This is a genomic window from Mesorhizobium sp. L103C131B0, assembly GCF_000502275.1.
Classification (GTDB): Bacteria; Pseudomonadota; Alphaproteobacteria; order Rhizobiales; family Rhizobiaceae; genus Mesorhizobium.
Window position 1 is genome coordinate 1 of sequence record NZ_AYXC01000029.1, and the last position, 43,748, is coordinate 43,748.

The window sequence follows — 43,748 nt, forward strand, 5'->3', positions numbered from 1 at the left end:
AGCAGATTGCCGGCGAGGAAATCGAGCGGGATTTCGTTGCGCCGGGTCTTGTCGAACAGATAGCGGCTGCCGCGTATCCAGGTGGTCATGATCAGCCCCATGAGGCAGGCAACGGATATTGACACCCATCCGCCTTCCACGATCTTGACGACATTCGCCAGGAAGAAACCCATGTCGATGGTGCCGAACAACAGGGCCAATGCCAGGGCAAGCCCAAGCTGCCATTTCCACAAATTGCGCATGACAACGAACAGCAGAATGGTTGTCATCAGCATCTCGCCGGTTACCGAAATTCCGTAAGCGGAAGCCAGCGAACTCGAGCTGCCGAAGCCGACAACCAGCAGCATCACTCCCACGGCTATGAGCAGGTTGACGCGCGGCATATAAATCTGGCCGCTCTGCATTTCGGACGTGTGCTGCACCTCGATGCGGGGCAGCAGGTTGAGTTGCACTGCCTGACGTGCCAGCGAAAAAGCACCCGAGATCACCGCCTGACTGGCGATCACGGTGGCGGCCGTTGCCAAGCCGACCATTGGCATCAGCGCCCAATCCGGCAACATCTCGAAGAATGGATTGGTCGGCCTGCCGCCATTCGCCAATACAAAGGCGCCCTGGCCGAAGTAGTTGAGCAGCAGGCAAGGAAACACCACGGAAAACCACGCGAGCACGATCGGCTTGCGCCCGAAATGTCCAAGGTCGACATAAAGCGCCTCGGCCCCCGTTACCGCCAGGAACACTGCACCAACGGTCACGAAAGCGGCGGTCGGCGTGCCGGCTAAGTAGGCGATCGCATAATACGGGTTGATCGCCAACAGCACCGAAGGATCATCCGTCAGGTGGTAGAGCCCGGAAACGCCGATGGCCAGGAACCATAGCGCCGTCACCGGCCCGAATACTGCCGCCACCTTCCCCGTGCCGAAGCGCTGCACGGAGAACAGAAATGCCAGGATGACCAAGGTGATCGGAACGACATAGGCCTCCAGCGTCGGTGTCACCACTTCCAGGCCCTCAACTGCCGACAGCACGGAAATGGCCGGAGTTATGATAGCGTCTCCGAAAAAAAGCGACGCCCCGCAAAGACCGATGCCGAGGATAAGCTTGGCGCCTTTTGGATAGGCGCTGCGCGCCAGCGCCATCAGGGACAGCGTGCCGCCCTCGCCCTTGTTGTCGGCGCGAAGCACGAAAGCGACGTATTTTATGGTGACGATAATCGTCAGCGCCCAGACGATCAGCGACAGCACGCCCAGGACATCTATACGCGTGTCGGTACCAGGCGAAGCGTGAAGCGCCTCGCGGAAGGCATAGATCGGGCTGGTGCCGATATCGCCATAGACGACGCCAAGCGCGCCCAGCATCAGAACTTTGGTGCTGTGCTGTTCAGTTTGGGAGTGGTTCGGTTGTTCGACGGGTTCAGCCTCGCTACCGATGCTGGAAAGAGCCATCGACTACTCCCCGATCACCGCGCGGTGCGCCTTGCTTGCTGTCATGCGATATCACCTTCGACACAAGCCTTCCACCGCTACCAACCGCAAGCCTTCAGAAACCGCCCCACCGTGCCGGCCATGCCATACTCCAACGCATCGGCTGTCAACCCGTGTCCGATAGACACTTCGGCCAATGCCGGAATGCGCTTTGCCAATGCCGGAAGGTTGTTCACCACCAGATCGTGCCCGGCATTGACCTGGAGCCCGGCGGCGAGTGCGGCATCCGCGGTTTTTCCCAATCTTTCCAGCTCCTTCCGCGCCTTGGCGGAATCGGAATGATAGCTGCCGTAGGGCCCGGTATAGAGCTCGATGCGGTCGGCGCCGGTGTCGCGCGCGGCATTGACGCCGGTGGGATCCGGATCGGAAAACAGCGACACGCGGAAGCCCCCTTTTTTCAGACGCTTGACGATCGGGATAAGGAACGCCGCCTCGGCGGCAAAGTTCCAGCCATGGTCCGATGTCGCCTGCGCCGGATCGTCGGGCACCAGCGTCACCTGCTCCGGCTGGTGTCTTTCCACAAGCGCCAGAAAATCCTCGGTCGGGTAGCCCTCGATGTTGAATTCCGCCTTGGGAAACTCGTCGTCGATCAGCGCCCGGATCTCCGGCAGGTCGGAATGCCTGGTGTGGCGCTCGTCGGGCCGCGGATGAACCGTCAGCCCGTGCGCGCCGGCCGCCAGCGCCAGGCGGCCGAGCCCGGTGACGCTCGGCCACGGCAGGTCGCGGCGGTTGCGCAGCATGGCGATGGCGTTGAGATTGACCGAGAGTTTCGCGGGCATGGCGTGAGGTCCGGCTGTTTGTGCAGCGCATCTATACTGCCTTTGATGGGAACAGACAGGGGCTTTCGGGTGTTCCAGTGATGACATCTGCTCGCAAGGGGGAACCCAGCCAATGAATTTTCTCCAATCCGTGCCCGCGATCCGCCGCCTCGAAACCGACCGTGAGGACCTTTTCGCCATCGACGTCGTCGGCCATGTATCGGCAGCCGACGGCGAAAATCTGTTCGGATTGCTGGAGGCTGCCTACGCGCTGCACCCGAGGATCGACGTCTTGGTGCGGCTGGTCGACCATGAGGGCGTCGACTGGATCGATATGGACGACGAGACGCTGAAACAAGGTACGGTTCATGCGCTAGAGCATATCGCCCGGTGCGCGACGATCGGTGAGCCGGACTGGATAGCGGATGCGCGGAACTTCCTTCCGGCTTCGCCACCCATCGAGTTCAGGCACTTCGCGGCCGAGGACGAAGCGGATGCCTGGCAATGGCTGGGTGCGACGCCACTCAGCCCTGCTGCGCCGGCTGCTACCTGACGCCGGCTATCTAACGCCAGCTATCCAACGCCAGTTATCTAACAATCGTCAGCCGCTCTGCCGCCCGCGTGATGGCGGTATAAAGCCAGCGCTGGCGGGTTTCCTTGAACGCCCAGCTCTCGTCGAACAGCACGACGTCGTTCCACTGCGAACCCTGCGCCTTGTGCACGGTCAGCGCGTAGCCATAGTCGAAATCGTCAAAGCGCTTCTTCTGCTGCCAGGGGATATCGGCGTCCGGATCCTCGAAAGCCGACTTGAGCAGCTTGATCTTGGCGACGCCGCGGTCGGGATCGTCCTCCTCGGGCGAGACCAGAAGGTTGATACCCGGCTTCACCGTCTCGCGCGACGAGGTCATCACCTTCCACAGCGAACCGTTGAGCAGGCCCTTGGCGGGGTCGTTGCGCAGGCAGACCAGCTTGTCGCCGGCCTGCGGATAATCGGCATTGAAACCCTTCAGCTCGCGCAGGCGCTGATTGTAGCGGCGGCGTGTGCGGTTGGTGCCGACCAACACCTGGTCCGCCTTCAGCACCAGCTCCTGGGTGACGTCCTCCTTGCCGATGACCTGCGCGGTGCCGTAGTCGCCACGCATGAACTCGCGGCCCTCGCGCACGTCGAGCGCCAGCTGGATGATCGGATTGTCGCGCGCCTGGCGGTGGATTTCGGTCAAGAGCACATCCGGCTCATGCTCGGTGAAAAAGCCGCCGCCCGAGATCGGCGGTAGCTGCGCCGGATCGCCAAGCACCAGGATCGGCGTGCCAAAACTCAGAAGGTCGCGGCCAAGCTGCTCGTCGACCATCGAGCATTCGTCGATGACCACCAGCTTCGCCCGTGAAATAGGGCTTTGGCGATTGAGCGAGAAGGTCGGCGACATCGAGGTCTTGCCGGTCACCTCGTCCGACACCGATTCCTCGCCCTTCGGCCGGTAGATCAACGAATGGATGGTGCGGGCATTGACCGCGCCCTTGGAACGCAGCACCTGCGCCGCCTTGCCGGTGAAGGCGGCGAACTGCACCTGCCCGTCGACATGCTCGGCAAAATAGCGCGCCAGCGTGGTCTTGCCGGTGCCGGCATAGCCGAACAGCCGGAAGACCTGTGGCCGGCCCTCTTTCAGCCAGCGCGCCACCGCCTTCAACGCCTCATCCTGTTGGGGAGAGAATTCCATCGATTCGACAGACCGGATTCGCGAGAGAAAGACAAGCTTGGTGCCAACCACCGCTTAAAACGATGGGATTGCCTCACCTTCAACGGGACAAACTAGCAGGCGCAAATGCGAACGTAAAGTGAACATGCAAGCGGATAACGAACGATTTGAATTCAGGCATTTGAACCTAGATCGGGCAATGCCACTATCACGGACATGATCGAGATGCAGATCGGCGCAGACACCTATAAGCGAGGATATTGATGAGGTCGTTCGCAGACAGGCTGATCGGAAAGTCGATAAAGAAGATCGAAACGGCGAACCTGGTTATGGCATCGTTGTCTCCTTGTCGGATGACGCAGGGTTCGCGATATATACCGAGGTCACGGCCTGTCTGAGTGACGAAAATGCCAGAACCATAGAACGTGTTACCATCAGCGACGAGCAAGTGATCCTCCACTTGGGTGACAACGACTTCGTCGCCATTTCCAAAAACCGTGGCCGCTTCGCCGTCGTTGAGGCGTTTGTCTATGGGGACGACGAAGGCATGGTCGTCGAAAATTAGTTGCATCGGCCGCCAGATTTCAAACACCAACCACAGGCGGACTATATGTTCGCGCCGCCGCCGCTACCTCTGGTCGGCCCGGGATCGTTCTCCAACAAAATCGGCTTGCCGTGCGGGGTTGCATGCGCGGCGCGTTCCCAGGCGGCGGCGAGCGTGTCGACGTCACTTTTTCCCGCGACGCCCTTGGCCGCCAGCAGCGTCTCCAGCGCAGCCAGCCAATGCTCGTAGTAGTCGTGGCCGTCGCTTGCGGCGCCCGGCTTCTTCACTTGCGCCGACAGCGCATCGGCCCATTCGCTCCACGAAAACAGGCCCTTGTCATGCAGCGCCACCGTCATGGCGAAGGCTTCGGCCTGCCAGGGTTCGGCGAATACCGGTTCGTCCAGACCCGCCGGCAGTGCACCTTCAGGCCGGCTCAAGATAGCTCTCCCAGGCGTCGATGGAGACGGTCAGCGTCCGGTCGGCGCCCTCGCCCCAGATTTCCGAGCCATCGAAGACCACGGTATAGACCCATTGCGGGTTTTCACCGTTGCCATGCGCGTTGCTGTCGGGGAACACAAAACCGTCACGCACGGCCTCGATAACTCCGTGCTTGCCGCGCGCATAACGCGGCAGCCTCGTGTGGGCGGTGGGATTGAAATTCCTTGTCCGCACCGGGTCGCCGGCCTTGAAGCGCGGCGCCGTCTCGACCGGCCGGTCGCAGGGACTGCCCTTGGCCAGCACCGCCGGAACGTTTTCGGCCTTCAACACCCTTTTGGGCGTCGCCGCCGGATCGACCGCCCGACCTTCCGTCAGATCGCGCTCGCTGACGAAGCCATGGCGCTTCAGCAGCACCTCGAGCGCTTTGATCCATATCTGGTAGTAGCTTGAGGAATAATAGACGGCCGGATGCAGCGATTCCCTGGCGTGCCGGCTCTCGTCGATGTTCCACGCGCCCATGGCGCCGGCAGTCAGCGTCACGCCGAGCGCCCGCCTCTCCCAATCCGCATGAAAATACGGTTCGTCCTTTTCGGGCGCGACCGGCCCGAAACTCATCTGCCCACCGAGATCCTGCGGCCCGTTCATGCCGGTTCTCTCGCCACCGCCGTGCCGATCATCGCATCGCGGCTCACCAGTTCGGCGAGCTGGTCCTCACTCCAGCCTTCGGTACCGCCAGGCCGCATCGGCACCACGAGATAGCGCAGTTCGGCAGTCGAATCCCAGACGCGGATGTTTTTCTCCGCCGGCAAGGTCAGCCCGAACTCTTCGAGCACGCCGCGGGGATCGATCACGGCGCGCGAGCGATAGGGCGGCGCCTTGTACCAGACCGGCGGCAGGCCGAGCACCGACCACGGATAGCAGGAGCACAGCGTGCAGACGACGAGGTTGTGCGTCTCGTCCGTGTTGAACACCGCCTGCATGTGCTCGCCCTGGCGGCCGGTGTAGCCCAGCGAGGTGATCGCCGCAGTCGCGTCGCGCTTCAGCCACTCGGCAAAGGCCGGATCGCTCCAGGCTTTCGCCACCGCCCTGGCGCCGTTGCGCGGCCCGATCTTGGTCTCGTAGGTGTCGACGATGACGTCGATCGCCGCCGGATCGATCAGGCCTTTTTCGGTGAGGATGGTCTCCAGCGCGCGCACGCGCGCCGCAAACGGGTCAAGTTCGTTGTCGTGGTCATGATCATGGGACATGACCGCAGATTAGGATCGCCAGCCCATGGCCGCAAGCATGACGGCTTGGGCCACGGGCTATCGCCTATTCGGCGGCGGCCTTCTGGGGTTCGATGAGCCGGTCCTCGGGGCCGAACAGCGACGCCTGCTCGCCGGTCGCGACGGCATGCAGCGCCGGCTTGTTCTTCTTCGAGGAGAAAAAGCCCATCAGCCAGCCGGAGAAATTCTCGAAATAGACATAGATCACCGGGGTGACGAACAGCGTCAGCGCCTGGGAAGCGAGCAGCCCGCCGACGACCGCGACACCGAGCGGCTGGCGCAGCTCAGCACTGGCGCCGGTGCCGAGCGCGATCGGGAACGTGCCCATCAGCGCCGCCAACGTCGTCATCATGATCGGCCTGAAACGCATCAGGCACGCCTTGTGTATGGACTCCTTGGCCGACATGCCTTCTCGTCGCAGCTCCAGCGCGACGTCGACCATCATGATGCCGTTCTTCTTGACGATGCCGATCAACATCAGGATGCCGATCACCGCGATCACCGACAGGTCCATGCCGGCAAAGCGCAGCGCCACCACGGCGCCCAGCACAGCCGAAGGCAGGCCGGTCAGGATGGTGAGCGGATGGATGAAGCTCTCATAGAGAATGCCGAGCACGATATAGATGGTCAGGATGGCGCCGCCGATCAGCAGGCCCTGATTGGCGAGCGAATCCTGGAAGGTCTTGGCGGTGCCGGCAAAGCTGGTCGAAATCGCCGGCGGCATGCCGATCTGCTCCTTCAGCGCGGCGATGCGCGCCGTGCTGTCGCCCAGCGCCACGCCTTGCGGCAGGTTGTAGGAGATGGTCACCGCGGGCAGCTGGCCGAGCTGGTTGACGGTCAGAGCGCCGGCCGTGCGGTCGACGCGGGCAAAGGCGCCGAGCGGCACCAGGCTGCCGCTTGCCGTCCTGACCTGGATGGCCAGCATGCGCTCGGGCGACCATTCGATGTTGGGATCGAGCTCCATGATGACTTCGTAGCTGTCGGCCGAGCCAAAGATCGTCGAGACCTGCTCCGTGCCGAAGCCGCCATAGAGACTGGAACGCAGCGTGTCGGTGTCGATGCCGAGCGACGCCGCCTTGTCGCGATCGACCACCAGCGTCGCCTGCAATGAATTGTTCTGCAGATCGCTGGTGACGTCGGTGAAATTCGCATGATCGGCCGCCATCGCATCGTTGAGCTTTTGCGCCCATGTGTCGGTCAGGCCGGTATCGAGGCCCTGAACGACGAGCTGGTAGGCGCTGGCGGAAGAACGCGCGCCAAGCCGCAGGTTCTGCACCGGCTGCATATAGGCATCGATCCCCGGCACAGTGGCCAGTTGCCGCCGCAGATCCGACAGCACCTTGTCGATGTCGGGGCGCTGGCTCTTGTCCTTCAGCTGCACATAGAGCTGGCCCTGGTTCAGCGCATTGTTGCCGCCGCCGGCTGACCAGGCGACATGCGAGACATAGGGCGAATGCGAGAAGACACTTGCCGCCTGGTTCTGCAGCTTGACCATGGCGTCGTAGGAGATGTCCTGCCTGGCGATCGTCGTAACCGAGATCTGGCCGATATCCTCTTGCGGGAAAAAGCCTTTCGGCGAGACCTCGATCAGCCTGACCGACCCTGCCGCCGTGCCGGCGAAGACGAGGAACACCAGAAAAGTGTGGCGCAGGCAGAAGGTCAAAAGCCGGTCATAGCCGCGGGTGACGATATCCTGCTTGTGGCCGGGGGCATGCTTGTCGCGATCGGCCTTGGTCACCGACAGCAGGCGCGAACACAGCATTGGCGTCAGTGTCAGCGACACGAACATCGAAGCCAGGATGGCGACCGTCACCACGACGGCGAATTCGTTGAAGATGCGGCCGATGACGCCGCCCATTAGAAGCACGGGGATGAACACCGCCACCAGCGAGATCGAGATCGAGATGATGGTGAAGCCGATTTCGCGCGCGCCCTTCAGCGAGGCATCGAAGGCCGAGAGACCGTCCTCCTCCATGTGGCGAAAGATGTTTTCCAGCATGACGATGGCGTCGTCGACGACGAGGCCGACTGCGAGCGTCAGTCCCATCAGCGAGATGTTGTCGACGGAGAAGCCGAACAGGAACATGGCGCCGAGCGTCGCGATCAACGAGATCGGCACCGCCACGGCCGGAATGATGGTTGCAGTCACCCGGCGCAGGAAGACGAAGATCACCATCACCACCAAAGCGATGGTCAGAAGCAGCGTGAACTGGACGTCGTCGACGGCCTGGCGGATCGAGGTCGAACGGTCGTTGAGCAGCTTGATGTCGGCGGCGGCCGGCATTTGGTCCTTGAACGACGGCAGCATCGCCTTGACCTTGTCGACGACGTCGACCGTGTTGGCGTCGGGCTGGCGCTGCACCGCCAGGATGATGGCGCGCGTGCCGTCATACCAGCTTGCAGTCGTCGTGGTCTCGACCGAGTCGATGACGCGCGTCACCTCGCCCAGCCGCACCGGATGGCCGTTCTTGGTGGCGATGATGAGGTTGGAGAACCCGGCGGCATCGGTGAGCTGCGTATTGGCCGTGATGGTCAGCTGCTGCTTGTCGTTCTGCAAGACGCCGAGCGGCGTGTTGGAGTTGGCCGACGCGATCGCCGTCTGCAGCTGGTCGATCGAAATGCCGCGCGCCGCCAGCGCCGTCGGGTCGATCTGCACGCGCACCGCATATTTCTGCTGGCCGAAGATCGACACCTGCGCCACGCCGTCGATGGTCGACAGCGAGGGCGAGATGACGTTTTCGGCGAAGGCGTCGAGATCGGTGAGCGGAACGGTGTCGCTGACCAGCGACATCAGCAGGATCGGCGCGTCGGCCGGATTGACCTTGCGATAACTCGGCGGCGCTGTCATCTCGGGCGGCAGTTGCCGCTGCGTGCGCGCGATCGCCGCCTGCACGTCGGCGGCCGCCGCGTCGATATCCCGGTTGAGCACGAACTGGATGGCGATCGACGTGCGTCCCAGCGAATTGCTGGTTGAGATCGAATCGATGCCGGCAATGGTGGCGAACTGCTTGATCAGCGGCGTCGCCACCGAAGTGGCCATGGTTTCGGGTGACGCGCCGGCCAGGTTGGCCGAGACGTTGACGACCGGGAATTCGGCGCTCGGCAGCGCCGCAACCGGCAGGAACTTGTAGGCAAACAGCCCGCCCAGCACGAGGGCGAGTGACATCAGCAGCGTGGCGACAGGCCTTCTTATGCAGAATTCGGAAATCATTGGGCGGCCCCACCGGCCTTAGCCGCTTCGGCGACCTTGGGCGCGGCCTGGTCACCGCCGGCCGCCTTGCCTTCATGCACGCTGGCGCCGTCCTTCAGCCTGGTTTGGCCCTCGACGACAACCTTCTCGCCTGACTTGACGCCCTCGCTGATGGCGCTGTTTTCGCCTTCGGTCAGCGCCACCTGCACAGGCCGCATCTCGACCGTATTGTCGGGCTTCACGACATAGACGAACGGACCCTTCTGGCTGGGCTGCACGGCAACAGTCGGGATGGATGTCATCTGCGGCATGATGCCGGCGTCGAGCACGACATTCACATATTGGCCGGGCCACAGTGAAAGATCGGCATTGGGAATGCTCGCCCGTGTCGCGATGGTGCCGGACGCGGTGTCGACGCTGGAATCGACGAAGTCGAGCGTGCCGTTGCCGATCGGCGTCGGATCGCCATCCTTGGTCAGCGTCACCGCGCCTTGCTGCGGGTTGGCCAGCGCCTTGTGCAGCAGCGCCAGGTTGCTCTCCGGCAGGTTGAAGTTGACTTGCAGCGGATCCATCTCGGTGATCGTCACCAGCGGCGTGGCCGTGCTCGAGTTGCCGTTGCTCAAGGTGACCAGGTCACCGACCGAAACGTTGACCGCCCCCAGCCGGCCGGCAATCGGCGCCTTGATGCTGGCAAAGCCGAGCTGGACATTGTCGGCGTCGATCGTCGCCTTGTCGGCATCGACCGTCGCCGCCGCAGCCTTTTGCGCCGCCACCGCCTGATCGTAAGTCTGCTGCGTGCCGGCCTGCTTGGCGACGAGATCCTTGGCGCGCTGAAGGTCGGAGCCCGAACTGGTTAGCAGCGCCTGGTCCTTGGCGAGCGTCGCCTGATCCTTGGCAAGCTGCGCCTTGAGCGCCCTGTCGTCGAGCGAGAACAGCAGGTCGCCGGCCTTCACCATCTGGCCGTCCTTGACGTCGATAGATACGATCTGGCTGGACACGCGGGCGTTGATGTTGACCACGGCCGGCGAAGACACGAAGCCGATGGCGTAACGGCGGATCGGAAAATCGGCCATTGTCGCGGTGGCCGAGACGATCGAGGCCGAACGGGCGGCATTGCCGCCGGCGCCGGATTTGCCCCCAGCCTTGTCGGCCGAAGCCTTGTCCGATCCAGCCGGCTTGTCCGTTGCTGCCGCCTGCCTGGCGCCCGGCAGCATCTGCTGCAGACTGCTCATTGCCGCCGGCGAAAAATAGACCCATGCCGCGGCGACACAGGCCGCTGCCACCACCACCGCCAGAACGACTTTTCCGCGCATCGACTAAAAGCCCTATGATCCGACACGCCGAACCCGGTGGTCTCATTCTACCCAATCACGGCGCCTTGCCGCGATCTCGCCGAAGTAGATAGGACGCACATTTGTCGGAAAAGGGCCAAAACACGGCATTACGAAGATTTAATGTGCACTGCACAATGACTATGCAGCCGGCTCAGCAGTCGGAAAACCAGCCAGGATGCGGTTGAGATTTCAGGCCGGATGCGTCTATTTCAGCATCGGCCAGAGCGTCGCCGCCAAGAGCACGCCCATGGCGATGTTGAACCATTTCAGCCGCACCGGATCCGACAGGAATCCGCGCAGCGCCGTGCCGAAGCCGGCCCACACCGAGACGCTCGGCAGGTTGACGACGGTGAAGGCGATCGCGATCAGCGCCACCGACAGGAACGGGTGGTCCGGATTGGAGTAGACGGCCATGGCGGTGATCGCCATCACCCAGGCTTTCGCATTGACCCACTGGAATGCGGCTGCCTCGATGAAGCGCATCGGCCGTGCCTCCGTCTCACCCTTGCTGGACAGCGAGCGCGACATGGCGATCTTCCAGGCGAGATAGAGCAGATAGGCAGCGCCGGCGATCTTCAATCCGGTGTGCAAGGCCGGAAACGCCGTAAGCACCGCGCCCAGGCCAAAGCCGACAGCAAGCAACAGCACCAGGAAACCCATGCTGATGCCCAGCATATGCGGAATGGTTCTGACCAGGCCGAAATTCACGCCCGACGCCAAGAGCATGAGGTTGTTCGGCCCCGGCGTGATCGAGGTCACGAAGGCGTAGACCAAAAGGGCAAGGAAAGCGTCGAGGGTCATGACGGCTCACAAAGGTCAGCAATGCTGACTTAAATCGACAGAGCGCTGGACGCAACCTCATTCCATTGGTCCAAAGCGCTCCGCCGTGATCCGTCTATCCCGAGCCAGCCAGGCCGGCACAGTCTACCTGCCGTGGGCCCGCGCCGACAACAGGCTGGGAGCGGCGGCCGCCTCCTGACGGCCAGCCACACGCCGCAGGCCTTTGCGCCTCGGCGTGTTCCCGGGAAGCTTCACGCCATGCGCGAGGCCGAGGGCAGCCAGGATGCGGATGAAGAGCCAGCCGAGATCGATCTGCCCGAGTTCCAGGCCGAGCTTTGCGGATTCGGGAAACGCATGGTGATTGCCGTGGAAACTCTCGCCAAAGGTCACCAGGCCGAAACGCGGCAGGTTGTAGCCCTGCACGGCAACGCCATCGACGCGCCAGCCCTGCTGCCGGCTGCGATGTGCGAAATGCCCGACCAGCCAATGCCCGGTCAGCGACACGGAGATACGCACCGCAATGCCCCAGACCACCCAGCTCCACCCGCCGAGGAGCAAGAAAAGGATCGCCCACGGCAGTTGCTGCAGCATCCAGGTCCGCTCGACGAATTTGTAGAAGCGGTCGTTTCTGATCGACGGCTCGATGACGAAGTCAGGCGGATTGCGCAACGCTACGGCGCAATGCATTTGCCAGAAAGCGTCGGTGAAGAAAGGCCGGCGGTGGGCGTGCAGGTCGTGACAAGCCGTCTGGCGCTGCGCCCAGTCTCGTATGTCATGCGCATAGATCATGCCGAACGGACCGGCCATGCCGACGAGCGTCCCGAGATAGACCAGCGCGTGTTCGAGCCAGATGTGAACCTTGAACGAGCGATGGATGAGCAGGCGATGCATGCCGACCGAGTGTCCGGCGCAGATCGTCACCGCCGTCGTCGCTACGAACAGGGCGAAAGCGCTCCAGCTGAAGGTCAGCGGCCCGAACACCAACGCAATCAGCGTCATCGCACCGACCCAGATCGACTTGGCCGGCATCCAGACGACCTCGCCATCTTCGGCATCGCTCAAGGGCTGCGAGATCATTCTGCCTGTGGATATGGTCTTCATCGCTACCCCTCCTCTGCAGGAAACATTTCCGGACCAAAGAGCCTTGCCTTCCGGCGCGCCGGCGCTTATTTAGGCAATAAGCTAACTATCTACTATTCCGATTTAGGTATTTAGGCAATAGACTAAATACCGGAAGCGAAACGACAGAGGCAGGCGGTGATCGAAGACAATGCAGCGGATGGCGACACGGCTATCGGGGCAAGCAGCGCCATACAGCGCGTGTTCGAGGCGCTGTCATCGCAGCCGAGGCGCAAGATCCTCGCCTATCTCGCCCACTCCTCGCTGACCGCGGGCGAGATCGCGGCGCGCTTCGACATGTCGAAGCCGTCGATCTCGCAGCATCTGAGCATCCTGGAGACGGCCGGCCTCATCGCCAGGGAGCGGCAGGGACAATTCATCCGCTACTCGCTGGTCCAGAACAATCTGGTTAACACGCTGAACGGCTTCGTCCAGGACGTCTGTCCGGTATCGCGCCCGATCAAAAGGGAGAGTAAGAATCTGGCGAGCGGCAAGGTCGATCCCAAGCCGGTAAAATAGTTGGACTGAGACTACATCCCCTGCGGGCCCCGGTTCATCGCCGCCACGCCGGTGCGGCAGATCTCGACCAGGCCGAGCGGCTTCATGATGGCGATGAACTGGTCGAGTTTCGAGCCCTTGCCGGTAATCTCGAAGATGAAGTGCTCGGTGTTGGCGTCGATGACCGAAGCGCGAAAAGCGTCCGCCAGACGCAGCGCCTCGACGCGGGCTTCGCCGGTGCCGGCGACCTTGACCAGCGCCAACTCGCGTTCCAGCGGCCGCTCCTGGCCGAACTCGTGCGAGCGCACGGTGAGATCGACGACGCGATGCACCGGCACGATGCGTTCGAGCTGGTGCTTGATCTGCTCCAGCACATGCGGCGTGCCGCGCGTCACGATGGTGATGCGCGACAGGTGCTTCTCGTGTTCGGTCTCGGAGACGGTGAGGCTCTCGATGTTATAACCGCGGCCGGAAAACAGGCCGATGACCCGGGCAAGCACGCCGGGCTCATTGTCGACCAGAACGGAGAGCGTGTGGTTCTCCGGCTTTTCCGTTTCCTTGGCGATGAAATAGGCGGAGCCGGTCGGTTGAAGCTGTGCGTTCATGACATGTCTCGATTTCAGACTTTGAGCTAATTCTCTGTTTGCGCACGGCTTCTCGCGACAGCCCTGCCCCGGCTTGGACCTAGACCAGTTCCCTGCCCTTGGCGTCGATGGCGTTGGCCACGGCTTCGTCGGTCGCCTCGTCGGGCAGGAGCATTTCATTATGCGCCTTGCCCGACGGGATCATCGGGAAGCAGTTGGCGAGCGTCGCCACCCGGCAATCGAACAGCACCGGCTTCTTCACCGCGATCATCTCCTTGATCGCATCGTCCAGCTCGTCCGGTTTCTCGCAGCGAATGCCATGACCGCCATATGCGTCGGCCAGCTTGACGAAGTCGGGCATCGCTTCGGTGTAGGAATGCGACAGACGGTTGCCGTGCAGCAATTGCTGCCACTGGCGCACCATGCCCATATACTGGTTGTTGAGGATGAAGATCTTGATCGGCGCATTGTGCTGCACCGCCGCGCTCATCTCCTGCATCGTCATCTGCACCGAGGCATCGCCTGCGATGTCGATGACCAGCGCATCCGGGTGCGCGATCTGCACGCCGAGCGCCGCCGGCAGGCCGTATCCCATCGTGCCCAACCCGCCCGACGTCATCCAGCGGTTCGGCTTCTCGAAATGATAGTGCTGCGCCGCCCACATCTGGTGCTGGCCGACCTCGGTGGTGATGTAGGTGTCCATGTCCTTGGTCAGTTCGTAGAGCCGCTGGATGGCATATTGCGGCATGATCACATCGTGGTTCATCTTGAACGCGAGCGAGTCACGCGCGCGCCATTTGGCGATCTGCTCCCACCAGGGATGGAGCGCCTTCTTGTCGGCCTTGGCGCTCGCCCGCCACAGCCGCACCATGTCCTCCAGCACCCGGCCGACATCGCCGATGATGGGCACTTCCGTGTGCACGTTCTTGTTGATCGACGATGGATCGATGTCGATGTGGATCTTCTTCGAGTTGGGCGAGAAGGCGGTCAGCCGTCCGGTGATGCGGTCGTCGAAGCGCGCGCCGATGCAGACCATCACGTCGCAATCATGCATGGCCATGTTGGCTTCATAAGTGCCGTGCATGCCCAGCATGCCCATCCAGTTCTTGCCCGATGCCGGGTAGGCCCCGAGGCCCATCAGCGTCGAGGTGATCGGGAAGCCGGTGAGGTCGACCAGTTCGCGCAGCAGATGGCTGGCCTCCGGACCGGAGTTGATGACGCCGCCGCCCGAATAGATGATCGGCTTCTTGGCGCCGGCCATCAGTTCGACGGCGGCCTTGATCTTTTCCAGGTCGCCCTGGACCTTCGGCTGGTAGCTGGTGCGCGGCGCCGCCTGCGGCGGCACATAGATGCCTTTGGCGAACTGCACATCCTTCGGAATGTCGACCACCACCGGGCCGGGGCGGCCGGTCGTCGCGACATGGAAGGCCTCATGGATGGTGGCGGCCAATTCGTTGACGTCCTTCACCAGCCAGTTGTGCTTGGTGCAGGGGCGCGTGATGCCGACCGTGTCGCACTCCTGGAACGCGTCGGAGCCGATCAGCGAAGTCGGCACCTGCCCGGTCAGGCAGACCAGCGGGATCGAATCCATCAGCGCATCCTGCAGCGGCGTCACCGCATTGGTGGCGCCCGGGCCGGAGGTCACCAGCATGACGCCGGCCTTGCCGGTCGAGCGGGCATAGCCTTCGGCCGCATGCCCTGCGCCTTGCTCGTGGCGGACGAGGATATGCTCGACCTCGTCCTGCTGGAAGATTTCGTCATAGATCGGAAGCACCGCGCCGCCGGGATAACCGAAGACATGCTTGACGCCATTGTCCTTCAGCGCCTGCACCACCATTTCGGCGCCAGTCATTTCCCTGTTTGGCATTTCGCGCCGTTCGTTCTGTCCGTTGCTCATCGGTCTGGTCCCGTACTTCTAGCCATGAGGCGATTGCTGGTCGTTTAGTCGTGTTTCGGGCAATAAAAAAGGCCCCCGATGGGAGCCTGTGTGTTGCGCATGGGAGGTTTTCGCCCGGCGGTTACACCGCCTTGCCCACGCGCTTTCCTACGAGAATGAGTGCCTTTTTCATCGTGGCGGACACTACGAGGGTGAAAGGCAAGGTGTCAACGGGAAAAACGCGCGATGCGAAAGACAAAGCAAGTGGCCCGCCGCCTCTGGTCGGCGGGCCACCGCGGCGCATACGATACCCCTCAATCGCACCGCGCCGGGAACAAGAGTCACTGCCGTGTCACGTCAGGATCAGCACGATCTTGTACGTATCCGGGTCGACGATGACGATGCGCCCGTCGGCCAGCACGAAGTACTCATAGGATTCGTAGGCCGGGACGATCTTGACAATGCGCGCCGGCAGACGGTGCAGGCGCACTTTGTGCCGCGGCACCTCGATGCCGACCGAAATGTCGAAGTCGACGTTCTTCACCGGCTCAACCCTGGTCTCGTGGATGATCTGCGTGACCTGCGTCTTCTGCTCGACGGTCACGTTGTTGATCGAGGCCGTATTGCCCTGGTCGGTCTGAACGTTTGTGTTGCCCTGAGCGTTCTGCTCGGTGGTGGTCCCGGCCTTGCCCTGGGCCTGCTGGTCCGTGCTGGTGCCGGTCTGGCCCTGAGCGTTCTGCTCGGTGCTGGTCCCGGCTTTGCCCTGAGCCTGCTTCTCGGTGCTGGTGCCGGTCTGGCCCTGAGCGTTCTGCTCGGTGCTGGTCCCGGCCTTGCCTTGGGCCTGTTCATCCGTCTTGAGCTTGGCCTTACCCTGAGCCTGCTTCTCGGTGCTGGTGCCGGTCTGGCCCTGAGCATTCTGCTCGGTGCTGGTCCCGGCCTTGCCCTGGGCCTGTTCATCCGTCTTGAGCTTGGCCTTGCCCTGAGCCTGCTGATCGGTCGTGGCACCGGCCTGACCCTGAGCATTCTGCTCGGTACTGGTCCCGGCCTTGCCCTGTGCCTGTTCATCCGTCTTGAGCTTGGCTTTGCCCTGAGCCTGCTGATCGGTCGTGGCGCCAGCCTGGCCCTGTGCATTCTGATCGGTCTGTGACTTCATCTTGCCTTGCGCCTGTTCTCCGGCCTTGCCGCCCTTCTGGCAATCGGCCGCGCCGGCGGCGCAGTTGTCGCCACCGCTCGGCTGCACGGCCTGGGTCTGGGCGATCGCGGCGCCGCACCCGACGCCAAGCGCAATCATGCTCGTGATCAACACATGTTTCATCTGCTTTCTCCTTAAAGAGTCGGTCCCTCAGCCTAGCCAACTCTGCCAAAAATACTTTGTTCCACATTTTGTGAATAAAATCGGGCTTCTAAGAAGACCAATGAATGTTGGCAGTAATTTTGCAACAATCACCTACAAATTGCATCAAACAATTAATGCAACGCAACATTTTATTTTCTCCTGAGCTTGCGATCCCATAGCGATGACACCAGCATCACAAGCTTAGAAGTACTCCCGTCGTCATGACCAGGATGGCTACCCCGAAAACAGGCAAGAGCAACCATCGTGCCTGATGGACGCTGTTGTCCATTAACGCCTCCNACGCCTCCCACAAGTGCTGATCTCAACGATGCCGAGAACCCTGTGTTCCGCCCTGAGGAGGCTCTAGGACCTCTACAGCCTGGCACCAGACTTTGGTCCCTCCCCCTATCGTCCATTGGCCCGATGACGCCCGGACCGAAGCCCCACGCGGGAACGCAGCCGCGAAAAGCCCGTTCGGCTCCCGGTGTGCATCAACCTCATCAACACCACCCGTATCGGAATCGAGCTCGCGCAAGATGCATGAGCGTTGCTCGCATGAAGGAGAGAATCATGACGACCATGTACCAGTCGACCGCAATTGCCGGATTCTTGCTGCTCGCGAGCGCGGGCGTAGTTGCCGCTCAAGACGTCATCATCGCGCCGGAGCAGGAAACGGTTGTGCGCGAATACGTGAAAAAGCAGCCCCTTGCGTCGGTGAAGATTCCAGGTGTCGAATTGAACGTGGGGACCGCCATTCCCGACACGGTGGAACTGCATGAAGTGCCGAGCGTCAAGTATCGCTACGTTGTGGTCGACGGGCGAACCGTGCTGGTCGACCCCGGCACGCGGAAGATCGTCAAGATCATACAGTAACGCTGATCCCACCGCCGTTCCCCGCGGGTGGCGGTGGGATCATGCCCTGAAATTGCGGTTTCCCCGGCAATTCAACCTGGCGCTTGCTCGCACCATCGACCGTTCTAGATGTAGGATGGCTTAGGCATTTTGGCACGGCCAAAGTCGCGGGGTCGGTTGAGACGTGCGCTACATTGATAGTCTCTATCAAAACTGGAACAGGCTATCGTTGGCTTGGCAGTTCATCATAGTCGGAAGCATTGGGCTGCTGTCGCTGATGCTGGTCGTCGGCCTATGGGTCACCTCGCAAATACGAGATGGAGTGATCCGCAACTCTGCAAGCACGACCGCGCTTTACGTCGACAGTGTCATCGCGCCAATCCTGCCGGATATGCGCAAAAGCCAGCAGCTCAGCGACACCGTTAAACGGGCACTCGATGAAACCCTGGACCAGGGTGCTCTCGGAAAAAAACTGGCGTCGTTCGTGCTTTGGCGGCGTGATGGCAAGGTGCTGTACGCCAAAGACGCGGCTCTTATTGGCCAGACCTTCGAGCCAAATGCGAACTTGCTGCATGCGTTCGGCGGAAACGTGGTGGCGCAATTCAATGATCTGGACGAAAATGAAAGGAAGGAACGCAAGAGCCCCACCGCCTCGCTGCTCGAGATCTACAATCCGGTTCGAGAGCCGTGGTCGGGCGATGTTGTGGCCGTTTCCGAGTTCTACGAGATAGCCGACGATCTTCAGGGCACTTTAAACTCGGCACTATGGTCGAGCTGGCTGCTCGTGGCTGGCGCGACCGCGGTCGCCTTGGCGATGCTCTCGGGAATCGTGCTTCGCGGCAGCAGCACTATCGAAACGCAGCGTTCAGCGCTTGAGACGCAAGTGGCGGAGCTTCAGTTGCTTTTGGAGCAGAATTCCGCTTTGCGGGAGCGCGTCCAGCAGGCGTCGCGCCGCGCAACGGCAATCAACGAACGTTACTTGCGTCGCATCGGGTCTGATTTGCATGACGGTCCAGCTCAGCTCGTCGCACTGGCTGCGCTGCGCATGGACAGCCCTCTGCTGCTCGATCCCGCCGCATCCCCAAGCCACCGCAAGACCGAGATCGCCGATATCCATCATACGTTGGATGAGGCGATGCGGGAGATCCGCGCCATCTGCACCGGCCTCGTGCTGCCACAGATCGAAGCTTCGACAGTCGCGGAGATATTGCGGCTTGCGGTTGCCGAACATGAACGCCGTACAGCCTCTTCCGTATCGCTTTCACTGCCATCTCGCCTGCCCGACCTGGGGACGTCCGAGAAAATAAGCATCTTTCGCTTCGCGCAGGAGGGGCTGAACAATGCCTGGCGACACGGTCTGGGCAAGGGGCAGGCTGTCAAGGCGAGAGTGACGCAGGGCAAGCTCCTCATTCAAGTGCTTGATCACGGCCCTGGATTCCAGTCGGGATCGTGTGAAGGACTTGGACTCGCCGGTATGAGGGAACGTATCGAAAGTATCGGAGGTCACTTCGAGACCTTTTCGAGCCCCAGGGGGACCCGGCTGACCATAACGCTCAACATCGAGGACCAGAAATGACCGCTCCCATAAGGATTGCCATTGTTGATGATCATCCGCTGTTTCGCGAGGGTGTGGCTCGCAGCCTCGCCGAAATCGGCGGCTTCGAAGTCGTTGGTGCGGGCGAAACCGCGGCGGATGCCGAACAGCTTGCGGCCTTGGCAAATCCCGACATATTGCTGCTCGACATCAGTTTGCCGGGAGGGGGTCTGGCGGCAGCGGAAAATATTCTTGCAACTCAGCCTGACTGCAAGATCGTCATGCTCACCGTCTCGGAGGCGAACGCCGATTTGGCAACGGCGCTCAGGCTGGGCGTACGCGGATATGTGCTGAAAGGGATTGGGGCGGCATCGCTGGCCGAGGTGCTGACTTATATAGCCGCAGGAAAAAAATATGTTTCGCCGACCCTGTCAGCGCAGCTTTTGAATGAACTGATCCGGCCGGAAAAGCGCACAACCGATCTCGTTGCCAATCTCTCGGGACGCGAGCTTGGGATAATCTCCTTGGTAGGCGAAGGACTGAGCAATAAAGAAGTCGCCAAACGTCTCAACCTGCAGGAGAAAACGGTAAAACACCACATGACTCGGATATTTCAAAAGCTAAAGGTGCGAAACCGCACCGAAGCAGCCATTCTTATGCACGCGCCCAAAACGGGTCTTGTATAGGGAGATCGGGGCTTGTCTGAAGGTCGGATGCTGGTTGGCGAACCAACAGTTACAGCCCTTTCAGACGAGCAATGTCGGAGGCCCTTACGGCGCGTTCGACAATTGTCCTTCCAAGCGGATCCTTCATAGTGAAGCGGCCGGCCTCGATGCTTTCGCTGAATCCATCGCGATGCACGACCTGGATTTTGGCGCCCTGTACCGTCACCGTGTCGCCAGCGGCATTGACTTGGCTACTCGGAGCTTGGCTACCGGGGGCGTTGTCGCCGGCACCATTTTTTCCCTTTCCGTTGGCGTTGCCATTCCCGGCGTTGCCGCCTGAGCCATTACCATTACCACTACCGTTACCACCACCGTTACCATTGCCATTGTTTCCGCTCTTGGCGCTGGCAGCGGCGAATTCGATCTTGTAGCCGTCGACATGGCTCAACCGCAGACCAAGCACCGGCATCGCCACCGCAACCGCCGCGAATACGCGCAAGCTAAAGTACGCCCGGCGACGCACGGATGAAAACAGGGGCTGCCTTTCTCCATTCATGCCACCATCACATCATGATGTGTCACGGTATTCAAGAATGAACAGCCCAAAATTGCGGCTCACAAACGCTGAGGAAACTCTCCTTTCGTGCTTGCAGCTCGATTCTCAGACCTTCGTCTGAGTCAAATATACACCGAAGTCTGACCTACTGATCTTGGGCCGCGCCGACGGATGTCGCAATAAAATCCGCGGTGACAAGGCTCGTCACCGGTAGGGATCGGCAGCGAGGCGCGAGCGCCTGCGGCACGCAGACGCTTGCGGCAGATCTCCGGCATACAGTTTGCGCATGCTCGCCGTCGAAGCGGTAGCACATGCCGTTCCTTCCCCGGATTATGATCAGGCGCGATTGGCGAATTCGCGGACAACCCGTTGCAGCAGCGGCATGTAGTCGCGAAATGCCCGGGTCTTCATGTTGGCGATCTTGCCGGCCTCGTCCCAGACGCGAACCCGCACCGCTTCCTCGTGGAACGGGTTCTTGCGGAACTCTGCCACCTCTTCGGCATTCATCGGCCCGCCTTGCAGCGACAGCGTGTGGACCGAGGCCTGCGACAGCCTGCCGAAATAGCTCGGGTCGGTGGCGCAAAGGTAGCGCTTGGCCGCGACATGCAGCCTGACGCATTCGACGATCACCGGTGGAAAGAACGGCGCCAGCACCTCGCCGCCGGCTTCGTCATGATGCTTGTCCTCGACATCGTCGGGCGAATAGGTGCCGAACTCGCTGGTGTAGTGGCCGATATCGTGCAGCAGTGCTGCCGCCACCAGCACATCGGGCGCGCCGTCCTTTTCGGCGAACCAGGCGCCCTGCAACATGTGCTCCGACATGGTGACGGGTTCGCCGAGATAGGATTCCGCCCCTCGGCGTTCGAAAATATCGGCGATGAATTCGACGATGTTGCCCGCGTTCAAATCCTGGCCGCTCATTCCGCAGCCTCCTTGAAGCTGTGTTCGATCGCCGACAGCGTCGACAAAAGGCCATCCTTGTCGGCGTAGCAACCCTGCAGCCAGCGCTTGCCGGCGCCGGAGAATTGCTTGCGGGCATGCATGACGCGGGTGTTGTCGACGATGAAGGCCTCGCCCGCCTCGAGCCTGAAGGTGACTTCGAAGGAAGGATCCTCGATCAGTTCGGCAAACCGGCGATAGGCGGCGTAGTAGGCCGCCATCTCCGCGAACGGCACATCGACGGTCGGCGCCAGCGAGCGGTTGTTGAAGCGGATGGCGATGAGTTCGCCATCCGGCCCGAGCTCGATCATCGGCCGTTTGGCCTGCAATCGCACGCCCGACGACCCCGCATATTCGAAACGCGCCGGGTATGAACTCAACAGCCGGAAGCCTTCGGGGTTTTCTGCCTGCAGCGCGGCCGCCACGGCAAAACCATCGACGACGCTGGATTCGCCGCCCTCCACGGTGTTTTCGATGCAGGACAGGATCTGCAAGGTCGGCACCGGATCGCGATAGGGATTGTCGGTATGCGCCTGCAGGCCAAGATTGGTGTAGGCCAGATTGGTTGGATTGACCTCGGCGCGCACCTCGAACCATCGGCCGTAATTGGTCTCCCTGATATAGCCGAACAGATCGGACACTTTGCACAGCGCCCCGGATTCGGGCGGCAAATCGTCCATCACCGCGAAGCCGTAGGTCTTCACCGCCGACAGCCATTGCCGCAAGACGGCGCGGTCGCGGCTGGCAGCGAGATAGCCGGCGCGCGGCACCGAATTCTGCATAGAGGCCCTGGTCCATCGCACGGTGCCCTCGCCTGTCCAGCCGGGCTGTCGGGCGGCATCGCGGTCATAGGCATTGGCGCTCAGCCATGCCGCAGGAAAGCGCACCGTCTTTCCCTCCGGTTCGAAACTGACTTCAAGCGCATCGCCCTTGATCGCGGCTGCGCCGATCCATGTCTGCGCGGGAATGTCGAGAATGGTGATCAGCCGCTGGCCGTTGCCGGCGCTGCGCGTCTTGTCGTCGAGCGCATTGTCGCGCAACCACACTGCGTGAAAGCGAGTGCGCGCGCCGTCCTTCCACCCGAGGTCGATCGTTCTTCCTTCGTCGCCGATCAGCGCCTGACTAAGCATGGGGATCCGTTCCTGTCCGCTGCGCCCCGCAGCCAACTCCGCAGGGTTTCCGGTTGCATCGTGATGATGTCGAAGGCATAACTCAAATTATCATTTTGCAGCCAAAGGCCCTAAACGGTTTATGACTGAAACAACCCTGCCCTTGCCCCCGCTTGACTGGCTGCGGAGTTTCGAGGCCGCCGCGCGGCTGTCGAATTTCACCGCCGCCGCGGCCGAGCTTGGCCTGACCCAGGCTGCGGTCAGCCAGCACATCCGTTCTCTCGAAGAGCGGTTGAAGCAGCCGCTGTTCATCCGCCTGGCGCGCGGCGTCGAATTGACGCCGGAGGGTGCCGCCTACCTGCCGCATCTGCAATCGGCCTTCGCCGTGATCGCCAACAGCACGCGCGAGCTGTTTGAACCCAAGACCGTCCAGAGCGTGACGATACGCTCGCCGATCTCGTTTGCCGTGCTGATGATCGCGCCGAAGCTGCCGCAAATAGCCAAGGACCTGCCCTTCGTCCAGCTGCAGATCGAGACCATCCACACACCGGCCGATTATGGCGAGCGCTTTGTGGGTCTCGACATCCGATTCGGCATTGGCCCCGGCTCTTTTGCCGGACGGCAGGCCGACCGCCTGACCCGCGAAACCTTGACGCCGATGGCGTCGCCGCATCTCGCCAAGGCCAAGGATTGGACAGGATTGCCGAGACTTACAGTGGTCGGCGCGCGGGAAATGTGGGGCGAGTGGTTCGCCGTCGCCCGGATGAAGCCGGCGCTGGGGCCGACGCACAAATTCGACAGTTTCGTTACCGCGTTGGAGGCGGCGAAGCACGGCGCCGGCATGGTGCTGGGATCGCGACCGTTGGCCGACGCGGCACTGCGCGACGGATCGCTTGTCACCCTTTCCGGCTTCGCTCTGTCGAGCGGTGCCGGCCACTATCTAACCGCACCCTCGGGCGCGCATCTGAGCCCTGCCGAAGAAGCGGTCCGCCGCTGGTTCGTGACGGTCTTCGGCGTCCCGATTTCCCGATAAGCCCCTGAATACGCGGCAAACTATTGGACGACGTGACGCGGCGCATAATTTGTCGCGATACTGCGCCAGGCCGGACGTCAAGCTTCGGCAGGGTTCCGCTCGCTACAGGCGGCCAGGAAAAATCGCGGAGGAAATTCAATGCTCGACAAGGCCCCCAACAAGAAGCTTTCCGACCTGCTCGATCGCTTCGGCGCGGCACTCACCGCCGGCGACATCGACAAGGCGGTCGCCTGCTTCCAGGAGGATTGTTACTGGCGCGATCTCGTCACCTTCACCTGGAACATCAAGACGATGGAAGGCCGCGATCAGGTGCGCGACATGCTGGTCAGCCAGTTGGCCAGGACCAAACCGTCGAACTGGGCGATCGCCAAGGGCGAGGATGCCACGGAAAGCGACGGCGTGCTCGACGGCTGGATCAGTTTCGAAACGTCTGTCGCGCGCGGCTTCGGCCACATCCGGCTGAAGGACGGCAAGATCTGGACGCTGCTCACCACTATGGTCGAGCTCAAGGGCCATGAGGAGCCGGCCGGTTTCGACCGCCCGCTCGGCGCCAAGCACGGCCATGGCAAGAACCGCCCGACCTGGAAGGAGGAGCGCGAGAAGGAAGCCGCCGAACTCGGCTTCAAGACGCAGCCCTATACGCTCATCATTGGCGGCGGCCAGGGCGGCATCGCGCTCGGCGCCCGGCTGCGGCAACTCGGCGTGCCCACCATCATCGTCGAGAAGAACGAGCGTGCCGGCGACAGCTGGCGCAAGCGCTACAAGTCGCTGTGCCTGCACGACCCGGTCTGGTACGACCATCTGCCCTATATCGACTTCCCCAAGAACTGGCCGGTCTTCGCGCCCAAGGACAAGATCGGCGACTGGCTGGAAATGTACGCCAAGGTGATGGAGCTGAATTACTGGTCATCGACCGAGGCCAAGAGCGCCGTTTATGACGACAAGAAAAAGGAATGGACCGTTGTCGTGCGCCGCGACGGCAAGGACATCACGCTGAAGCCGAAACAATTGGTGCTGGCCACGGGGCAATCCGGCAAGGCCAACATGCCGAACTTCAAGGGCATGGACACATTCAAGGGCGACCAGCATCACTCCTCGAAGCATCCGGGACCCGATGCCTATGTCGGCAGACAAGCTGTCGTCATCGGCTCGAACAACTCCGCCCACGACATTGCAGCAGCCCTTTGGGAGGCCGGCGCCGACGTCACCATGGTGCAGCGCTCGACCACGCATATCGTCAAGTCGGACACGCTGATGGAGATCGGCCTGGGCTCGCTCTATTCGGAAAAGGCGGTCGCGAGCGGCATGACCACCGCCAAGGCCGACCTCGTCTTCGCCTCCCTGCCCTACAAGATCCTGCACGAATTCCAGATCCCGGCCTATGCCGAGATGAAGAAGCGGGACGACAAATTCTACAAGGGCCTGGAAAAGGCCGGCTTCATGCTTGACTGGGGCGATGACGGCTCCGGCCTGTTCATGAAATATCTGCGGCGCGGCTCGGGCTATTACATCGATGTCGGCGCCTCCGACCTGATCATCGACGGGTCGATCAAGTTGAAAAGCGGTGTCGACGTGAAGGAGATCAAGGAGCACTCCGTTCTGCTCTCCGACGGATCGGAACTGCCGGCCGATCTCATCGTCTACGCCACCGGCTACGGTTCGATGAATGGCTGGGCGGCCGATTTGATCTCACGGGAGGTCGCGGACAAGGTCGGCAAATGCTGGGGCCTCGGCTCCAACACCACCAAGGACCCAGGCCCCTGGGAAGGCGAGCTGCGCAACATGTGGAAGCCGACGCAGCAGGAGGCGCTGTGGTTCCATGGCGGCAATTTGCACCAGTCGCGCCATTACTCCCAGTTCCTGGCGCTGCAGCTGAAGGCGCGCATGGAAGGCATCGCCACGCCGGTCTACGCGCTGCAAGAGGTTCATCACAAGGCTTAGGCAGCGCCGCCGATGCGCTTCCAGTAGATGAGCGTGCCGGTCAGCCCGCCATGGGGCTTCAAGGCAAAGTCCGGTATTTCGCCAGTGAGCGTGAAGCCGAGTTTTTCGTAAAGGCCGGAAGCGCCCTCCTCGGTTGCGGTGTCCAGCACCAGAAGCGTGCGGCCTTTCTCGACGGCGAGCGTTTCTGCCGCCCGCATCAGCCGGCTCGCTATGCCTTTGCCGCGGTGTTCGACGCGGGTCATCAGCTTGGCGATCTCGGCCCGGTGCGGCTGATTATCAGGAAAGTCGAGCAGCACGGTCACGGTGCCGACCAGAACCTCGCCCTTCCATGCACCCAGCACCGCTCTTTCACCTCTCTCTGCTGCCACCAACGAGTTGCTCCAGAAAGTTTCCGCCGCTTGCCTGGATAAGGGATGCATGAAGCTGACGGAGCCGCCGTCCGCGACCGTCTCGATCAGGAGGTCGGCCAGCCTGTCGCGTGTTTCCGCAGTCAGCGACCTGATTTCGATGGGACTCACCTGCACTTTCCCTTGCTAATCCAGACGCGCGACGCGGCGCCGCTTTCGTCTCGCCTTGATCGCGGCGATGCGATCTGTGTCTTTCGGCTGCAGATGCAGCCCGCGTTCGAGGATTTCGAGCGTGTATTCCTCATAGGTCAGGCCAAGCCGCTCGGCCTTTTCCATGCGCATCAGCATCACGTCACGGCTTGGCGCCTTCCACGCCTTGGCATGCGCTGCCTGCCAGGCCAGGAAGATGTAGGGATCGCCCTTGCCCCATGGCGGGCCCTTGTAATCATCGAGCGGCGGTCCGCCATTGTCGGAGCGCTTGGGACGTCTTGCCACGATTTCAGCCCCTGACCAGCGCGACCAGATAGTCGGCGGGCAGCTGCCCGACGGCATGGAACGTGCAGTCCGACGGCGCGCCGAGCGCCAGGCAGTCGCCGGGCTCGAGACTATGCACCATATCACCCTCGGTGAACTCAAGTCGCCCGGAGATCAGCCACATCTGCTGCTTGATGAAGGCATAGGACGCCGCCGGGAAACTCACACTGGCGCCAGCCGGCAGTTGCACCCGGATCAATTCGAGCGGCGTGTCGGAAACCGGCGACAGATGCCGACGGACATAGCCCGTACCGGGGTCGCGCCAAACCGGCTGCTCACTCTCGCGCAGCAGGCCGCCACCTTGCTGCTCGGCGCGTGCAATCAGCGTCGACAGCGTCATGCCGAAAGCAGCGGCGATGCGCACCAGCAGCGCGGCCGTCGGGCTGGTCATGCCGCGCTCGATAGTGCTGAGCATGGCTTTGGAGACGCCGGAGCGGTTCGCCAGGTCGGCCAACGACCAGTCCCGCAAGGCTCTTTCGGCGTGGATTCGTCTGCCTATCGTGGCCGACATGTCATTCGCTATATCAGTCATTCGTCCAATATATCGAATATTTGGATTAGGAAAAGAGGCCGGCCGGTTGAATTTTCGCTGACGGGTTAACCCCTGCTACACCATCCCGCATCACGCCACCTTAACCCCGTCTGTGTAGGATCGAGGCTCCACGAGAATGGGGATCGGATCGTATGTTTGTCGAGCGCGAAGCCTCCGTCGGCGAACCGACCTCGCAGGAGCGCCGCCGCGCAGAGCAGAGCGACAAGCGCATTCTCGGCAACGTCGTGCAGTGCGACGGTGCGCGCGCCACCATCAGCGCCTATGCCGACGACATCGAAGGCGCGGTCACCGGCCTGTGGACCGTCGGCAAGATGATCTCCATCAATCTCGGGACATCGCGCACCGTTGGTCTGGTCTACGAAATCGGCAAGTCGGATCGCGCCTGGAGCAATGAGGGACAAAACCCCATCGAGGTCAGCGTCGAGCTGATCGGCGAAGTGCGCGACGGCGCCGAACCGGGGGCCAAACCGGTGTTCGACCGCGGCATCACCACCTATCCTCATATCGGCGCCATAGCGCACCGCATCCGTACCCGTGATCTGCAGGCGGTCTACGATCTCGCCGGGCGTCATTCGATCACCATCGGTACGCTGTCGCAGGATGAGTCGATCGACGCCAACATCGCCATCGACGACACGCTAGCGCGCCATTTTGCCGTTGTCGGCACAACCGGCGTCGGCAAATCCACCGCCATCTCGCTGCTGCTGCGCAAATCGATCGCCGCCCGGCCCGATCTGCGCATCCTCATTCTCGATCCGCACAATGAATTCGCGGCATCCCTGCCTGAGTTCTGCGTCCGGGTCGATTCCAAGACGCTTGATCTGCCGTTCTGGATGTTCAGGCTCGAAGAATTCGCCGAAGTGCTGTTTCGCGGCCGAGAGGTCGTGCCGGAAGAAGTCGATGTCCTGCGCGACCTGATCCCCGCCGCCAAGAACCTCTATCGCAATCCCAATTCAGGCTCTTACGTGCGCCGCGGCAGCGATGCGCTGACCGCCGACACGCCGGTGCCCTACCGCATGGTCGATCTCATCAAGCAGATCGACGAGCGCATGGGCCTCCTGGAAAGCAAGAACGACCGCCCGACGCTGAAATCGCTGAAGACGCGCATCGAGTCCGCCGCGTCCGACCCGCGCTATCGCTTCATGTTCAATTCGCGGCTGATCGAGGACACGATCCACGAGACGATCGGCAATATTTTCCGTGTGCCGCATCATGGCCGCCCGGTGACCTGTTTCGAGATGGCCGGCATGCCGTCCGAAGTGGTCAATTCCGTCTGTTCGGTGCTGGCGCGCCTGGCCTTCGACCTTGCGCTGTGGAGCGAGGGCCGGCTGAAGCTGCTGTTGCTGTGCGAGGAAGCGCACCGCTATATGCCGGCCGATCCGCGCCTAGGCTTCGCCCCGACAAGGCATGCACTGTCGCGCATCGCCAAGGAAGGCCGCAAATATGGCTGCTATCTCGGCGTCGTCACCCAGCGCCCGGGTGAACTCGATCCGACCATCCTGTCGCAATGCTCGACCTTCTTCGCCATGCGGCTGGCCAATGAGCAGGACCAGGCGATCATCCGCTCGGCGATCGCCGATTCCTCCGCCTCGACGCTGGCCTTTCTGTCCTCCATGGGCCAGCGCGAAGCCATCGCCTTCGGTGAAGGCGTGGCGACGACCATGCGGCTGAAGTTCGAAAAACTGGCGGAGAACCTGATCCCCGGCACCGCCAAGCGAGAGCAGGACGAGTTGTCGCAGGACGGCAACGACGTCGATCTCGCCGCCATCGTCGAGCGGCTGCGCAACGTCCCGAAACCGCAGCAGCAGATGGCCTTCGCCGAGGTCGTGGACTCCGGCCGCCAGGCCGGCGATCCCGATTACCGCAAGCCGGCCACCGCCCAGCGCGTCCAGCCCGACGACGATTTCGACCTGCGCTACGGCCTCAAGCCCACAACCTTCGGCATGCGCCCGCAGAACGATTGACCTTCAGCGTAGCGACTTTTTTGCCGGCCAATTGAGAAGCCGCCGGAGCGCCAGGGCTCGGCTTCGTTGGCCGCTTGGGTAAATCACGCCAGAAAATTCGTCAGGCTGAGTCGGTCGGTGTCGACTTCGAGAACCGGAGCGGAGCGGACATTGAGTCCGTGAGCACCGGCCTACGCCGGCCGTAGCCATAGCTGCCGTCACCACCTCATGAGTGCTTCGGCCGGCGAAGGCCGGAAGCGCAGAAGACGGCATCAAACGGCCAGCCTCACGAATTTAATGCCGGGATTTCAGGCGCAGACGCGGTTGCGGCCTTGCCTCTTCGCCTCGTAGAGCTGGCGGTCGGCGCGGCGGTAGAATTCCTCGGCGGTTTCCTTCCGATCCCAGACGGCTAGTCCGACGCTGGTGGTGATCTTGAGGCGGACATTGCCCGACAGCACCGACATGTTGGCAATCGCCTTGCGGATGCGTTCGGCGAACTTGCCCAACAGCTCCGCATCCATGTTGGGCGTAACGACGGCGAACTCCTCGCCCCCAAGCCGCGCCACCACATCGTGGTAGCGCGTCATGCCTTTGAGGCAATTGGCGACTGCCCTAAGCACCTCGTCGCCCACATCGTGGCCATGCGTGTCGTTGACCTGCTTGAAATGATCGAGGTCGAGGATCATGAGCCCGACGGGCTTTTCGATGCGGCGGAATTCCTCGAGATATTCCTTCAGCGCATCATCGAAATAGCGCCGGTTCTGCATGCCGGTAAGGCCGTCGGTCAATGCCGCATGTTGCAGCGTTTCCGAGCGGGCGCTGAGCGAAACCGTCATGGCGCGCAGCTTGCCCTCTTCCGTGGCCTGCCTACGAATCAGCGGGTAGATGAAGAACACGCCGAAGAACAGCGCTGTCGCCAGCAGCACCCCGGTGACAAACAGCAGCGTGCTGAGATAGGCGATCCTCTCGACCCGGGAAGTCGTATCGTGACCGACCGCGATGGACTGCAATTGACCATAGGCATAAAGCGTCACCAGGCCTGCGGCCAGGATCACGAAAATAAAGACGAAAAATGCGGATTCCGCCTTGTGGAAACGCATCTGCTCCCCGTTGGAAAAGTACCCCCCGGATCTATGGCATGCCGGCGCCTTACGGACGGTTAATCCAGACAACCGGAGCGGGAATGTTCATTCCTACTTCTGTTTCTTTAATTGTATTAGCAGCACGAAAATCAAATCACGGCTTGCAGGCCGTCGCCAGGCTGCAATCTCAGCCATTCCGGTCCCAGCTGATGGCGAAACCACGTCGTTTGCCGTTTGGCATATTGCCGCGTCGCTGCCTTGCAGCGCGCGATGGCCTGGGAAAAGCTGGTGTCACCAGCCATGGCGGCCGAAAGTTCGCGAACGCCGATCGCCTTCATCGCCGGCAGGTCGGGATCGAGGCCAAGCGCCGCAAGCCGTTTGACCTCATCGAGCGCGCCGAGATCGAGCATGCGGTCGAACCTTGTTTCGATCCGCTCGACAAGGGCGGCGCGGTCCGGCTCGATAACGAAGAACCGAGCGCTGTCGCGGTCGATCAGCGGCCGGCCGCGCGCTGCCTGCCATTCTAGGATGGAGCGGCCGGATGCGTCGAGCACCTCCAGCGCCCGCACGATGCGCTGGCCGTCGGTCGGCTTCAGCTGCATGGCGACTGCCGAATCCTCATGCATCAGGATGCGGTGCAGCTTGGCTGCGCCTTGCTCCTTTAACCCGTAGCGCCAGCGGTCGCGTACCTGCTGCGGAATGTCGGGCATTTCCGAAATGCCCTCGGCAAGTGCGCGAAAATAGAGCCCGGTGCCGCCGACGAAAATCACCGGACGTTCGAAGCCGGCGCCATCGGGTCGCCGGGCAAGCGTGCCGTCATCGATCAGCTTCATCACGTCGCGCAGCCAGGCGCCGGTGGAATAGGCGGTCGAGGGATGCACGTGGCCATAGAGAAAGTGCGGCGCGCGGGCGAGGTCGGCGGCATTCGGCCGCGCCGTCAGCACGTCGAGCACCGAGTAGCCTTGCATGGAATCGGTGTTGACGATGACACCGCCCTTGCGTTCGGCGAGATCGAGCGCCAGCGCCGACTTGCCGCTGGCGGTCGGCCCGGCTATCAGGATCGCGTTCTTCACGCGGCCCTCGCCCGCCTGCCCGCCCTCGCCTAGCTGCTTGGAAGTCTCGATGCCGCTCATTGCCACGCTTGTGTCTCACCCCGTCCGCCGCGCGATGTCGGCCTCGCTTGCGAATATGGCCTCACGGTCGGTCGGCGCAAGCGCTGTTCGCTGGCTGGGCGAAGGCGTCGCCTGCGATCTGGTGTTGCCCGAGGGGGCAGAAGCCGCTGAGGCAAGTGCGGCCTTGCGCACAGCACTTGGTTCAGAGCCGGTCGACGTGATCGTTCAGCAGGCCAAAAGCCGCCGCAAGACAATCCTGCTTGCCGATATGGATTCAACCATGATCGACCAGGAATGCATCGACGAACTCGCCGACGAGATCGGCGTCAAGGACCGCGTTGCCGCCATCACGGCACGCTCGATGAACGGCGAGATCGCTTTCGAGCCGGCGCTGCGTGAACGCGTGGCGCTGCTGAAAGGCCTCGATGCCGCCGTCGTCGACCGCATCATCGCGAACCGCCTGACGCTGGCGTCGGGCGGCCGCGCTCTGGTGCAGACGATGCGCGCCAATGGCGCCTGGACGGCGCTTGTCTCCGGCGGCTTCGACGTCTTCACCAGCCGTGTCGCCGCCATGCTCGGCTTCGAGGAAAACCGTGCCAACCGCCTGATCGAGGAGAACGGGCGCTTTGCCGGCCTGGTCGCCGAGCCGATCCTCGGCCGCGCCGCCAAGGCCGATGCGCTGAACGATATCTCGGCCCGCCTCGGCCTGACGCCATTCGATGCGATTGCGGTCGGCGACGGCGCCAACGACCTCGACATGATCCGTCTGGCCGGCACCGGTGTCGCGCTCCACGCCAAGCCGGCCGTTGCTGCCGAAGCCAAGGTCCGCATCGACCATGGCGATCTCACCGCGCTGCTTTATCTCCAGGGCTACCGCCAGGAAGAGTTCGCCCAATGAAACCGATGCGCACCGAGCGCCTCCTCCTGCGCAACTGGGAAGACCGCGATCGCGAACTCTTCCACCGCATCAATTCGGACGAGCGGGTGATGGAATTCTTTCCGTTCCGCCGCGACCGCGCCGAGACGGATGCCAAGATGGACGAGTTTCGGGGCTGGATCGCCGAGGACGGCTTTGGTTTTGCCGCCGCCGAGATCGCCGCGACTGGGGAATGCATCGGCTTCGTCGGTCTCTTAAAGACCGATCACGTGCCGTCCCTGCCTTCCGATACGATCGAGATCGGCTGGCGGTTGGCGCCGGAATTCTGGCGCAAGGGCTATGTCACGGAGGCCTCCGAAGCCTGGCTCGCCTTTGGCTTCGAAACGCTTGACCGGGACGAGATCGTCTCCTTCGCCGTCGCGGCCAACCGCCGCTCGACGGCCGTCATGGAGCGTCTTGGCATGAGCCCTGACCCGGCTCGCGATTTCGACCACCCATCCATCCCTGACAGCCACCCGCACCTCAAGCGGCATGTCCTCTACAAACTGTCGCGGACGGACTGGCAGGCACGAAAAAGGGCGGCTCGCTAGCCCTTTCCCTGAAAACAACCGGTTATGGGGCTTTCCGGACTCAATCCATCCGGATCGTCACGAAGCGCAACTCGCCGGTCTTCGAGGCCAGCATCAAGAGCGCGTTCTTGCGGCCCTGCTCCTTCAGCGCGCCGATCCGGTCCATGACGTCCTTCGGGGTCGCGACCGATTCCTGGGCGATTTCGGTGATCACCTCGCCGGCCTGGATGCCGCGCTCGGCGGCGGCCGAATCCTTGGTGACGTCGGTGATGACGACGCCGGAGACGTCGGCCGCGATGCCGAATTTTTTCCGTGTGTCGTCATTGAGCTCGCCGACGGTCATGCCGAGCACCGAGGCCGTGGAGACCGCGGGCGCCTTGTCGCCGCCCTTGTCCTCATCGGTAGTGCCGTCCTCACCGGCAGCGACCTTCTCGCCGTCCTCAAGCCGGCCGAGCGTCACCTTCACCGTCTGCTCGACGCCCTTGCGCACGATGATCACGTCGACCGCCTTGCCGACCGGGCTTTCCGCCACGACGCGCGGCAGGTCGCGCATTTCATGGATGTCCTTGCCATCGAACTTGATGATGACGTCGCCGGCGAGAATTGTGCCGTTGTCGACCGGTCCGCCCTTGATGACGCCGGCCACCAGCGCGCCCTTGGCGGTCGCCATGCCGAGGCTCTCGGCGATGTCGTCGGTCACCGGCTGGATGCGCACGCCGAGCCAGCCGCGACGGGTCTCGCCGAACTGGCGCAGCTGGTCGACGACGCCCGAGGCAAGCTGCGAGGGGATTGAGAAACCGATGCCGATCGAGCCGCCCGACGGCGAGATGATCGCCGTGTTGATACCGATGACCTCGCCCAGGCTGTTGAACAGCGGCCCGCCGGAATTGCCGCGGTTGATGGCGGCGTCGGTCTGGATGAAGTCGTCATAGGGGCCGGAATTGATGTCGCGGTTGCGGGCCGAGACGATGCCGACCGTCACCGTACCGCCAAGGCCGAACGGATTGCCGATCGCCATCACCCAGTCGCCGACGCGCATCTTGTTGGAATCGCCGAATTTCACCGCCGTCAGCTTGTGGCCCTTCGGGTCGACCTTGAGCACCGCCACGTCGGTCTTGGTGTCGGTGCCGACCAGCGTCGCCTTCAGCGTCACGCCGTCGGAGAAATTCACCTCGATATCGTCTGCATCGGCGATGACGTGGTTGTTGGTGACGACAATGCCTTGCTCGGCGTCGACTACGAAGCCGGAGCCCAGCGACTGCACCTTTTGCGCGCCGCCATCCTTGTCGCCGCCACGGTTCTTGAAGAAGTCGTCGAAGAAATCCTGGAACGGCGAACCCTCCGGCAGCTGCGGCATCGGCACCGCGCCCGGACCTTCCGTGCCCTTCACGGTCTGCGAGGTCGAGATGTTGACCACCGCACCGAGCAGGCCTTCGGCGAGGTCGGCAACCGAAGCCGGTCCGTCCGCGGCCACCGTCGGCGTCACGAAAGCCGGAACGGCAAGCGCGCCGACCATAAGTGCCGCAGCACCTGCGATGAACGTCCGCCGCGCCGCGCGCAGAAGGGTGTTGGATGTCATCGAAAGCCTCCCGGAATCTGAAAAGAAAAAGCGCTTCGGCAAAACGCCGCGTCGCGTCATGTTGGCAAGAAATACGGCACGTTTGCGGCTATGGCCACATCAGGAGGATAAATCCTCCATTACACCTTAGAGCGGTTCGCCGTTTCGCGGAAACGGCGAACCGTTCAATCCCTTTGCTTTTACGCAATTCCGGACGGAAAACCGCTCACACTTTCCTGGAATTGCAGATCAGCGGTCCTCAGCCACGCACCAACCAGACGATGCCGACGCCGATGGCGATCGCCACCAGCCCGACGATGCGCAGCGCAATTTCCGGCGTCGACAGCACTTCGCCGGCAAGACGTTTGGCAAGGCCGGGAAAGCCGCCATAGACCAGGCCCTCGACAACGAGGACCAGGCCTATGGCCGCAAGGAAATCCTGCACCGCCCTACTGGGCGGGTGCAGGTTGTGCAGCCGGCGCGGCAGGTGCCGTCGCCGGAGCCGCAGGCGCCGTCGCCGGAGCCGCAGGCGCCGCCGGCTTCGCGTCCGTCCCGTCCGGATTGCGGAAGAAGCGGAAGAACTCCGAGTTCGGCGACAGCACCATCGTCGTCCCGGAGTTGTCCAGCGCCGTGCCATAGGCATTCATCGACCGGTAGAAGTCGAAGAACGCCGGATCGCGTTTGTAGGCGTCGGCAAAGGTCGCACTGCGCTGGGCTTCACCTTCACCACGCAGGATTTCCGATTCCTTGCGCGCCTCGGCGACGATTTCCACCACTTCGCGGTCGGCGCGGGCGGTGATGCGCTGCGCGGCCTCTTTGCCGCGTGCCCTCAGCCGTTCGGCCTCGGCCAAACGTTCGGCCTTCATGCGGTCGAAGGTCTGCTGCGAAACCTCGGCCGTCAGATCGGTTCGGCGGATGCGCACATCCTCGATCTGCAGGCCGAGCGAAGTGGCGTCGGGCCGAAGCTGATCGCGCACTTCGCGCATCATCACGGCCCGCTCTTCCGAAAGCGCCGCCTCGAAGTCGCGCAGACCGTAGACACGGCGCAGCGCCGCATCGAGACGCGTCCTCAGTCGTGCTTCGGCCAGTGTGATCTGACCGGACACGGCTGAGCGGAACACCCGCGGATCCGAGATGCGGTACGCGATGAAAGCGTCGACCTCGTAGAACTTGCCGCCCGAAACCTGGACGCGGATGTTGTCGAGATCGAAGCGCAGCACCCTGTTTTCGATCAATTGCACGCTGTCGGCGTCGAAGAAGGCGAAAGGCGCCTTGAAATAGATGCCGGGTTCATTCTTCACGTCGACGATCTCGCCGAACCGCAGCACGAGCGCCTGCTGGCGCGCGTTGACCACGAAGACCGAGGAGTAGAGCAGGAACAGAAGCACGGCCGCGATGACCGCGATGATGGGAAGACGATTGGCCATCACTGGGCTCCTCCCGTGGTCGCAGGCGGCGGCGCCTTCGGCTGCAGTGCCGGCAGCGGCAGATAGGGAACGACCCCTTGCCCATTGCCCTGTTCGACGATGACCTTGTTGGAATCCTTCAGCACCTTCTCCATCGTTTCCAGATAAAGCCGCCGGCGCGTCACGTCGGGCGCCTTGGCGTATTCGTCATAGACCGAGATGAAGCGCTGCGCCTCACCTTCGGCTTCCTGTACGACACGGTTCTTGTAGGCTGCCGCGTCCTCGCGGATCTGCGCCGCGGCGCCACGCGCCTGGCCAAGCTTCTGGTTGGAATACTGGTTGGCCTGCTCGACGAACTTGTCTTCGTCCTGCTCGGCGCGCTGCACTTCGTCGAACGCGTCGGCCACTTCACGCGGCGGCGCCGCGTCCTCGATCGAAACCGCGTTGACATTCAGGCCGGCCTTGTAGCCGTCCAGCGTCGTCTGGATGATTTCACGCACCGAGGCGGCGATGCCCTGACGGTCGTCGCGGAAGATGTCCTGCGCCGGTCGCCGGCCAACCGCTTCGCGCATGGCGCTCTCTGCGACCTGCTGCAGCATGCCTTCGGGATCGGAGACGTCGAACAGATAGGCCCGGGGATCGGAGACCTGATAGGCCACCGAAAACTGGACGTTGACGATGTTCTGATCGCCGGTAAGCATCAGCCCCGACGAGTTGCCGCTCGTCGCGCCGCCACCACCGATATCGACGAGTTGTTCGGCGATGTTGGCCGTCTCGACGGTTTCGACCGGCCACCAATGGAAATGCAGACCCGGCTGCGACAGCTCCGCCTTCGGCTTGCCGAAGCGCAGCTCGACCGCAACCTCGTCCGGCTGCACGGTGTAGACCGCCTTGAACGCCCACAGCACGATCAGAGCCGCTGCGATCAGCGCAAAGACGGCCGGGCTGGCGCCGCCGCCGCCGGGCAGCGCGCGCCGCAGCCGGTCCTGGCCGCGGCGGATGATGTCTTCGAGATCGGGAGGTGACCCCGGCGGGCCGCTAGGCCCCTTCGGTCCCTGCCCCCAGGGTCCCTGATTGTTGCCGCCGCCGCCCCATGGGCCGCCGCCGCCGCTCTTGTCGTTCCAGGGCATGAATGTCCTTTCGCTTGGGATTCCCTCAGCGCCGACGTTGCGGCGCAAAATCCAGTTGTTCTTCTATAGGGACGCAGCGATGCGCTTTCAACGCGATCCGCTGCCGAGCATGTCCGTTTTGGACGTTCGCGACCCTTTTATCGTCTCAATGCACGCCGCGGCGTCGCTCGTAAACCGAATAGCGCGTCGCATGGCTGTCCTTTTCACCGGCCGGAACGTCCTGAGCGCTGACAAGGCGCCACAAATCCGGATCGATGTCGGGAAAATGCGCGTCGCCATCGACCGTCGCCAGCACATGGGTGACGTGCAGCCGGTCTGCCAGCGGCAGCGCCTGCGCATAGATCTCGCCGCCACCGATGACGCAGATTTCGTCGACGCCGTTCATGCAACGCCCGCGCACCGTGGCCAGCTGGATCGCGGCCTCCAGGGAGTGCGCTACCTCTATGCCCTCGGCGCGCCAGGCCTTGTCGCGGGTCACCACGATGTTCAATCGGCCCGGCAGCGGCCGGCCGATGCCTTCATAAGTCTTGCGGCCCATGATGACGGGCTTGCCCATCGTATCGGCCTTGAAGCGCTTGAGATCGGTGGACAGCCGCCACGGCAAGCCGCCGTCGCGCCCGATGACGCCGTTCTGAGCAATGGCGACATAGATTGCGACGTCCATCAGTTGGCTTCCCCGGCGCCGTCATCCGACGGCTCCAAAAGCAATATGTCGATGTTGTGCTCGGGATAGAAATCCTGCGCCTTCGTCTCGAAGGTCGTCGGCCCAACCTTCTTGACATTGCCGCCGCAAAACGAGATCAGCGCTTTCGGGTTGCCCTTGTCGACGGTCAGCTTGAACTTGCCGATGCTGCCATTGGCCCAGTTGCCGCCGGTGGTCAGGATATAGGCAATGCGGTTCTCGTAAAAATGCGGATAACCGTCGGCCTTGGCGGCCTGCCGCACCGCATTCTCGAAGCTGTCGTCCATGCAGTAGCGGGTCTTGTAGTTCGTGTACTGGCTGCCCTCGGTGAACTTGCCGTCATAGAAGAAACTCACCGATGACGTGCCGCCGACGCTCGGTTTGTAGCGGTGCGAGACGTGGACATCCTTGTTGGCCGGAAATATCGCGCGCCACCAATAGGTCGAGCGCAACTGCCACCACGGCGTATAGACCTTGTTCGCCTCGGTACCGTCGCTGCCCGTATCCTCGATGATGATGCCGCGGTTTTCCCAATCCTCGGCGACCGTTTTCGGCAGCTTCGCCAGGGCCGCCTTGGCCGCATCGCCGAACGGATTGAACGGCACGTTCTGCGCCTTCAGATCGGCGCCGATATCGATGCCGACAGCGAACACTTTCTGCTCGAGCTGCGGCTTTGCCGGCGCTCCGTCGATCGTCACCTCGAAGCCAAGGAAATTGTCGCTCTGGTTTTCCGGGATGGCCGGCATTTCCTCCGGATTGCCTTCGATGTCCGGCAGCGGAAAAGCGACGATGGCATTTACATCCTTGTCGGTGTTGTTGTGGAAGACGTAGTCGACCGTGATCTTTTCCGGCGAGATATAGAGGTCCTCGCTTTGCATCGACACCGCGTCGCTACGCGACAGGATCAGGCCACCTGTGCCGAGTTCGGCGGTCGTATCATTGGCCAGCGCGGGCGCTGCTGAAAGCGCCAGCGCTACGGTCAGAACATATTGCAACATCGAAGCCCCTCGCCAAGAATGCCGCGACCCTAGCCGTTTCAGTGTGGCGTTTCAAAGCCTTCCGTCTCCCAACAGGACGCCACAGTGTCTGGACACGCCAATCGGCGGTCTGGACTAACAGGTTTCGATCGGGCAGGAGTTCGCGTCATGCGCAAGCTTCTCGTCATCGGCATCGGCGCCGGCAATCCCGATCATATGACCGTGCAGGCGATTGATGGCCTGAACCGGGCGGACGTCCTGTTTATTCCCGACAAAGGGGCGAAGAAGAACGACCTTGCCGAATTGCGCCGCCAGATCTGCGACCGTTTCGTCAGCAATCCGAAATCGCGCCGCGTCGAGTTCGACGTGCCGGTGCGCGCCGAGCCGGCGCCTTCCTATCGCTCGACCGTCGATGACTGGCACGAGGCCATCGCCCAGATCTATGAGAGCCTGGTCCGCGACGAACTTGCCGAGGACGGCTGCGGCGCCTTCCTGATCTGGGGCGACCCCTCGCTCTATGACAGCGCGCTGCGCATCCTCGCGCGCGTACGACTGAGGGGCAATGTCGCATTCGAACTGGAGGTCATTCCCGGCATCACCGCCGTCCAGGCGCTAGCCGCCGGCCACAAGATGGCGCTGAACCGCATCGGCGACCCCGTGCTGATCACCACCGGCCGCCGCCTCGCCGAACAAGGCATGCCGCACAATGCCGGCAGCGCCGTGGTCATGCTCGACGGCAAATGCGCCTTCAACACGCTGGCAGACAAGGATCTGATCATCCACTGGGGCGCCTATCTCGGCACACCCGATGAGATCCTCGTTTCCGGTCGCCTGGGTGATGTTGGCGAAGAGATTGAGAGGACGAGAGAAGAAGCCCGGAAAAGAAAGGGCTGGATCATGGATACGTATCTGCTGCGAAAGCGGGAGTAGGCAGTAAGGTTCTTCAGTTCTTCAGTTCTTCAGTTCTTCATTTCCTCCCCTCACCCAGCATCAATCTCGGCCTGCAAGGCGTCCATATGCGTGGCCGCCGCTGCCGCCGCAGCGCGCTCGATAGCGCGAAAACGGCTGACGACTGCAAGGCCAACTGATGTCAGCTGCGCGCCGCCGCCCTTTTTGCCGCCGGTCTGCGCCGCGACCAGCGGCTTGCCGAACACACGGTTCATATCTTCCACCAGATCCCAAGCGTGCTTGTAGGACATCTCCATGCCGCGTGCCGCAGCCGAGATCGAGCCGAAAGTGGCGATCTGCTCCAGCAATTTGATCTTGCCCGGACCTATGCGCCCGTCCGGATCGAGATTTATCCGCAGGCTCAGCGACGGCATCTCTTGTCCTCCACGGTCACACTAGCCCCTCTCGACCCATAGCGCTATTCCAAAACGATATAGCGGCTATCAGCCATCCGCTTCGGCCGGCAGCCCGGCGCCGGTGTTGGCGCGGTCGAAACTGACCGTCTTGATCACCGCGAACACCTTGCCGCCGAGTTGAAGGTTCAGTACCTGCCTGGATTGTTCGGTAATGCGCGCAAGCACGGTTGCGCCATTGCAGTCGATGCCGATTTCGACCGTCGGCCCCTCGCCCGAGCCGATTGCGACGATGGCGCCCGGCAGGATGTTGAGCGCACTGAGACCTTTCGGCTGTTCGGTGGCGATCATCACGTCGCGGGCGCGGATTCGGATGCGCACAGGCGCGCCGACCGAGACCGCCAATTGCGGCACCCGGATTTCGCCCGCCGCCGAGCCGAGCACGGTCATCCCGAAGATCTCATCATGGCGCAGCACCTTGGTGTCGAGAACCGCGCCGCCCTCGCCGCGTTCCTCCGCCGGCAGCAATTCGAGCCGTTGCATGATCGCGCCGGTCGGGCCTGAGGCAGCGACCTTGCCTTGCGCCATCACCACCACGTCGCTGGCCAGCCGCGCCACCTCGGCGACGGAGTGGCTGACATATACGATGGGCAGCTTGGTCTCGTCGCGCAGCCGCTCGATATAGGGCAGGATCTCGGCTTTGCGCGCATCGTCGAGCGAGGCCAGCGGCTCGTCCATCAACAGCAGTTTCGGGCTGGCAAGCAGCGCCCGGCCGATCGCCACGCGCTGCTTCTCGCCGCCCGAGAGCTTTGCCGGTCGCCGGTCGAGCAGAGGACCGATGCCGAGCAGTTCGACGACCGCGTCGATATCCGCATAGCGCTCCGCCGGTGGCGTGAACCAGCGGCCATAGCGCAGATTGCCGGCCACGCTCATATGCGGAAACAGCCGCGCGTCCTGGAACACCATGCCGATCCGGCGCTTGTGCTTCGGCACGAAAATGCCGGCATCGGTGTCGACCAGCACACAGCCGTCGACCGCGATACGGCCCTTGGTCGGCCGGATCAGGCCGGCGATCACGTTGATCAGCGTCGTCTTGCCGGAGCCCGATGGCCCGAACAGCGCCGTCAGCCGCCCGGCGCTTTCGAAACGCGCGTCGACGGCGAAACCGCCGAGCCGATGGCTGATGTCCACCAGCACGCTCATTCGATGTCCATCCGCCGGCCGACGCGCCGCGCCAGCACTTCCGAGGCGACCAATGCGGCCATCGAGATGACGATGGAGATCAGCGTCAGCCTGAGCGCCCCGTCATCGCCGCCAGGCACCTGCGTGAAGGTGTAGATCGCCGAAGGCAGCGTCTGCGTCTCGTTGGGAATGTTGGAGACGAAGGTGATGGTGGCGCCGAACTCGCCCATCGCCTTGGCGAAGGACAGGATCGAGCCGGCGATCAGCCCGGGCAGGATCAGCGGCAGCGTGATGGTGGCGAAGACCCAAATCGGGTTGGCGCCGAGCGTTCCCGCCGCTGCCTCCATTTTGCGGTCGACCGCCTCGATCGACAGCCGGATCGCCCGCACCATCAGGGGAAAGCCCATGATACCGCAGGCCAGTGCGGCGCCGGTCCAGCGAAACGAGAAGACGATGCCGAAATGCTCGGCCAGGAACGCTCCCGCCGGCCCGCGCCGGCCGAAGGTAAGCAGCAAGAGATAACCTGTCACCACCGGCGGCAGGATCAACGGCAGGTGAACCACGCCGTTGAGCAGCGTCTTGCCCCAGAATTTTCCGCGGGCCAGCAAAAGCGCCATCAAGATGCCCGGCGGCAGGCTGAACAGCATCGCCACCGTCGCCACCTTGATCGACAGCCGGACCGCATTCCATTCGTCGGGAGTGAGGTCCAGCAGCCAGTTCATGCGTCAGCCGCTACCTTAATTGCTCGGCGTGAGCACGGTGAAACCCTGATCCCTAAACAGCTCCACCGCCTTGGCGGACTGCAGGCACTTCAGGAAAGCCGGGGTATCCTTGTCCTTCGAATCGGTGGTCTGGGCAACCGGATAGATGATCGGCGGGTGCGAATCCTCCGGGAAGGTGCCGACCACCTTGACTCCCTTGTCGGCATGCGCGTCGGTGGCATAGACGATGCCGAGCGCGGCCTCGCCCGTTGAAACCAGCTTGAGCGCGGCGCGCACATTCTCGGCCTGCGCCACCTTGCCTTCGACCGACGACCAGACGCCGAGCGATTCAAGTGCCGCCTTGCCGTATTTGCCGGCCGGCACCGCCTTGACGTCGCCCATGGCAAGCCTGCCGTCGCCAACCAGCTTGGCCAGGTCGAAGCCTTTCTCGATCCTGGTCTCAACCTTGGAATCCTGTGGCGCCACCAGCACGATCTGGTTGCCGAGCAGTTTCACCTCGGTTTCCGGCTTGGTCAGTCTCTTGTCGGAGAGGTACTTCATCCAGTCGAGATCGGCCGAAATGAACACATCGGCGGGCGCCCCGAGTTCGATCTGCTTGGCCAGCGCCGAGCTCGCGGCGTAGGAGACGGTCGCCGCTTCACCGACATCGGCTTCGCAGGCCTTGGTGACGGCGTCGAGCCCGTCCTTGAGGCTGGCTGCGGCAAACACGATCACCTTGTCTCCCGCGTGAGCCGCCGGCATCACGGCCATCAGAGCTACGGCAAAGCCGCCAATCGCGATTGCCCTCATACCAAAACCTTTGTGCCCCAACATGAAAACTCTCCCTGGGCTTGAAATCTGCTGGCTCGACTCCTGCCGACCGATATATCTGGATGAATATAACAAGGGAAGGCCGCCTCCTGCGAAAGCGTATGTTCGGCATCGATTGTTCTGGTTTGGACGTGCACCGAAACCCGGAAAGGAACTCCGATGAAGATCAGCGCCCGCAACATCCTCAAGGGAACGATCGTCGAGATCGTCAAAGCACCTCGCCTGTCCGCGGTGATGTCGGCGGCTCCGTCGTCACGCTTCGATCACCAACGAGGCCGTTGCCGATCTCAAGCTCGAAAAAGGCAAGCAGCCTATGCCATGATCAAGGCAACCGACGTCATGGTCGACATCGATTGAGGGTCGGAATTGATTGACGGTGGACGGATCAGACCGCGATCGGCGCCTTGATCGACGCGTCGGCAAAATAGTTTTCCAGCCGGAAATCCTCGAAGCGGAAGGCGAACAGGTCCTTCACCTCCGGATTGATCCACAGCGTCGGCAGCGCCTTGGGTGTGCGCCGCAATTGCTCGCGCGCCTGCTCGAAATGGTTGGAATAGAGATGCGCATCGCCCAGCGTATGGACGAACTCGCCGGGCTTCAGCCCGGTCACCTGCGCCACCATCAGGGTCAGCAGCGCGTAGGAAGCGATGTTGAAGGGTACGCCGAGAAAAATGTCGGCCGAGCGCTGGTAGAGCTGGCAGGACAGCTTGCCGTCCGAGACGTAGAACTGGAACAGGCAGTGGCAGGGCGGCAGCGCCATCGCCTCCACTTCGGCCGGGTTCCACGCCGAAACGATCAGCCGGCGTGAATTCGGATTCCTGCGTATCTCCTTCAGAACATTGGCAATCTGGTCGATCGACCCGCCACGGCCATCCGGCCAGGAGCGCCACTGCTTGCCATAGACCGGGCCGAGATCGCCATTCTCGTCGGCCCATTCGTCCCAGATCGAAACGCCATGATCTCTAAGGTATTTGATGTTGGTGTCGCCGGCCAGGAACCACAGGAGTTCATGGATGATCGACTTCAGATGCAGCTTCTTGGTGGTGGTGACGGGAAAGCCGCACGACAGGTCGAAGCGCATCTGGTACCCGAACACCCCACGCGTGCCGGTGCCCGTGCGGTCGCCACGGTCGGCGCCATTGTCCAGCACATGCTGCAAAAGGTCGAGATACTGGCGCATCGGCTTCGCCTCGATTCGGGGTTACCGCCATCATAACCGACTGGCCGCCGGCCGAACACAGCAAAAGGGACCAGAACGCGGCTTGCCCATCACTCTTCAAGGGTTAGCGCTGCCCCTCACCTGCCTGCCGGCATCCTCTCCCCGTATAGGGCATAGGCGCTAAGATAGGTATTGCCCTGCGGAATCGGGTGTGATTCTACACTGCGATGACACACGAATCGCTTGTTGATGACGGCTGGGCCGAGACGATTGAGCTT

Annotated in this window: 44 protein-coding genes and 1 pseudogene; 12 read left to right on the forward strand and 33 right to left on the reverse strand. The window is 62.4% G+C overall.

Going from position 1 to position 43,748, the window contains the following annotated elements:
- A partial coding sequence (locus tag X730_RS137385; protein ID WP_032910401.1) for a potassium transporter Kup occupies positions 1 to 1,442 on the reverse strand: 1,442 nt, incomplete at its 3' end.
- A gap of 77 nt (positions 1,443 to 1,519) precedes the next feature.
- On the reverse strand, positions 1,520 to 2,260 hold the full coding sequence (locus X730_RS137380; protein ID WP_023690926.1) for a pyridoxine 5'-phosphate synthase: 741 nt from the start codon (positions 2,258 to 2,260) through the stop codon (positions 1,520 to 1,522).
- 112 nt (positions 2,261 to 2,372) lie between these two features.
- Between X730_RS137380 and X730_RS137375 the strand changes: the two genes are divergently transcribed.
- On the forward strand, positions 2,373 to 2,792 hold the full coding sequence (locus X730_RS137375) for an STAS/SEC14 domain-containing protein (protein WP_023682069.1): 420 nt from the start codon (positions 2,373 to 2,375) through the stop codon (positions 2,790 to 2,792).
- Between the two features lie 34 nt (positions 2,793 to 2,826).
- Here the strand turns inward: X730_RS137375 and X730_RS137370 are convergent, their stop codons facing one another.
- The 9 genes from X730_RS137370 to X730_RS137330 form a co-directional block, all read right to left on the reverse strand.
- Entirely contained in the window at positions 2,827 to 3,954 is a 1,128-nt protein-coding gene (locus tag X730_RS137370) for an ATP-dependent RecD-like DNA helicase (protein WP_023668361.1), read from the reverse strand.
- A gap of 187 nt (positions 3,955 to 4,141) precedes the next feature.
- On the reverse strand, positions 4,142 to 4,525 hold the full coding sequence (locus tag X730_RS1000000167850; protein ID WP_155922540.1) for a hypothetical protein: 384 nt from the start codon (positions 4,523 to 4,525) through the stop codon (positions 4,142 to 4,144).
- A 14-nt stretch (positions 4,526 to 4,539) separates the two neighbouring features.
- Positions 4,540 to 4,914, reverse strand: coding sequence for a nitrile hydratase accessory protein (locus tag X730_RS137360; protein ID WP_023725319.1), 375 nt, complete (start codon positions 4,912 to 4,914; stop codon positions 4,540 to 4,542).
- On the reverse strand, positions 4,901 to 5,560 hold the full coding sequence (gene nthB, locus X730_RS137355) for a nitrile hydratase subunit beta (RefSeq protein ID WP_023827559.1): 660 nt from the start codon (positions 5,558 to 5,560) through the stop codon (positions 4,901 to 4,903). The genes X730_RS137360 and nthB overlap by 14 nt, the downstream gene beginning before the upstream one ends.
- On the reverse strand, positions 5,557 to 6,162 hold the full coding sequence (gene nthA, locus X730_RS137350) for a nitrile hydratase subunit alpha (protein WP_023753502.1): 606 nt from the start codon (positions 6,160 to 6,162) through the stop codon (positions 5,557 to 5,559). Before nthA ends, nthB begins: the two co-directional genes overlap by 4 nt.
- Positions 6,163 to 6,226: 64 nt before the next feature.
- The gene (locus tag X730_RS137345; RefSeq protein WP_023827560.1) at positions 6,227 to 9,391 is read right to left on the reverse strand and encodes an efflux RND transporter permease subunit; all 3,165 of its coding nucleotides are present in this window, start codon (positions 9,389 to 9,391) and stop codon (positions 6,227 to 6,229) included.
- Entirely contained in the window at positions 9,388 to 10,683 is a 1,296-nt protein-coding gene (locus tag X730_RS137340; RefSeq protein ID WP_023827561.1) for an efflux RND transporter periplasmic adaptor subunit, read from the reverse strand. The genes X730_RS137345 and X730_RS137340 overlap by 4 nt, the downstream gene beginning before the upstream one ends.
- Positions 10,684 to 10,908: 225 nt before the next feature.
- A complete protein-coding gene (locus tag X730_RS137335) occupies positions 10,909 to 11,505 on the reverse strand; it encodes a LysE family translocator (protein WP_023682076.1) in 597 nt (198 codons plus the stop codon).
- 123 nt (positions 11,506 to 11,628) lie between these two features.
- Positions 11,629 to 12,585: an acyl-CoA desaturase gene (locus X730_RS137330; RefSeq protein WP_023827562.1), complete on the reverse strand. Its 957-nt coding sequence runs from the start codon at positions 12,583 to 12,585 to the stop codon at positions 11,629 to 11,631.
- Between the two features lie 156 nt (positions 12,586 to 12,741).
- Between X730_RS137330 and X730_RS137325 the strand changes: the two genes are divergently transcribed.
- Positions 12,742 to 13,122 (forward strand): metalloregulator ArsR/SmtB family transcription factor, encoded by a 381-nt coding sequence (locus X730_RS137325; protein WP_023702997.1) that lies wholly within the window; start codon positions 12,742 to 12,744, stop codon positions 13,120 to 13,122.
- 11 nt (positions 13,123 to 13,133) lie between these two features.
- Here X730_RS137325 and ilvN read toward each other — a convergent pair whose 3' ends face one another.
- The 3 genes from ilvN to X730_RS137310 form a co-directional block, all read right to left on the reverse strand.
- A complete protein-coding gene (ilvN, locus tag X730_RS137320; protein WP_023668352.1) occupies positions 13,134 to 13,706 on the reverse strand; it encodes an acetolactate synthase small subunit in 573 nt (190 codons plus the stop codon).
- Positions 13,707 to 13,785: 79 nt separating this feature from the next.
- On the reverse strand, positions 13,786 to 15,582 hold the full coding sequence (locus tag X730_RS137315; protein WP_023827563.1) for an acetolactate synthase 3 large subunit: 1,797 nt from the start codon (positions 15,580 to 15,582) through the stop codon (positions 13,786 to 13,788).
- A gap of 331 nt (positions 15,583 to 15,913) precedes the next feature.
- The gene (locus tag X730_RS137310) at positions 15,914 to 16,876 is read right to left on the reverse strand and encodes a DUF1236 domain-containing protein (protein ID WP_023668350.1); all 963 of its coding nucleotides are present in this window, start codon (positions 16,874 to 16,876) and stop codon (positions 15,914 to 15,916) included.
- Positions 16,877 to 17,476: 600 nt separating this feature from the next.
- Here X730_RS137310 and X730_RS137305 point away from each other — a divergent pair.
- From X730_RS137305 to X730_RS137295, 3 genes are all read left to right on the forward strand, one after another.
- Entirely contained in the window at positions 17,477 to 17,770 is a 294-nt protein-coding gene (locus X730_RS137305) for a DUF1236 domain-containing protein (RefSeq protein WP_023668349.1), read from the forward strand.
- A gap of 163 nt (positions 17,771 to 17,933) precedes the next feature.
- Complete coding sequence (locus X730_RS137300; protein WP_023690914.1) at positions 17,934 to 19,325, forward strand: sensor histidine kinase; 1,392 nt, start codon at positions 17,934 to 17,936, stop codon at positions 19,323 to 19,325.
- Positions 19,322 to 19,969, forward strand: a complete 648-nt coding sequence (locus X730_RS137295) for a response regulator transcription factor (protein WP_023682079.1) — start codon at positions 19,322 to 19,324, stop codon at positions 19,967 to 19,969. Before X730_RS137300 ends, X730_RS137295 begins: the two co-directional genes overlap by 4 nt.
- Positions 19,970 to 20,018: 49 nt before the next feature.
- On the opposite strand, the gene X730_RS137290 is transcribed toward X730_RS137295, so the two are convergent.
- From X730_RS137290 to X730_RS137280, 3 genes are all read right to left on the reverse strand, one after another.
- Positions 20,019 to 20,447, reverse strand: coding sequence for a hypothetical protein (locus X730_RS137290; protein ID WP_023750905.1), 429 nt, complete (start codon positions 20,445 to 20,447; stop codon positions 20,019 to 20,021).
- A gap of 393 nt (positions 20,448 to 20,840) precedes the next feature.
- Complete coding sequence (locus tag X730_RS137285; RefSeq protein ID WP_023751655.1) at positions 20,841 to 21,425, reverse strand: HD domain-containing protein; 585 nt, start codon at positions 21,423 to 21,425, stop codon at positions 20,841 to 20,843.
- On the reverse strand, positions 21,422 to 22,573 hold the full coding sequence (locus X730_RS137280) for a gamma-butyrobetaine dioxygenase (RefSeq protein WP_023827564.1): 1,152 nt from the start codon (positions 22,571 to 22,573) through the stop codon (positions 21,422 to 21,424). Before X730_RS137280 ends, X730_RS137285 begins: the two co-directional genes overlap by 4 nt.
- A 121-nt stretch (positions 22,574 to 22,694) precedes the next feature.
- Here X730_RS137280 and X730_RS137275 point away from each other — a divergent pair, with 121 nt between their 5' ends.
- Positions 22,695 to 23,585: a LysR family transcriptional regulator gene (locus X730_RS137275; protein ID WP_023827565.1), complete on the forward strand. Its 891-nt coding sequence runs from the start codon at positions 22,695 to 22,697 to the stop codon at positions 23,583 to 23,585.
- A 138-nt stretch (positions 23,586 to 23,723) separates the two neighbouring features.
- A complete protein-coding gene (locus X730_RS137270) occupies positions 23,724 to 25,526 on the forward strand; it encodes an NAD(P)/FAD-dependent oxidoreductase (RefSeq protein WP_023731681.1) in 1,803 nt (600 codons plus the stop codon).
- Here the strand turns inward: X730_RS137270 and X730_RS137265 are convergent.
- From X730_RS137265 to X730_RS137255, 3 genes are read right to left on the reverse strand one after another with little or no spacing between them, the layout of a single operon-like run.
- A complete protein-coding gene (locus X730_RS137265) occupies positions 25,523 to 26,044 on the reverse strand; it encodes a GNAT family N-acetyltransferase (RefSeq protein ID WP_031197432.1) in 522 nt (173 codons plus the stop codon). The genes X730_RS137270 and X730_RS137265 overlap by 4 nt on opposite strands.
- A 15-nt stretch (positions 26,045 to 26,059) precedes the next feature.
- Positions 26,060 to 26,368, reverse strand: a complete 309-nt coding sequence (locus X730_RS137260; RefSeq protein ID WP_023682084.1) for a hypothetical protein — start codon at positions 26,366 to 26,368, stop codon at positions 26,060 to 26,062.
- Positions 26,369 to 26,372: 4 nt separating this feature from the next.
- On the reverse strand, positions 26,373 to 26,939 hold the full coding sequence (locus tag X730_RS137255; RefSeq protein ID WP_023705521.1) for an XRE family transcriptional regulator: 567 nt from the start codon (positions 26,937 to 26,939) through the stop codon (positions 26,373 to 26,375).
- A 152-nt stretch (positions 26,940 to 27,091) separates the two neighbouring features.
- On the opposite strand from X730_RS137255, the gene X730_RS137250 reads away from it, so the two are divergent.
- Positions 27,092 to 28,924: an ATP-binding protein gene (locus X730_RS137250; protein ID WP_023827567.1), complete on the forward strand. Its 1,833-nt coding sequence runs from the start codon at positions 27,092 to 27,094 to the stop codon at positions 28,922 to 28,924.
- Between the two features lie 287 nt (positions 28,925 to 29,211).
- On the opposite strand, the gene X730_RS137245 is transcribed toward X730_RS137250, so the two are convergent.
- The gene (locus tag X730_RS137245; RefSeq protein ID WP_023827568.1) at positions 29,212 to 30,003 is read right to left on the reverse strand and encodes a GGDEF domain-containing protein; all 792 of its coding nucleotides are present in this window, start codon (positions 30,001 to 30,003) and stop codon (positions 29,212 to 29,214) included.
- Positions 30,004 to 30,134: 131 nt separating this feature from the next.
- Complete coding sequence (miaA, locus tag X730_RS137240; protein WP_023827569.1) at positions 30,135 to 31,118, reverse strand: tRNA (adenosine(37)-N6)-dimethylallyltransferase MiaA; 984 nt, start codon at positions 31,116 to 31,118, stop codon at positions 30,135 to 30,137.
- On the opposite strand from miaA, the gene serB reads away from it, so the two are divergent.
- Together serB and X730_RS137230 are read left to right on the forward strand one after the other, a co-directional pair.
- A complete protein-coding gene (serB, locus tag X730_RS137235; protein WP_031197433.1) occupies positions 31,108 to 31,995 on the forward strand; it encodes a phosphoserine phosphatase SerB in 888 nt (295 codons plus the stop codon). The two genes, miaA and serB, sit on opposite strands and share 11 nt — an antisense overlap.
- Entirely contained in the window at positions 31,992 to 32,564 is a 573-nt protein-coding gene (locus X730_RS137230) for a GNAT family N-acetyltransferase (RefSeq protein WP_023827571.1), read from the forward strand. Before serB ends, X730_RS137230 begins: the two co-directional genes overlap by 4 nt.
- Before the next feature lie 40 nt (positions 32,565 to 32,604).
- Here X730_RS137230 and X730_RS137225 read toward each other — a convergent pair whose 3' ends face one another.
- The 6 genes from X730_RS137225 to X730_RS137200 form a co-directional block, all read right to left on the reverse strand.
- Positions 32,605 to 34,122 (reverse strand): DegQ family serine endoprotease, encoded by a 1,518-nt coding sequence (locus tag X730_RS137225; protein WP_023682088.1) that lies wholly within the window; start codon positions 34,120 to 34,122, stop codon positions 32,605 to 32,607.
- A gap of 238 nt (positions 34,123 to 34,360) precedes the next feature.
- Positions 34,361 to 34,546 (reverse strand): DUF2065 family protein, encoded by a 186-nt coding sequence (locus X730_RS137220; protein ID WP_023668333.1) that lies wholly within the window; start codon positions 34,544 to 34,546, stop codon positions 34,361 to 34,363.
- Positions 34,547 to 34,550: 4 nt separating this feature from the next.
- Entirely contained in the window at positions 34,551 to 35,528 is a 978-nt protein-coding gene (locus X730_RS137215; RefSeq protein ID WP_023682089.1) for a protease modulator HflC, read from the reverse strand.
- A complete protein-coding gene (hflK, locus tag X730_RS137210) occupies positions 35,528 to 36,637 on the reverse strand; it encodes an FtsH protease activity modulator HflK (protein WP_023682090.1) in 1,110 nt (369 codons plus the stop codon). Before hflK ends, X730_RS137215 begins: the two co-directional genes overlap by 1 nt.
- A 145-nt stretch (positions 36,638 to 36,782) precedes the next feature.
- Complete coding sequence (locus X730_RS137205) at positions 36,783 to 37,301, reverse strand: dihydrofolate reductase (RefSeq protein ID WP_023668330.1); 519 nt, start codon at positions 37,299 to 37,301, stop codon at positions 36,783 to 36,785.
- A complete protein-coding gene (locus tag X730_RS137200) occupies positions 37,301 to 38,317 on the reverse strand; it encodes a DUF4424 domain-containing protein (RefSeq protein ID WP_023827572.1) in 1,017 nt (338 codons plus the stop codon). The genes X730_RS137205 and X730_RS137200 overlap by 1 nt, the downstream gene beginning before the upstream one ends.
- A gap of 147 nt (positions 38,318 to 38,464) precedes the next feature.
- On the opposite strand from X730_RS137200, the gene cobF reads away from it, so the two are divergent.
- Positions 38,465 to 39,226 (forward strand): precorrin-6A synthase (deacetylating), encoded by a 762-nt coding sequence (gene cobF / locus X730_RS137195; protein WP_023827573.1) that lies wholly within the window; start codon positions 38,465 to 38,467, stop codon positions 39,224 to 39,226.
- A 50-nt stretch (positions 39,227 to 39,276) separates the two neighbouring features.
- Here the strand turns inward: cobF and X730_RS137190 are convergent, their stop codons facing one another.
- The 4 genes from X730_RS137190 to modA form a co-directional block, all read right to left on the reverse strand.
- Positions 39,277 to 39,618: a winged helix-turn-helix domain-containing protein gene (locus X730_RS137190; protein ID WP_023827574.1), complete on the reverse strand. Its 342-nt coding sequence runs from the start codon at positions 39,616 to 39,618 to the stop codon at positions 39,277 to 39,279.
- Positions 39,619 to 39,687: 69 nt separating this feature from the next.
- Positions 39,688 to 40,800: a molybdenum ABC transporter ATP-binding protein gene (gene modC / locus X730_RS137185; protein WP_023668327.1), complete on the reverse strand. Its 1,113-nt coding sequence runs from the start codon at positions 40,798 to 40,800 to the stop codon at positions 39,688 to 39,690.
- Positions 40,797 to 41,501: a molybdate ABC transporter permease subunit gene (modB, locus tag X730_RS137180; protein WP_023667413.1), complete on the reverse strand. Its 705-nt coding sequence runs from the start codon at positions 41,499 to 41,501 to the stop codon at positions 40,797 to 40,799. The genes modC and modB overlap by 4 nt, the downstream gene beginning before the upstream one ends.
- Positions 41,502 to 41,516: 15 nt before the next feature.
- Complete coding sequence (gene modA / locus X730_RS137175) at positions 41,517 to 42,311, reverse strand: molybdate ABC transporter substrate-binding protein (protein WP_155922541.1); 795 nt, start codon at positions 42,309 to 42,311, stop codon at positions 41,517 to 41,519.
- A 159-nt stretch (positions 42,312 to 42,470) separates the two neighbouring features.
- On the opposite strand from modA, the pseudogene X730_RS137170 reads away from it, so the two are divergent.
- Positions 42,471 to 42,668 (forward strand): annotated as a pseudogene (locus X730_RS137170) (TOBE domain-containing protein).
- 28 nt (positions 42,669 to 42,696) lie between these two features.
- Here the strand turns inward: X730_RS137170 and X730_RS137165 are convergent.
- Positions 42,697 to 43,491 carry a thymidylate synthase gene (locus tag X730_RS137165; protein ID WP_023827576.1) on the reverse strand — a complete coding sequence of 265 codons (795 nt, stop codon included), beginning with the start codon at positions 43,489 to 43,491 and terminating at the stop codon, positions 42,697 to 42,699.
- Between the last annotated feature and the right edge of the window lie 257 nt (positions 43,492 to 43,748).

What these genes read in the sequence shown, in the direction of transcription:
- X730_RS137250 (WP_023827567.1), top strand. Translation starts at nt 27,092, where the DNA reads ATGTTTGTCGAGCGCGAAGCCTCCGTCGGCGAACCGACCTCGCAGGAG.
- X730_RS137225 (WP_023682088.1), bottom strand. Translation starts at nt 34,122, where the DNA reads ATGACATCCAACACCCTTCTGCGCGCGGCGCGGCGGACGTTCATCGCA.
- X730_RS137275 (WP_023827565.1), top strand. Translation starts at nt 22,695, where the DNA reads ATGACTGAAACAACCCTGCCCTTGCCCCCGCTTGACTGGCTGCGGAGT.
- X730_RS137205 (WP_023668330.1), bottom strand. Translation starts at nt 37,301, where the DNA reads ATGGACGTCGCAATCTATGTCGCCATTGCTCAGAACGGCGTCATCGGG.
- X730_RS137335 (WP_023682076.1), bottom strand. Translation starts at nt 11,505, where the DNA reads ATGACCCTCGACGCTTTCCTTGCCCTTTTGGTCTACGCCTTCGTGACC.
- X730_RS137230 (WP_023827571.1), top strand. Translation starts at nt 31,992, where the DNA reads ATGAAACCGATGCGCACCGAGCGCCTCCTCCTGCGCAACTGGGAAGAC.
- X730_RS137255 (WP_023705521.1), bottom strand. Translation starts at nt 26,939, where the DNA reads ATGACTGATATAGCGAATGACATGTCGGCCACGATAGGCAGACGAATC.
- cobF (WP_023827573.1), top strand. Translation starts at nt 38,465, where the DNA reads ATGCGCAAGCTTCTCGTCATCGGCATCGGCGCCGGCAATCCCGATCAT.
- modC (WP_023668327.1), bottom strand. Translation starts at nt 40,800, where the DNA reads ATGAGCGTGCTGGTGGACATCAGCCATCGGCTCGGCGGTTTCGCCGTC.
- X730_RS137315 (WP_023827563.1), bottom strand. Translation starts at nt 15,582, where the DNA reads ATGAGCAACGGACAGAACGAACGGCGCGAAATGCCAAACAGGGAAATG.
- X730_RS137380 (WP_023690926.1), bottom strand. Translation starts at nt 2,260, where the DNA reads ATGCCCGCGAAACTCTCGGTCAATCTCAACGCCATCGCCATGCTGCGC.
- X730_RS137190 (WP_023827574.1), bottom strand. Translation starts at nt 39,618, where the DNA reads ATGCCGTCGCTGAGCCTGCGGATAAATCTCGATCCGGACGGGCGCATA.
- X730_RS137215 (WP_023682089.1), bottom strand. Translation starts at nt 35,528, where the DNA reads ATGGCCAATCGTCTTCCCATCATCGCGGTCATCGCGGCCGTGCTTCTG.
- nthA (WP_023753502.1), bottom strand. Translation starts at nt 6,162, where the DNA reads ATGTCCCATGATCATGACCACGACAACGAACTTGACCCGTTTGCGGCG.
- X730_RS137245 (WP_023827568.1), bottom strand. Translation starts at nt 30,003, where the DNA reads ATGCGTTTCCACAAGGCGGAATCCGCATTTTTCGTCTTTATTTTCGTG.
- nthB (WP_023827559.1), bottom strand. Translation starts at nt 5,560, where the DNA reads ATGAACGGGCCGCAGGATCTCGGTGGGCAGATGAGTTTCGGGCCGGTC.
- X730_RS137375 (WP_023682069.1), top strand. Translation starts at nt 2,373, where the DNA reads ATGAATTTTCTCCAATCCGTGCCCGCGATCCGCCGCCTCGAAACCGAC.
- X730_RS137285 (WP_023751655.1), bottom strand. Translation starts at nt 21,425, where the DNA reads ATGAGCGGCCAGGATTTGAACGCGGGCAACATCGTCGAATTCATCGCC.
- X730_RS137345 (WP_023827560.1), bottom strand. Translation starts at nt 9,391, where the DNA reads ATGATTTCCGAATTCTGCATAAGAAGGCCTGTCGCCACGCTGCTGATG.
- X730_RS137310 (WP_023668350.1), bottom strand. Translation starts at nt 16,876, where the DNA reads ATGAAACATGTGTTGATCACGAGCATGATTGCGCTTGGCGTCGGGTGC.
- X730_RS137295 (WP_023682079.1), top strand. Translation starts at nt 19,322, where the DNA reads ATGACCGCTCCCATAAGGATTGCCATTGTTGATGATCATCCGCTGTTT.
- X730_RS137165 (WP_023827576.1), bottom strand. Translation starts at nt 43,491, where the DNA reads ATGCGCCAGTATCTCGACCTTTTGCAGCATGTGCTGGACAATGGCGCC.
- miaA (WP_023827569.1), bottom strand. Translation starts at nt 31,118, where the DNA reads ATGAGCGGCATCGAGACTTCCAAGCAGCTAGGCGAGGGCGGGCAGGCG.
- X730_RS137280 (WP_023827564.1), bottom strand. Translation starts at nt 22,573, where the DNA reads ATGCTTAGTCAGGCGCTGATCGGCGACGAAGGAAGAACGATCGACCTC.
- modB (WP_023667413.1), bottom strand. Translation starts at nt 41,501, where the DNA reads ATGAACTGGCTGCTGGACCTCACTCCCGACGAATGGAATGCGGTCCGG.
- serB (WP_031197433.1), top strand. Translation starts at nt 31,108, where the DNA reads ATGCCGCTCATTGCCACGCTTGTGTCTCACCCCGTCCGCCGCGCGATG.
- X730_RS137200 (WP_023827572.1), bottom strand. Translation starts at nt 38,317, where the DNA reads ATGTTGCAATATGTTCTGACCGTAGCGCTGGCGCTTTCAGCAGCGCCC.
- ilvN (WP_023668352.1), bottom strand. Translation starts at nt 13,706, where the DNA reads ATGAACGCACAGCTTCAACCGACCGGCTCCGCCTATTTCATCGCCAAG.
- X730_RS137270 (WP_023731681.1), top strand. Translation starts at nt 23,724, where the DNA reads ATGCTCGACAAGGCCCCCAACAAGAAGCTTTCCGACCTGCTCGATCGC.
- hflK (WP_023682090.1), bottom strand. Translation starts at nt 36,637, where the DNA reads ATGCCCTGGAACGACAAGAGCGGCGGCGGCGGCCCATGGGGCGGCGGC.
- X730_RS137330 (WP_023827562.1), bottom strand. Translation starts at nt 12,585, where the DNA reads ATGAAGACCATATCCACAGGCAGAATGATCTCGCAGCCCTTGAGCGAT.
- X730_RS137305 (WP_023668349.1), top strand. Translation starts at nt 17,477, where the DNA reads ATGTACCAGTCGACCGCAATTGCCGGATTCTTGCTGCTCGCGAGCGCG.
- X730_RS137340 (WP_023827561.1), bottom strand. Translation starts at nt 10,683, where the DNA reads ATGCGCGGAAAAGTCGTTCTGGCGGTGGTGGTGGCAGCGGCCTGTGTC.
- X730_RS137370 (WP_023668361.1), bottom strand. Translation starts at nt 3,954, where the DNA reads ATGGAATTCTCTCCCCAACAGGATGAGGCGTTGAAGGCGGTGGCGCGC.